Genomic DNA, 57,671 nt, shown 5'->3' with positions numbered 1-57,671 from the left:
TCGGAGTGCGGATGACGGGGGAAGGGAGGCGGAAGGCGGCCGCGCAATTCCCTTTTCGCTGGCGTATCAGGTGGCGCGGTCGCGCGGTTGCCCGGGGAGCAGGCAGCGACGACATTGTACGGAATGGTGAGGCCATCGTCTGCACGATGATGGCACCGGGATATGATGGCGATGCGTCAGCGGCTGTTCATGAGAGGACGTGCGAGGCACCTGGGGTGCCTCGCTGAGTGTCGCGGGTCAGGCCCTGGCGGCGTCCAGCGCCTGCGCAAGATCGGCGAGGATGTCGTCGATGTGCTCGATACCGATGGACAGGCGCACCATGTCGCGCGGTACGCCGGCCTTCTCCAGCTCTTCGTCGTTGAGCTGGCGGTGGGTGGTGGAGGCCGGGTGGCAGGCCAGGGACTTGGCGTCGCCGATGTTCACCAGGCGCACCACCAGCTGGAGTGCGTCGATGAAGCGGGCCCCCGCTTCCTGCCCGCCCTTGATGCCGAACGAGAGGATCGACGCGGGCTTGCCGCCCATGTAGCGCAGCGCCAGTTCCTGCTCGGGGTGATCGGCCAGGCCTGCGTACTTCACCCAGCTGACCTGCGGGTGGTCCTGCAGGTACTGCGCGACTTTCACGGCGTTCTCGCAGTGACGCTCCATGCGCAGGGCGAGGGTTTCCAGGCCCTGCAGGATGAGGAAGGCATTGAACGGGGAGAGCGCGGCGCCGGTGTTGCGCAGTGGCACGACGCGGCAGCGGCCGATGAAGGCGGCAGGGCCGAAGGCTTCGGTGTAGGTGACGCCGTGGTAGGACGGGTCCGGCGTGTTGAGCAGCGGGAAGCGCGCCTTGTTGTCGGCCCAGGGGAATTTGCCGGAGTCGACGACGATGCCGCCGATGCTGGTGCCGTGGCCGCCGATGTACTTGGTCAGCGAATGCACCACGATGTCCGCGCCGTGTTCGAACGGGCGGCAGAGGATCGGGGTGGCGACGGTGTTGTCGACGATCAGTGGTACGCCATGGCGGTGCACGGCATCGGCCAGGGCCTGAAGATCGACGATGTTGCCCGCCGGGTTGCCGATGGATTCGCAGAAGACCGCCTTGGTGCGCTCGTCGATCAGTGCTTCGAGGGCGGCGATATCATCGTGCGGCGCGAAGCGGGTCTGGATGCCGAAGCGTGGCAGGGTGTGGGCGAACAGGTTGTAGGTGCCGCCGTAGAGCTTGGCCACCGAGACGATGTTGTCACCGGCCTCGGCGACGGTCTGGATGGCGTAGGTGATGGCGGCCATGCCGGAAGCCACGGCCAGCGCTGCAACGCCACCTTCCAGGGCGGCTACGCGCTCCTCGAGCACTGCGTTGGTGGGGTTCATGATGCGCGTGTAGATGTTGCCGGCGACCTTCAGGTCGAACAGATCGGCACCGTGCTGGGTGTCGTCGAAGGCGTAGGAGCTGGTCTGGTAGATCGGTACGGCCACGGCCTTGGTAGTCGGGTCGGGGCTGTAGCCGGCGTGGATGGCCAGGGTTTCCGGTTTCATTGTTCGAGCGTCCTTGTGGCAGAAAGCCTCGAGGATGCGAGCGAGGCCCGGCCGCGGTCAATGACCGGGAGCAATGTGCCCTGGGCCTCGCTAGATCGCTTTTCGCTGAGCTTATAACCGGCTCAGGACGAGCAACTGATCTCCAGGTGCTTGCCCCAGTCCGGCGGTCGGCGGGTGAAGGCTTCGGCATCCGGCTGCTCGTCGAAGGGCCGGCTGAGTACCTTATGCAGGCGGCGCACCACGCTGAAATCGCCCTGTTCGGCAGCGCTGATGGCTTCCTGGGCGAGGTAGTTGCGCAGCACGTAGAGCGGGTTGACCGCGTGCATGCGCATGCGGCGCTCGTCCTGGCTGCCGCTTTCCCGCGCTACGCGGGCCTGGTAGTCGGTGGCCCAGGCGTCGAAGCCGGTGAGGTCGACGAAGTCTTCGCGCACCAGGGCCAGTGCCTGCTCGGGTGCCTGGTCGCCGAGGCGGCGGAAAAACAGTGAATAGTCCACCGCGCCCTTCTGCATGGTCTGCAACAGGCGCTGGACGAGTTCCAGGTCGCCGTCGTCGGCGGTGGTGAGGCCGAGGCGGCGACGCATCAGGTCCAGGTAGCTGGCCTGGTAGAGCGGCAGGAACAGATCCAGCGTGGCGCGCAGGTCGTCCACCTCGACGAAGGGCGTCAGCGCCTGGCCGAGCGCGGCGAGGTTCCAGTGGGCGATGGGTACCTGGTTGCTGAAGGAGTAGCGGCCGGTGTCGTCGGAGTGATTGCAGATGTGGTTGGCGTCGAAGTCGTCGAGGAAGGCGTAGGGGCCGTAGTCGAAGGTGATGCCGAGGATCGACATGTTGTCGGTGTTCATCACGCCGTGGCAGAAGCCGTAGGCCTGCCAGTAGGCGATCATCTCGGCGTTGCGCTCGACGACTTCGCGGAAGAACGCCAGGTAGGGCTTCTCGTCGGCCAGGCAGTGCGGGTAATAGGACTGCAGGACAAATTCGGCGAGGGTGCGCAGCTGTTCTTCCTGCTTGGTGTAGTAGAAGTACTCGAAGTGGCCGAAGCGCACGTGGCTGGGCGCCAGGCGCAGCAGCATGGCGCCGGTCTCCTTCGACTCGCGCCATACCGTGGTGCTGGAGCCGGTGACGCACAGCGCGCGGCTGCTGGGGATGCCCAGGGCGGCGAGGTATTCGCTGGCGAGGAATTCGCGGATCGACGAGCGCAGCACCGCGCGACCGTCGCCCATGCGCGAGTAGGGCGTCTGCCCGGCGCCCTTGAGGTGCAGGTCCCAGTGCTCGCCGGCCTCGTTCACCACTTCGCCCAGCAGCAGGCCGCGGCCATCGCCCAGGCGTGGGTTGTAGGCGCCGAACTGGTGCCCGGAATAGACCATGGCGCGCGGGTCCGCCTCTTCCCAGAGCTTGTGGCCGGCGAAGATTTCCGCGAACAGCGGGTTATCCGCCTCGCTCGGGTCGAGATCGAGCAGGGCCATGGCGGCGGGGCTGACGACGACCAGGCGCGGGTCGGCGATGGGATCGGGCAGGACCTGGGTGGAAAACGCGTCGCCCAGGCGGGCGAAGCGATTATCGAAGGTCAGTTCGTCGAGCTTTTTCACAATCTAACTCCGGACAAGTCCGAGCATTGTGCTCGGACTTGTCCGAAGGCGTCCACCCTCAGGCCTTGTCGCCGTTGGGCTTGTCGGTTGCCTGGGGGCCGCTGATCTTCACCGGCGTGGCGGCGGGTTGTTGCTGGCCGACGATGACCTGGGCTTCCTGGCCCTGGAAGTTCTTCAGGAACACGTCGACCTGGTTGAACGCCATGTCGATGCCGGCCTCGCGGAAGGCCAGGGCGATGCGCGTGAGGGTCTCGTCCACCGCCGGGTTGCGGTCGCCCAGCTCGCGCACGTGGAAGCGCAGTTCGTAGTCGAAGGTGCTGGCGCTGATCGTGGTGAAGTACACCACCGGGTCCGGGTCGCGCAGGATGCGGGTGTTGGCGTGGGCAGCGTCGAGCATGATCTTGCGCGCAAGTGGCAGGTCGCTCTCGTAGGCCAGGCCGATCTTGATGGTCACCCGCGTCACGGTATCGCTCAGCGACCAGTTCACCAGCTGACCGGTGATGAAGGTCTGGTTCGGAACGATGATTTCCTTGCGGTCGAAGTCGGTGATGGTGGTGGCACGGATGCGAATCCGGCTGACGGTGCCGGACAGCGTGCCGATGGTCACCACGTCGCCGATCCGCACCGGGCGTTCGAAGAGGATGATCAGGCCGGAGACGAAGTTGGAGAAGATCGCCTGCAGGCCGAAACCCAGGCCGACCGACAGCGCGGCCACCAGCCATTGCAGCTTGTCCCAGCTCACCCCGAGGGTGGACAGGGCGCTGACGATGCCGATGCCGCTGATCGCGTAGGAGAGCAGGGTGGTGATGGCGTAGGCGCTGCCCTGGGCCAGGGTCAGGCGCTGCAGCACCAGCACTTCCAACAGGCCGGGCAAGTTGCGCGCCAGGGCCACGGTCACGGCGGCGATCACCAGGGCCATGAGGAAGTCGCTCAGGCTGATCGGCGTGGTCGACGCCGCGTCGCCGGTGCCGCTGGTGTACTGGTAGAGGGTCACGTTGTCGAGGTAGGAGACGACGCTGATCAGGTCGGCCCAGACCCAGTACAGGGTGACCACGAAGCCGATCAGCAGGCCCAGGCGGATCAGTCGCATCGACTGGTCGTTGATCTGCTCGATGCCCAGGGTCGGCTCTTCGACTACCTCGGTGCCTTCGATGCCTTCCTTGGGCGCGTTCTGCCGCTTCGACAGCGCACGCTGGTAGGCCAGGCGGCGGGCAGCGACGCCCATGCCGCGGACGAAGGTGGCTTCCACCACCATCCAGAACATCAGCAGGAACAGGGTGTCGATCAGCCGGTCGGTGAGCTTGAGTGCGGTGTAGTAGTAGCCGAAGCCGACCGCCAGGAACAGTGCCACGGGCAGGGCGGTGAACAGCAGGCCGACGATCATCTTGATCATCGACGGGCGCTCGCTGGACGGGCTGTTGAACAGCAGTTGGGCGAGCAGCCAGGTCATCGCGCCATAGCCGAACAGCACCACGGCGATACCGATCACGTCGTCGGCCAGCGAGGCCGGGGAGTGCTCGGCGACGGTCACGACGGCCACCAGCGACATCACCACCAGGCCCAGTCGGCGCATCAGTTTGCCGAGGAACTGCACCTGCGGCTGGCTCCAGTGGAAATGCCGCTCGGCGATGCCGCCCGGCCGCAGGATACGGTGCGCGGTGTAGAACACCAGCCAGACCTGCGCCATCTCCAGCAGCGCGCTGCCCAGGGTGGCGTTCTGGCCACGGGCGTCGAGCAGCAGGGCGAGACCGGCGATGGCCAGGGCGAGGGTACCGGGCAGGGCGAGCAGCACGGCGAGCAGCAGGGCCAGCGGGGTGTGGGCCTGGCTGTCACGTTTGAAGTGGCCGATGTCGTCGTTCAGCGATTCCAGCTTGTCGTAGAGGAACCGGCGCTTCCACAGCAAGGCGGCGACCAGCAGGAGCAGCGGCAGGAACAGGAAGGGCCGGTCGATCAGGCCTTCGCCCAGCTCCTTTACGCCCGAGCCCCAGGGCACTTCGGCCAACTGGTGGTGCAGCAGGGTCGGGGTCATCTTGAACCAGGACAGGTCCAGCGGGCGGTTGCTGGGAATCCAGAACATCTGCTCGTCGAGGGTCGCGCGCAGGCTGCTGCTGGTTTCCTTGAGCTGCTTCTGGTTCAGCTGCAGGGTGATGGCTTCGTTGAGCAGCGCGTTCAGTTCGTGGTTCAGGCGCTCCATCAGTTCCAGGCGGGTATCCACCAGCTCGGAGAGGTCCTTGCGCAACTGCGGGGTGACGCTTTCCTGCGATTGCTGGGCGAGCAGGTTGTCGATGTAGACCTGGGTGTTGTTGATCTCGTCGCGCTTCTGGTTCAGCTCGAACTGGTACAGGCGCAGGTCGGCGATCTCGTCGGCAAGGTCCTGGTCGGTCTTGATCACCGGCAGCGACTGCTTCTGCTGGTAGAGGATCTTCGACAACAGCAGGCTGCCGCGCAGCACGTTGATCTGCTCGTCCAGGGCTTGTTCGCCCTGGGTCAGGTTGTCCAGCTGCTGCTTGGCTTCGAGGTTGCGCCGGGTCAGGGTGTTGAGGCGGTCGGTGGTGCGCAGCAGGTAGTCGGAGAGCTTGAGGTTGGCGGCGTTCTCGTGGCTCAGCAGGCTGTCGGTGCCGGCGGCCTGGTCGGCGTCCTTGGACAGTTCGGCCACGGTCTTCTCCGACTGCTCGCGGCGCTTGTCGCTGATCATCGCCTGCAGTTCGAGGGTTTCGCGCTCCTCGCGGCCGATACGCTCGGCCAGCAGATCGCGCTGGCTAGAAGCGAGGTCGAGCAGCAGGTTGTTCCCGGCCAGCTGCTTGCGCAGCAGCAGGTTCTGCGCGATCAGCGCGGCCTGCTCCGCCAGCAGCTCGTTGCGGCGCTCGTCAGGCAGGGGCTTGGCGCCTTCCTTGCCAGCCTTGAGGGCGGTGTTGATGTCCAGCAGGCGGGTCTGGTTCTTGCTCAGGTCGGCCTGGGCGCGCTCGGGGCGAGTCTGCGCGGTGAGGATCTCGCTCTTGGCGTCGATCATCTCTTTCTGCCAGGCGGCCAGCTGGGTGGATTGCTCGTTGAGGAGCATTTCCAGTTGGGTGGCGTTGTAGCCGCCGTAGCGCTGGGCGGCCGGCTTGTCGCTGCTGCCCTTGAGGCGGGTGAGGGCCTTCTGGTTCTCGCTGATCAGCTTGGGCGCATCGGCCAGGCGGGCGTTGAGCTCGCTCAGTTGCTTCTCGCTGTCGGCCTTGGCGGCCAGCAGCTTGAGGGTGTTTTCCAGGCTGGCCTTGATCGGCTTGGCCTCGGCGTCCGACAGCTTGCGGTCAGCCAGGCCGTCGAGGCTCTGCTGCACCTGGTCGACGCTGGGCGGGGTGGAGTCGGCGGCCAGCGCAGGCAGGCCGGTGAGCGAGCCGCCCAGGAGGACGACGGTCAGAAGGGTACGCAGCAGGAATGACATGGTCGCGTTCAGCGGCTCGTGCAAAAAAGTGGAGTGAGGGTAGTTCTGGCAGGCCGGCACCCGCAAGCGGGCGCCGGTGGGCGGTCAGAGGAAGAGCCCGGGACCGGGGCGACCTTCGGGAAATTTGACCCCGACCTTGCGGATCTTGTTCCCGTCCAGGGCGGCGACGGTCCAGGTCAGGCCGTTCCATTCCACCTGGTCGCCGATGATCGCCTGGCCGCCGATCTCGTGGGCGATAAAGCGGCCCAGGTGCTGCTCCCCGTCCACCCCGTCGAGCTTCAGGCCGTAGAGCGAGGCCACGGCGGAGAGCTGCGCGTCGCCTTCGAGCACGAAGTCGCCGAAGAAGCGCGCGCTCAGGCCGCGGTCCGGGGCCTGGCTGAACAGTTTGCCCAGCGGCGAAAGGTCATGCTCGTGGCCGATCACGCAGAGGATGTCGTCGGCCTCGAGGATGGTGCTGCCGGACGGGTGGAGCAGCTGGGTACCGCGGAACAGCGCGGCGATACGGGTGCCCTCGGGCATCTTCAGCTCGCGCAGGGCGGCGCCGATGCACCACTTCTCCTTGCTCAGGTGGTAGACGAACAGCTCCCACTCGCTGGTCGGGTGGACTTCCAGGCCGGCGCGGGAGATCGGTGCCGGGTCCGGCGGCACCACCACGCGCAACAGCTTGGCGGCCCAGGGCAGGCTGGTGCCTTGCACCAGCAGCGAAACCAGCACGATGAAGAAGGCCACGTTGAAGAACAGTTGCGCGTTGGGAAGGCCGGCCATCAGCGGGAACACCGCAAGAATGATCGGCACCGCGCCGCGCAGGCCGACCCAGGCGATGAAGGCCTTCTCGCGGCCATGGAAGGCACGGAACGGGAACAGGCCGACCAGCACCGACAGCGGGCGGGCGAAAAGGATCATCCACAGCGCAAGGCCAAGGGCGGGCAGGGCGATGGGCCAGAGGTCGTGGGGCGTGACCAGCAGGCCCAGCACCAGGAACATGCCGATCTGCGCCAGCCAGGCCATGCCGTCCAGCATGTGCATGATGCCGTGGCGCGAGCGGATCGGTTGGTTGCCCAGCACCAGGCCGCACAGGTAGATGGCGAGGATGCCGCTGCCGTGCACGGCGTTGGCCAGGGCGAAGATCAGCAGGCCGCCGCTGATCGCCAGCAGCGGGTAGAGACCGTTGGCCAGGTGGATGCGGTTGATCACCTGCAGCAGCAGCCAGCCGCCGGCGAGGCCCAGTAGGGAGCCGATGCCGAACTCACGCAGGAAGTGCCAGAGGAAGCTCCAGGACAGGCCGCTCTCGCCGTGGGCGAGCATGTCGATCAGGGTGACGGTGAGGAACACCGCCATGGGGTCGTTGCTGCCCGATTCGATTTCCAGGGTTGCGGTGACCCGCTCGTTCAGGCCCTTGCCGCCCAGCAGCGAGAACACCGCCGCGGCGTCGGTAGAGCCGACGATGGCGCCGATCAGCAGGCCCTCCATCCAGCTCAGCTTGAACAGCCAGGCGGCGGCGATGCCGGTCAGCCCGGCGGTGATCAGCACCCCGGCGGTGGCCAGCGACAGCGCCGGCCAGAGGGCCACGCGGAAGCTCGAGACCCGTGTGCGCAAGCCGCCGTCCAGCAGGATCACCGCCAGCGCCAGGTTGCCCACCAGGTAGGCCATGGGGTAGTTCGAGAAACCGATGCCGCCGGGGCCGTCGGTGCCCGCGATCATGCCCACGGCGAGGAAGATCACCAGGATCGGTATGCCCAGGCGCGAGGACAGCGAACTGACCAGGATGCTCATGCCGATCAGCACAGCTGCAATCAGGAAATAGCTGTTGATGGCCACGGCATCCAAGGTGTCGACCTCCTGGGGAATGGGGGAGTGGCGACGCTACGCAAGGATCAGGATGCAGGCCGCATGCCAATCGATTCTAACCTGCGGATTTACAAGGCTGTCAAAGGTTTGTTGAGGACCGTTCGGCGGCGCTTTCGGGCCGGGACCCGACGGCAGTCCAGGCGGGAACCCGGCTCGGTGAGTTCTGGTCGATGGACCCTCGGCCGCGGGTCTCGTTTGCTGCGGGTTGGGCGGCTTTCGGGCAGGCCTGGGGATCATGCTCCAGGGTGGCGCGCCGACCAGCCAGCGGCTCCGCCGCCTGGGCGGTCGTTCCGCAGGCATAAAAAAGCCCCGGACGTGACCGGGGCACAAGGGGCATGCAGGGGCCTAGAACCAGGCGTCCTGCATGGTGGAACAGGTATCGTCGCGGCCTTCGAGCAGCGCCAGGTCGTGGTGGCAGGACGGCACTTCCCAGGTCAGGAAGTAGCGCGCTGCCTGCAGCTTGCCGCGGTAGAAGTCGACATCGGATGCCTCGCCACGGGCCAGGCCCTCCTCGGCGCGGATGGCCTGCTCCAGCCAGCGCCAGCCGATCACGGCGTGGCCGAAGACCTTCAGGTACAGCGCGGAGTTGGCCAGGCCCTGGGCCACGCGGCCCTGCATCAGGTCGCCAAGCAGGCTCAGGGTGGTCGCGGACAGGCGCGCCATCAGCTGCTCCAGCGGTTCGCGCAGCTTGTCCAGCGACGGGTGCGCGCTGGCGCGCTCGCAGCACTGGTTGATCAGGCGGGTCAGCTGCTTGAGGCCGGCGCCATTGTTCTGCGCCAGCTTGCGGCCAAGCAGGTCCAGGGACTGGATGCCGTGGGTGCCTTCGTGGATCGGGTTCAGGCGGTTGTCGCGGTAGTACTGCTCCACCGGATACTCGCGGGTGTAGCCATGACCGCCGAGGATCTGGATTGCCAGTTCGTTGGCCTTCAGGCAGAACTCCGAGGGCCAGGATTTGACGATCGGGGTGAGCAGGTCGAGCAGTTCGTGGGCCTGCTTGCGCTCGTCCTCGGTGGGCAGCGTTTCGCAGTCATCCACCAGGCGCGCGGCATAGAGACCGAGGTCGAAGGCGCCTTCGACGTAGGCCTTCTGGGTCAGCAGCATGCGACGCACGTCGGTGTGCTGGATGATCGACACCGGGGCGGAGGTCGGGTCCTTGGCGTCCACCGGGCGACCCTGCGGGCGCTCGCGGGCGTACTCCAGGGAATACAGGTAGCCGGCGTAGCCGAGCATGATGGCGCCCATGCCCACGCCAATGCGGGCCTCGTTCATCATCTGGAACATGTAGGCCAGGCCGTGGTGCGGTTTGCCGACCAGGTAGCCGACGCACTCACCCTTGTCGCCGAAGTTCAGTGCGGTGGAGGTGGTGCCGCGCCAGCCCATCTTGTGGAACAGGCCCGCCAGCGTCACGTCGTTGCGCGCGCCGAGGGAACCGTCGTCGTTGACCAGGAACTTCGGCACGATGAACAGGCTGATGCCCTTCACGCCAGCCGGTGCGTCCGGCAGCTTGGCCAGCACCATGTGCACGATGTTGTCCGACAGTGGGTGATCGCCGCCGGAGATGAAGATCTTGTTGCCCTTGATCCGGTAGCTGCCGTCGGCGGCCGGTTCCGCGCGGGTGCGGATGTCGGCCAGGGACGAGCCGGCGTGGGGTTCGGTCAGGGCCATGGTGCCGAACCAGCGGCCTTCGATCATCGGCTGCAGGAACAGGCGTTTCTGCTCGTCGCTGCCGAAGGTCTCGATCAGGTGGCTGGCGCCCATGCTCAGCATCGGGTAGGACGAGGTGGCGATGTTGGCCGACTGGAAGTGCGCGAAGCAGGCGCGCGACAGCAGGTGCGGCAACTGCATGCCGCCCTGTTCGAAGCTGCGCGAGGCGTTCTGGAAGCCGGCTTCGTTGAAGGCGTCCACCGCCGGTTTCACTTCCGGGATGAGCACTGCGCCGCCATCGACGTACTGCGGTTCGTTCTCGTCGTTCTTGCGGTTGTGCGGGGCGAACAGCTCCTCGGCGATGCCGCGAGCGGTGCCCAGGGCGGCGTCGAAGGTCTCGCGGTTGTGGTCGGCGAAGCGTTCACGCTGGGTCAGGGCCTCGGCGTCGAGCACTTCGTAGAGTTCGAAAGCGAGGTTGCGGGAGCTGAGCAGGGTCTCGGACATGGATCGACCTCCGTGGGAATCGCCGCAGTCTAGTCTGGTGAATGAAGCAAGCACAGAATCATCCATGAGCGTGATAAAGGGCTAAAACGCCCGGACTCCCGGCTGGCTCCGGCGACAGCGGACTCGCACCGCACACACCGCAGGACCTAAACTGCGCGCCTTGAGGAGTCCGCCACCTATGAACTACCGCCACGCCTACCACGCCGGCAACCACGCCGACGTGCTGAAACACATCGTCCTCGCCCGAATCTTCGCGCTCATGGCGCGCAAGGACACACCTTTTGCCTACCTCGACAGCCATTCGGGCATCGGCCTGTACGACCTGCTGGGCGACGAAGCCAGCCGTACCGGTGAGTGGGAGGCGGGCATCGGTCGTCTGTTCGAGCGCGATGACCTGCCCGAGCTGCTGCAGGATTATCTGAGCGTCGTGGGCGCACTGAATCCCGATGGTGGCCTGGCGTTCTATCCCGGCTCGCCGGAGCTGGCGCGTCGCCTGACTCGTCCGCAGGATCGGCTGATGCTCAACGAACTGCACCCCGAGGACGGCCGCCTGCTCAAGGCCAACATGGCCGGCGAGCGGCGCATCTCGGTGCACCAGGGTGACGGCTGGCTGTTGCCGCGGGCCTTGCTGCCGGTGGCAGAGAAGCGGGGCGTGCTGCTGATCGACCCGCCCTTCGAGCAGCCGGACGATCTCGAGCGCTGCGTGACCGCGCTGGACGAAGCCATCGGCCGCATGCGCCAGACCGTGGTCGCCATCTGGTACCCGATCAAGGACCGTCGCCAGCTCAAGCGTTTCTACCAGCGTCTGGAGAAGACCTCGGCGCCGAAGCTGCTCCGCGTCGAGCTGTGCGTGCATCCGGCGGACTCCGCCGATCGCCTGAACGGTTCCGGACTGGTCATCGCCAATCCGCCGTGGCCGCTGGACGAAGAGCTGCGCGGGCTGTTGCCGTGGCTGGTTGAGACGCTGGCGCAGAGCGAAGGCAGCAGCCAGGTGGACTGGCTGATCGCTGAATGAAAAAAGCCCCGGCAATGCCGGGGCTTTTTCGTGGTGCCGAGCGGTGGTGCGGAGCGGGCCTGTCGCGGCCGGAGTCCGCTCCTGCGCCGTGGGGAGATATAGCGCTCCCTGTGACAGCGGGTCATCCCCGTATTTGCGCCCGCACGGCGCCCGCTTCACGCCGGCAGGCAGACGCCGGTGCCGCCCAGGCCGCAGTAGCCGTTGGGGTTCTTCGCCAGGTATTGCTGGTGATAGGCCTCGGCGTAGTAGAACGGAGGCACCTCGCGGATTTCCGTGGTGATCTCGCCGTAGCCCTTGGCGCTGAGTTCCTTCTGGAAGGCCGCGCGACTGGCGTCGATGGCGGCTTTCTGCGCCTGGTCGAACCAGTAGATCGCCGAGCGGTACTGGGTGCCGGTGTCGTTGCCCTGGCGCATGCCCTGGGTCGGGTCGTGGGATTCCCAGAACACCTTCAGCAGTGCCTCGATGCTGGTTTCACGCGGGTCGTACGCCACCAGCACCACTTCGCTGTGGCCGGTCAGGCCGGAGCAGACCTCGTCGTAGGTCGGGTTCGGCGTGAAACCGCCGGCGTAGCCCACCGCGGTGACCCACACGCCCGGTTGTTGCCAGAAACGCCGCTCCGCGCCCCAGAAACAGCCCAGGCCGACAACGATCTGCTGCACGCCGGCGGGGAAGGGCGCAGTCAGCGGGCGGCCATTGACGTAATGCGCTTCGGGCACCGGCATCGGGCTTTCGCGCCCCGGCAGGGCCTGGGCGGAGCTGGGCAGTTCCAGCTTGTGGGCAAGTATTTGCGAGCGCAGGGTCATGGCATTCGTCTCCTCTGAACAGGGGCGGCAATAGACTCGGGTACTCGCCGAAGATTACAGCGTTTGATTCACTTTGCGGGATGTTTGAGCGGATTCGCGGGTTTGGCTGCGGGCACGCCGTGCCAGAGCGACTCAGTGTGGGCGGCAGGGGTAGCGCTGCAGGCTGGAGGAGAGGTCGTGGCTGGGGATGGGCTTGTCGAACAGGTAGCCCTGGCCGATGTCGCAGCGGTTGCGCCGCAGGAAGGCCAGTTGGGCGGCGGTCTCGACGCCTTCGGCGACCACCTGCAGCTTGAGGTTGTGGGCCATGGCGATCACCGCGGAGGTGATTTCCATGTCGTCCTGATTGTCCGGGATGTCCTTGATGAAGCTGCGGTCGATCTTGATCACGTCGATGGGGAATTTCTTCAGGTAGCTCAGCGACGAGTAGCCGGTACCGAAGTCGTCCATGGCCAGGGTCAGGCCGAGGTTCTTCAGGCGCTCCAACTGCTGGCGGGTGTCGTCGGTAGCGTCCAGCAGCAGGCTTTCGGTGAGCTCCAGCTCCAGTTGGCTGGCCGGGATGCTTTCCTCGTGGAGAATCGCGGCGATGGAGCCGACCAGGTCCGGGTCGCTGAACTGCTTGGGCGACAGGTTGATCGCCATGTGCAATTCGCCCAGCCCCTTGGCGGCCAGCTCGCGCACCTGGCGGCAGGCCTGGCGGATCACCCATTTGCCGATGGGGATGATCAGGCCGGTTTCCTCGGCGACGCTGATGAACTGGTCCGGGCGGATCATGCCCTTTTCCGGGTGCTGCCAGCGCAGCAGGGCTTCCAGGCCGAGCAGCGCGCCACTGCGCAGGCACAGCTTGGGCTGGTAGTGCACGGCGAGTTCGTCCTGTACCAGGGCGCGGCGCAGGTTGCTCTCGACGAACAACTTGTAGCTGGCCTCGGCGGTCATCGCCTCGGTGAAAGTCTGCACCTGGTGCTTGCCGTTGGCCTTGGCCTTGTGCAGCGCGAGACCCGCGTGCTTCATCAAGGTCTGCGGGTCCTGTCCGTGCTGCGGCGCGTAGGCGATGCCCACGGAACCGGTGATGCTGATCAACTGGTTGTCGACGAACAGCGGCTTGTCGAGCACGTCGAGGATCTGAGCGGCGACCTTCTCGCCACGGCCGGCCACGGACTCCTCCAGCAGCACGGCGAATTCGTTGCTGGCGAAGCGCGCCAGGGTGGCGCTGTCGCTCAGGCTGCTGCGCAGGCGCCGGGCGAGGTTGGCCAGCAGCTTGTCGCCGGTCTGGTGCCCGAGGCTGTCGTTGATCCGCTTGAAGTTGTCGATGTCCACCAGCAGCAGGCTCAGCGAGTGCTCGCTGCCCACCTGCAGGCGTTCCTCCAGGGCATTGATGAAGAAGTGCCGGTTGGCCAGGCCGGTGAGGTTGTCGCGGTAGGCGAGCTTCTCGATGTGCTGCTGGGCCAGCTTGCTATGGGTGATGTCTTCGTAGATGCCGATGTAGTGGGTCAGCTCGCCCTTGTCGTCGTAGACCTTGGACAGCGACAGCTGGCCCCAGTAAGGCTCGAGGTTCTTGCGTCGGCTGCGGAACTCGCCCTGCCAGCTGTTCTGCGTGACGAGGGTGGAGCGGGCGTCGAACAGCAGCTCGCTGAGGTTGGCCAGTGCCGGCAGTTCCGGCAGGCGGCGGCCACGCACTTCGTCGGCGCCGTATTGGGTGATCGCGGTGAAGCTCGGGTTGACGTACTCCACCAGGCCGTCGCGGTCGATCAGCAGGAAGGCGCTGGCACTCTGCTCGACGGCGCGCTGGAACAGGTGCAGCGCGCTGGAGACGTTGCGCCGTTCGTGGTTCATCAGGACCTGGGCGTACTGGTCGGCCAGCTCGCCGGCGAAGGCGATCTCGTCGCTCTGCCACATGCGGACTTCGCCGACGTGTTCCAGGCAGAGCACGCCGACTACTTCGCCGCCGACGCGGATGGTGGCGTCGAGCATGGCGCTGATGCCCTGCGGTCGCAGGTAACGCTTGGCCAGCTCCTGGGTGCGCGGGTCCTGCTGGGCGTTGTGGGCGTCGATGGCGCGGCCGCTGTGCACCGCGTCGAGGTAATTGGGGAAGTGGCTGGCGTCGATGTCCTGCGGCTTCTCGTACTGGTCGGTGTCGCGGCGGTAGATGGTGACCGCTTCCAGGCGATGGTCCGGGTGCAGGCGCCAGATGCCGGCACGGGCCACGTCGTAAGCCTCGCAGGCGGCCTGGGCGATCAACTGGGCGGCTTCGAGCAGCGGGTCGCTGGACAGGTAGCGGTGCCGCGCCAGGCGCACGATCAGGTTCTGCTGGGTGCGCGAGCGTACCAGATGCTGCAGGTGTTCGTCCTGGGAGCGCTGGTACATCTCCAGCGACATCTTCAGGCGGATATTCTGGGCTTCCAGGTCCAGCAGGCGCGGGTCCAGCTCGGTGCTCTGCTCGTCGCTCTCGTCCTGCAGCAGGTAGCCGTGGAGCAATTGGCGGCCGTGCTGCTGGAAGGCTTCGCCGACCTCCAGCACGTTCAGCGTGCCGCGCGGCGAGTGGAGCAGGTAGCGCACCCGGTAGCGGCCGTCCTTGAGCAGTTGCTGTTGTACTTGCTCATGCAGGCGATGGCGCGCTTCGGGCTCCATCAGGCTGGCGTAGGGGGCGTCGAGTATGCCGCAGAGGTCCTGGGCCGGTACGCCGATCTGGCGTTCGCAGCCAGGGTCCAGGAACAGAAGTGTCCAGCTGGGTTCATTCAAACGCTCGAAGCGCAGCATCCCGAGCCTCGAAGGGACGGGAAGCTGCGTGACAACCTCGGCCGCCTGACGGCTGGCGGCATCGGGATGGCTCTTCATGCGCGGTGGATTTCCAGGGTGCTGGGCGAGGTACATGGCCTCGCCCGACTTCTATGGGCGTTGGCAAGATTTGCATGAGGCACGGGGCCATGACAAGCCAAGACTGTATCGGCCGTCACACTGGGAAGTTGAACCTGGGGCAGGAGCCTGGCGTGACCGCCTGTCCGGCAAAAAGAAGCCCCGCCATCCGGCAGGGCTGGAGAGTACGAGCGTGGCGTGCTCGTCGAGAGGAAGGGCCGGATGCGACCGGCCCTTTGCAACACTTACAGCAGCAGGGTGCGGATATCACCCAGCAGGTCGGACAGACGCTTGGTGTAGCGTGCGGCGGCCGCCCCGTTGATCACGCGGTGATCGTAGGACAGCGACAGCGGCAGCATCAGGCGCGGCTGGAAGGCCTTGCCGTCCCAGACCGGCTGCATGGTCGCCTTGCTGACACCCAGGATCGCCACTTCCGGCGCGTTGACGATCGGCGTGAAGCCGGTGCCGCCAATGTGGCCGAGACTGGAGATGGTGAAGCAGGCGCCCTGCATGGCGTCGGCGGAGAGCTTCTTGGTGCGCGCTTTCTCGGCCAGTTCGGCGGCTTCGGCGGCGAGCTGCAGGAGGCTCTTCTGGTCGACGTTCTTGATCACTGGGACCAGCAGGCCGTCCGGCGTGTCCACGGCGAAGCCGATGTTCACGTACTTCTTGCGGATCAGTGCCTTGCCGCTGGGGGCCAGGGAGCTGTTGAAGTCCGGCATTTCCTTGAGCAGGTGGGCACAGGCCTTCAGCAGGATCGGTAGCACGGTCAGCTTGACGCCAGCCTTCTCCGCAACGGCCTTCTGGGCCACGCGGAAGGCTTCCATCTCGGTGATGTCGGCCGAGTCGAACTGGGTCACGTGCGGCACGTTCAGCCAGCTGCGGTGCAGGTTGGCGGCGCCGACCTGCATCAGGCGGGTCATGGCCACTTCTTCCACTTCGCCGAACTTGCTGAAGTCGACTTCCGGGATCGGCGGGATGCCCGCACCACCCGTGGCGCCAGCCGGCGCGCCGGATTTGGCGCGTTGCAGCTGTTCCTTGACGAACGCCTGTACGTCTTCCTTGAGGATACGGCCCTTGGGACCGGTGCCTTTCACTTCAGCCAGCTCGACGCCGAACTCGCGGGCGACCATGCGCACCGCAGGGCCTGCGTGGACCTTGGTGCCGTCGCGGCTGGGTGCGCCCACCGGGGCCGCTTCCGGAGCCTTGGCCGGAGCCGCGGCAGCCGGTGCCGGAGCGGCGGCAGGAGCGGCAGCGGCTGGCGCCGGAGCAGCCGCCGGAGCTTCTGCGGCCGCCGGGGCAGCAGCGCCCGCGACCTTGAGCTTGAGGATCAGGTCGCCGGTGCCGACTTCGTCACCGATCTTGATCGACACGCTTTCCACCACGCCGGAGGCCGGCGAGGGGATTTCCATGCTGGCCTTGTCCGACTCCAGGGTGATCAGCGACTGGTCGGCTTCGACCGTGTCGCCGGCTTTCACCATGACTTCGATGACGTTGGCCTTGCCGGCCGAGCCGATGTCCGGGACATGGATGTCCTGGACGCTGGCGGCAGCAGGCGCGGCAGCCGGCGCCGGAGCCTCTGCCTTCGGCGCCTCGGCGGCCGGGGCCTGCGCTTCGGCTTTGGGCGCTTCGGCGGCAGCCGAACCACCCTCGACTTCCAGCTCGAGGATCTCGTCGCCTTCCTTCAGGGTGTCGCCCACCTTGACCTTCAGGCTCTTCACCACGCCAGCTTTCGGCGAGGGGATTTCCATGCTGGCCTTGTCGGATTCCAGGGTCAGCAGGCTCTGGTCGGCCTCGACGGTATCGCCGACCTTGACCAGCAGTTCGATGACTTCACCCTGGCCATTGCCGATGTCGGGTACACGAATCAGTTCGCTCATCGTGCCTCTCCTCAGCAGTCCAGCGGGTTACGTTTTTCGGGGTTGATGCCGAACTTGGCGATGGCTTCCGCCACGACCTTGGGTTCGATATCGCCACGATCAGCCAGGGCTTCCAGCGCGGCCAGAACGACCCAGTGACGGTCCACTTCGAAGAAGTCGCGCAGCTTGCGGCGGCTGTCGCTGCGGCCGAAGCCGTCGGTGCCCAGGACCTTGAACTCCTTGCTCGGAACCCACTGGCGGATCTGCTCGGCGTAGAGCTTCATGTAGTCGGTGGAAGCGATGACCGGGCCCTTGCGGCCGGACAGGCACTCTTCGACGTAGCTCTGCTTGGGCTTCTGACCCGGGTGCAGGCGGTTCCAGCGCTCAACGGCGAGGCCGTCGCGGCGCAGTTCGTTGAAGCTCGGTACCGACCAGACGTCGGCGCCGATGCCGAAGTCTTCGCGCAGGATCTTCGCGGCGGCTTCGACTTCGCGCAGGATGGTGCCCGAGCCCAGCAGCTGCACGTGGTGCGCGGCGGCCTTCTTGTCCTCATCGAGCAGGTACATGCCCTTGATGATGCCTTCCTCGGCGCCCTTGGGCATGGCCGGCTGGACGTAGTTCTCGTTCATCACGGTGATGTAATAGAAGATGTCCTGCTGCTCTTCGATCATCTGGCGCGAGCCTTCGCGGATGATCACCGCCAGCTCGTACGCATAGGTCGGATCGTAGGTGCGGCAGTTCGGGATGGTCGCCGCCAGCAGGTGGCTGTGACCGTCCTCGTGCTGCAGGCCTTCACCGTTCAGGGTGGTACGGCCGGCGGTGCCGCCGATCAGGAAACCGTGTGCGCGGCTGTCGCCAGCGGCCCAGGCCAGGTCGCCGATACGCTGGAAGCCGAACATCGAATAGAAGATGTAGAACGGCAGCATCGGCTGGTTGTGCGTGGAGTACGAGGTACCCGCGGCGATCCAGCTGGACATGGCGCCGGCTTCGTTGATGCCTTCCTCGAGGATCTGACCTTTCTTGTCCTCGCGGTAGAACATCACCTGGTCTTTATCGACCGGCTCGTACAGCTGGCCGACGGAGGAGTAGATGCCCAGCTGGCGGAACATGCCTTCCATACCGAAGGTACGGGCTTCGTCCGGCACGATCGGGACGATGCGCGGGCCGAGTTCCTTGTCCTTGACCAGCTGCGAGATGATCCGCACGAAGGCCATGGTGGTGGAGATTTCGCGGTCGCCCGAGCCGTCGAGCATGGCCTTGAGGGTTTCCAGCGGGGGAACCGGGACCTGGAAGCTCTTCTCGCGGCGAACCGGCATCACGCCGCCCAGTGCGGCACGGCGGGAAGCCAGGTACTTGGCTTCGGCGCTGCCTTCCTCGGGGCGGTAGAACGGCAGGTTTTCCAGGTCGGCATCCTTGATCGGGATGTCGAACTTGTCGCGGAACGACTTCAGGGACTCGACGTCGACCTTCTTGACGTTGTGCGCGATGTTCTTCGCTTCGCCGGAACCGGTGCCGTAGCCCTTGATGGTCTTGGCCAGGATGACGGTCGGCTGGCCCTTGTGGTTGACCGCCTGGTGGTAGGCCGCATAGACCTTGTAGGGGTCGTGGCCGCCACGGTTGAGCTTCCAGATTTCTTCGTCGGAGAGGTCCTTGACCATCTCCAGCAGCTCCGGACGCGCACCGAAGAAGTGCTCACGCACGTAGGCGCCGTCCTTGGCCTTGTAGTTCTGGTACTCGCCGTCGATGACCTCGTCCATGCGCTGCTGCAGCAGGCCGGCGGTGTCCTTGGCGAACAGCGGGTCCCAGAAGCGACCCCAGACCACCTTGTTGACGTTCCACTCGGCGCCACGGAACACGCCTTCGAGTTCCTGGATGATCTTGCCGTTGCCGCGAACCGGGCCATCGAGGCGCTGCAGGTTGCAGTTGATGACGAAGATCAGGTTGTCCAGCTTCTCGCGGCCGGCCAGGGAGATCGCGCCCAGGGATTCGGGCTCGTCGCACTCGCCGTCGCCCATGAAGCACCAGACCTTCTGCTTGCCGGCGGGAATGAAGCCGCGGCTTTCCAGGTACTTCATGAAGCGGGCCTGGTAGATCGCCTGGATCGGGCCCAGACCCATGGAGACGGTCGGAAACTGCCAGAAGTCCGGCATCAGCCAGGGGTGCGGGTAGGAAGACAGGCCGTTGCCGTCCACTTCCTGGCGGAAGTTGTTCAGCTGGTCTTCGCTGATGCGGCCTTCGAGGAAGGCGCGGGCGTAGACGCCGGGGGAGGCGTGGCCCTGGAAGAACACCAGGTCGCCGCCGTGCTCGTCGGTCGGGGCCTGGAAGAAGTAGTTGAAGCCAACGTCATACAGGGTCGCCGAGGAGGCGAAGGAGGAGATGTGGCCACCCAGATCCGGGTCGTTCTTGTTGGCCTTCATCACCATCGCCAGGGCGTTCCAGCGCACCAGGGAGCGGATGCGGCGTTCCATGAACAGGTCGCCGGGCATGCGGGCTTCGTGGGTGACCGGAATGCTGTTGCGATACGGCGTGGTGATCGCGTAGGGCAGTTGGGTGCCGGACCGGCTGGCCAGCTCGCCCATACGGGTCATCAGGTAATGGGCGCGGTCTTCACCTTCACGGTCCAGGACCGATTCCAGGGCGTCCAGCCATTCCTGGGTTTCGACGGGATCGAGGTCTTGCATGGCTTGCTCCAGGGCGGAAAGGCTTCCAGAATCGGAAGCCAGTAGATCGTTGCCGACAGCTGCGCCAACCTCGTGGGCGACGCGGCGAATTCTTGGAAGTGCTCCGGGGGTACGCCCGGCGGGTTGTAGTTTTACTACAAATCGCCAGCGGATACATCCCTCCGCCAGAAAAAGTTAGTAGTAAAACTACAGGGGCGCGAAAAGACAGGAATGCCGGCGCCTCGCCGACCACTCAGGATAGACCATGAGCCTGCCGTCCCTGGCCGCTTTGCCGGCTACCCTCAAGCCCCTTGCCGAGCGGGCTGAGCAGAATTTCCGCACTGCCATTGCCGCGTTGTCCCCCGATCAGATCGCCAGCTTCGATGCCTGGTCCGACGAGCGGCATGCCGATTTCGCCCGCGTCACTGCCGGCAGTGATTTCGTCGCCGAGCAGGTCCAGCGCGATCCTGCCTTTCTATTGGCGCTGGCCGCGACCGGGGAGCTCGAGCGTGCCCTGCAGCCCGGCGAAATGGGCGCGCAACTGGAGGCACTGCTGATCGATTGCGCTGACGAGGACGAACTGGGCCGCCGCCTGCGTCGTTTCCGCCGGCGTCAGCAGGTGCGCATCATCTGGCGCGACCTGACCCGCCGCAGCGACCTTGCCGGCACCTGCCGTGACCTGTCGGACCTCGCCGACGCCTGCATCGACCAGTCCCTGGCCTGGCTCTACCAGCGCCATTGCCAGCAGTTCGGCGTGCCCATCGGCAACCGCTCGGGCCTGCCGCAGAAGATGATCGTGCTGGGCATGGGCAAGCTGGGGGCCGGCGAGCTGAACCTGTCTTCGGACATCGACCTGATCTTCGGCTACCCCGAGGGCGGCGAAACCCAGGGCGCCAAGCGCGCGCTGGATAACCAGGAGTTCTTCACCCGCCTGGGGCAGAAGCTGATCAAGTCGCTGGACGCGATCACCGTCGAGGGCTTCGCCTTCCGCGTCGACATGCGCCTGCGTCCCTACGGCTCCAGCGGCCCGCTGGTGCACAGCTTCGCTGCGCTGGAGCAGTACTACCAGGACCAGGGGCGCGACTGGGAACGCTACGCGATGATCAAGGCGCGCGTGGTCGGCGGTGATCAGGACGCCGGCCAGCGCCTGCTCGAATTGCTGCGTCCGTTCGTCTACCGCCGCTACCTGGACTTCTCCGCCATCGAGGCGCTGCGCACCATGAAGCAGCTGATCCAGCAGGAAGTCCGGCGCAAGGGCATGAGCGAGAACATCAAGCTGGGCGCCGGCGGCATCCGCGAGGTGGAGTTCATTGCCCAGGCCTTCCAGTTGATCCACGGCGGCCGTGACCTCAGCCTGCAGCAGCGACCGCTGCTGCGGGTGCTGGCGATTCTCGAAGGGCAGGGTTACCTGCCGCCGCAGGTGGTCGCCGAGTTGCGCGAGGGCTACGAGTTCCTGCGCTACGCCGAGCATGCTCTGCAGGCCATTGCCGACCGCCAGACGCAGATGCTGCCGGAGGACGAGTTCGAGCGTATCCGTGTCGCCTTCATCATGGGCTTCGCCAACTGGTCGGCCTTCCACCAGGCCACCAATCAATGGCGCGACCGCATCGACTGGCATTTCCGCCAGGTCATCGCCGACCCGGACGAGGATGAAGAAGGCCAGGTCGATACCACCATCGGTGGCGAGTGGATTCCGTTGTGGGAAGAGGCGGTGGACGAGGAGTCCGCCTGCCGGCAGTTCGCCGATGCCGGGTTCGCCCAGCCGGCGGCTGCCTGGAAGCGCCTGACCGACCTGCGCAACGGTCCGCAGGTGCGTGCCATGCAGCGCCTGGGGCGCGAGCGGCTCGATGCCTTCATGCCGCGTCTGCTGAACATGATCGCCGAGCGCGGTCCGGCGGATGTGCTGCTGGAGCGTGTGCTGCCGTTGATCGAGGCGGTGGCGCGGCGCTCGGCTTACCTCGTGCTGCTCACCGAGAACCCCGGTGCGCTGGAGCGCCTGCTGACGCTCTGCGCGGCCAGTCCGATGGTGGCCGAGCAGATCGCCCGCTTCCCGATCCTGCTCGATGAGCTGTTGAATGAAGGGCGGTTGTTCCGACCGCCACAGGCCGCCGAACTGGGCGCCGAGTTGCGCGAGCGGCTGATGCGCATCCCCGAGGACGACCTCGAACAGCAGATGGAAACCCTGCGTCACTTCAAACTGGCCCATGCCCTGCGTGTCGTCGCCTCGGAGATCGCCGGCACCCTGCCGCTGATGAAGGTCAGCGACTACCTGACCTGGCTGGCTGAGGCGATCCTCGAGCAGGTGCTGAGCCTGACCTGGGATCAGCTGGTGCAGCGCCACGGCCGGCCGACGCGCGCCGACGGCACGCCCTGCGATCCGGATTTCATCATCATCGGCTACGGCAAGTCCGGCGGCCTGGAGTTGGGGCACGGCTCGGACCTGGACCTGGTGTTCATCCATGACGGCGACCCGCAAAGCGAGACCGACGGCGCCAAGCCCATCGATGGGGCGCAGTTCTATACGCGCCTGGGGCAGAAGATCATTCACTTCCTCACCGCGCAGACGCCCTCGGGCATGCTCTACGAGGTGGACATGCGCCTGCGCCCGAGTGGCGCGTCCGGCCTGCTGGTCAGTTCGCTGCACGCCTTCGAGGCCTATCAGCTGGGCGAAGCCTGGACCTGGGAGCACCAGGCGCTGGTGCGCGCCCGCGTACTGGCCGGCTGCAAGCGGGTGGCGGTCGCCTTCGAGGCGATCCGCGCGAAGGTGCTGGGCCAGCAGCGCGACTTGGCCGAGTTGCGCAAGGAGGTCAGTGAGATGCGCGCCAAGATGCGCGACAACCTCGGTACCCCGAGCACGGCCGCCGGCACCGCGCCGAATGCCTTCGAGGCCGCGGCCCCGTTCGATCTCAAGCAGGATGCCGGTGGTATCGTCGATATCGAATTTATGGTGCAATACGCGGCCCTGGCCTGGTCGTGGCAGCACCCGGAGCTGGTGGAGTTCACCGACAATATCCGCATTCTGGAAGCGCTGGAGCGGGTCGGGTTGATGTCCGGCGAGGATGTCCTGAAGCTGCAGGATGCCTACAAGGCCTACCGGGCAGCGGCACACCGATTGTCCCTGCAGAAGCAGCCGGGCGTGGTGAGCGGCGATCACTTCCATGCGGAACGTCGCATGGTGATGCAGATGTGGAAGGCCTTCGAGCTGACCTGATTCGCTGCGATTTCCCATGAAGTAGCCAGCATCCGGCGGGATGATGATCGCCGGAGCGGGCCGCGCTGTCGGTTGCTTGCGCAGCCGTATAGATGTCAGGAATGGGGCGCATGATGCCATTGCGCCAGGTCACAGGGAGTGACGAAATCCGCCCGGCCGCAAGGCTCGCTGGGCTAGACTGCCGGCATTCGATGCTCGGCACCCAACCGTGAGGGCGCGCGCCGCACGGCGGGATGAATGGAGTACGGGGAGGCGAGAGCCTCCCCGGTCGTTTCTGGAAAAGGCATGAGAATTCTGATCGTAGGCCCCTCCTGGGTGGGCGACATGGTGATGGCGCAGACACTCTTCCAGTGTCTGAAGCAGCGGCATCCGGACTGCGTGATCGACGTGCTGGCGCCCGACTGGAGCCGGCCGATCCTCGAACGCATGCCCGAAGTGCGCCAGGCCCTGAGCTTCCCGCTCGGCCATGGCGTGCTGGACATCGCCGCGCGCCGGCGCATCGGCAAGACCCTCAAGGGCCAGTACGACCAGGCGATCCTCCTGCCCAACTCGCTCAAGTCGGCGCTGGTGCCGTATTTCGCCGATATCCCCAAGCGCACCGGCTGGAAGGGCGAAATGCGCTACGGCCTGCTCAACGACATCCGGGCGCTGGATAAAGAGCGCTACCCGCTGATGATCGAGCGCTTCATGGCCCTGGCCTATGAGCCGGGCGCCGAACTGCCGCAACCGTATCCGCAGCCGCGTCTATCCATCGACCCGCAGAGCCGCGAGGCCGCGCTGGCCAAGTTCGGCCTGAGCCTGGATCGCCCGGTGCTGGCGCTGTGCCCCGGCGCCGAGTTCGGCGAGGCCAAGCGCTGGCCGGCCGAGTACTACGCCAAGGTCGCGGAAGTGAAGATCCGCGCGGGCTGGCAGGTGTGGATATTCGGCTCGAAGAACGATCACCCCGGCGGTGAAGACATCCGCATGCGCCTGATCCCCGGCCTGCGCGAAGAGTCGGTCAACCTGGCCGGCGAGACCGCCCTGGCCGAGGCCATCGACCTGATGTCCTGTGCCAGCGCCGTGGTCACCAACGATTCCGGCCTGATGCACGTGGCGGCCGCGCTGAATCGCCCGCTGGTGGCGGTCTACGGCTCCACGTCGCCGCAGTTCACCCCGCCGCTGGCCGATCAGGTGGAGATCGTTCGCCTCGGCCTGGAGTGCAGCCCCTGCTTCGATCGTGTGTGCCGCTTCGGCCATTACAACTGCCTGCGCGAGCTGAAGCCGCGCCCGGTGCTCGAAGCGCTGGACCGACTGGTCGCCGACCCGGTGGATGTGGAAAGCGCTGAATGAGGGTCCTGCTGATCAAGACCTCGTCCCTGGGCGATGTCATCCATACCTTGCCGGCGTTGACCGACGCCGCCCGCGCCATTCCCGGCATCCAGTTCGACTGGGTGGTGGAAGAAGGCTTCGCCGAGATCCCTGCCTGGCATCCTGCTGTGGCCCAGGTGATCCCGGTGGCGATCCGCCGCTGGCGCAAGAACCTCTGGCAGACGATCAGGAGTGGCGAGTGGAGCCGCTTCAAACGCCGCCTGAAGGAGGTCGACTACGACCTGGTGATCGATGCCCAGGGCCTGCTCAAGAGCGCCTGGCTGACCCGCTACACACGCCGCCGGACGCCGATTGCCGGGCTGGACAAGGTGTCGGCCCGCGAGCCGTCCGCCAGTCGCTTCTATAACCGTACCTATTCGGTCGCCTGGGGACAGCACGCCGTCGAGCGCGTGCGCCAGTTGTTTGCCCAGGCGCTGGACTACCCGCTGCCGGCCAAGACCGGTGACTACGGCCTGGACCGCAACCGCCTGCTGGATGCGGTGGAGGCCGAGCCTTACCTGGTGTTCCTGCACGGCACCACCTGGGTGACCAAGCACTGGCCCGAGGTCTACTGGCGCGAACTGGCCCAGCGCATGGGCGAGCGCGGCTGGAAAGTCCGCCTGCCCTGGGGCAACGAGGCCGAGCGGCAACGCGCCGAGCGCCTGGCCGAGGGCTTGGAAAACGCCTCGGTACTCCCCAGATTAAGCCTCGCAGGCATGGCCAAGGTTCTGGCCGGCGCGTCTGCCTGTGTGGCGGTCGACACCGGCCTCGGGCACCTGGCCGCCGCCCTGGACGTGCCGACGCTCTCGTTGTTCGGCCCGACCAACCCGGGACTCACCGGCGCCTACGGGCGTTCGCAAGTGCACCTGGCCAGCGATTGGCCCGCGTGTGCACCGTGCCTGCAGAAGAACTGCACCTACCAGCCGACGGCCGAAGACAAGCGCCAGTTCGACCTGCGGCATGAACAGCCTCTGTGCTTCACGCGCCTGAATCCCCAGCGTGTGTCGACCCAGCTGGAGGCACTGCTGCTGGCCCCGGAGACGCTTCGATGACCCTGGCATTCGTCCTGTACAAATACTTCCCGTTCGGCGGATTGCAGCGCGACTTCATGCGTATCGCCCTGGAGTGCCAGCAGCGCGGTCATTCCATTCGCGTCTACACGCCGATCTGGGAAGGCGAGGTTCCGCCCGGCTTCGACGTGCGCGTGGCACCGGTGAAGTCGCTGTTCAACCATCGCCGCAACGAAAAATTCAGCGCCTGGCTGGCCGCCGACCTCGCGCGCGCTCCTGTGGATCGGGTGATCGGCTTCAACAAGATGCCGGGCCTGGATGTGTACTACGCCGCCGACGGCTGCTTCGAGGACAAGGCGCAGACCCTGCGCAATTCCTTCTACCGTCGCTGGGGCCGCTACAAGCACTTCGCCGACTACGAGCGCGCCGTGTTCGCGCCGGAGTCCAAAACCGAGATCCTGATGATCTCCGAGGTGCAGCAACCGCTGTTCATCAAGCATTACCGCACCCCGGAGGCGCGATTCCACCTGCTGCCGCCGGGCATCGCCCAGGATCGTCGTGCACCCGCCAATGCGGGCGAAATCCGCGCCGAGTTCCGCCGCGAGTTCAAGCTGGGTGACGATGACCTGCTGCTGGTGCAGATTGGCTCCGGCTTCAAGACCAAGGGCCTGGACCGCAGCCTCAAGGCGCTGGCCGCACTGCCGCGCCCGTTGCGCAAGCGCACCCGGCTGATCGCCATCGGCCAGGATGATCCCAAGCCGTTCCTGCTGCAGGTGAAGGCACTGGGTCTGTCGGACAATGTGCAGATCCTCAAGGGCCGCAGCGACATACCGCGCTTCCTGCTCGGCGCCGACCTGCTGATCCACCCGGCCTACAACGAAAACACCGGTACCGTGCTGCTCGAGGCGCTGGTGGCCGGCCTGCCGGTGCTGGTCACCGACGTCTGCGGCTACGCCCACTACATCGACGAGGCGCAGGCCGGTCGCGTGGTGCCGTCGCCGTTCGAGCAGGATCGCCTGAATACGATGCTCCAGCAGATGCTCGAAGACGATGCGGCCCGCGTGGAGTGGGGGCGCAATGGCCTGGCCTTCGCCGACACCGCCGACCTCTACAGCATGCCGCAGCACGCTGCCGACCTGATCCTGCGGGAGCGCGCATGAAGCTCGAACTGCACGAGCCATTCAAGCGCCTATGGGCTGGCAAGGACCCGTTCGTCGAAGTCGAACGCTTGCAGGGCAAGGTCTATCGCGAGCTGGAAGGTCGCCGCACACTGCGCACCGAGGTCGAGGGACGCGGCTATTTCGTCAAGATCCACCGCGGCATCGGCTGGGGCGAAATCGTCAAGAACCTGTTCAGCGCCAAGCTCCCCGTGCTCGGCGCCGGCCAGGAACAGCGTGCCCTGGAGCGCCTGCACCAGGCTGGCGTGGCGACCATGACCTCGGTGGCCTATGGCGAGCGCGGCGGTAATCCGGCCGCGCAGCATTCCTTCATCATCACCGAAGAGCTGGCGCCCACCACCGACCTGGAAGTCCTCTCGCTGGATTGGCTGCAGACCCCGCCGGAGCCGCGCCTGAAGCGCGCGCTGATTGCCGAGGTGGCGAAGATGGTTGGCACCATGCACCGCGCCGGGGTCAACCACCGCGACTGCTACATCTGCCACTTCCTGCTGCACACCGATTGCCCGATCAGCGCCGACGACCTGCGCCTGTCGGTGATCGACCTGCACCGCGCCCAGACCCGTGACGCCACGCCACGCCGCTGGCGCGACAAGGACCTGGCGGCGCTGTACTTCTCCGCGCTGGACATCGGCCTTACGCGCCGCGACAAATTGCGCTTCCTGCGCGGTTACTTCCAGCGTCCGCTGCGTGACATCCTCCGAGAGGAAGCCGCGCTGCTGGCGTGGATGGAACGCAAGGCAGCCAAGCTCTACGACCGCAAACAACGTTACGGAGACCTGCTCTGATGGCCGGCTGGGTACTCGAAGCCGACTACCAGCATCTCGCCGCCGATTTCGGCAGCCTGGATGCCGTGTTCGCCCTGGAAGGCGAGCGCATCACCAAGGATGCGATGTCCGACGTCGTGCGCGTGGAGCGCGAGGGCGTGCGTTACTACGTCAAGCGCTACCGCAAGCCGGGCAAGGGCTTTCGCCGCTTCCTGCCACGCCCCCGGGTGAAGGCCGAGTGGCAGAACCTCAAGCAGTTCGCCAAGTGGGGCATTCCCACGGCGAAGGTGGTGGGCTACGGCCTGGAGCGGGAGCACGGCGGTTTCTCCCGCGGTGCGATCATCACCCGCGAGCTGGTTGGCACCGAGGACCTGCATGCGCTGGCCAAGCAGAAGGATCCGCGCCTGAAGGATCGCGCCTGGGTCGAGCACGTCATGCGTCAGTTGGCCAGCTATACCCGGACCATGCATGACCACCACTTCACCCACAACGACCTGAAGTGGCGCAACATCCTGGTCGACGGGGAGGGCACGGTGTACTTCATCGACTGTCCGATCGGCGACTTCTGGATCGGCTTCATGCTGCGCTACCGGATCACCAAGGATCTGGCGACGCTGGACAAGGTCGCCAAGCGCCAGCTGTCCGCCACCCAGCGCCTGCGCTTCTATCTCCTGTACCGTCGGCGCGAACGCCTGAATGCATCGGACAAGAAGCGCATCCGCCACATCGTTCATTTCTTCGAGGGACGCGAGTGAAGGACTTCATCGCCAGCGACGACCAGGCCCTGCTGGAAAGCAAGGCCCTGGCCGATTTCGACGCCCTGTGGGACCTGGAGTTGGTGGCTGTCGACGAGCCCAACACCGAGCGTGGGGGCTGGAGCAGCGTCTATCGCCTGGAGCTCGACGGCACCGCCTACTACCTCAAGCGCCAGAGCAACCACCTGACCCGCAGCCTGAAACGCCCGCTGGGCGAGCCGACCTTCAGCCGCGAGTTCCGTAATATCCAGCGTTACCACCAACTGGGTATCCCCTCGATGCAGGCAGCCTTCTTCGGTGCGCGGCAAGTGGGCGGCGAACGTCGGGCGATCCTGATGACCCGTGCCCTGGACGGCTGGCGTGCCCTGGACAGCCTGCTGCAGGGCTGGTCGAGCCTGCCGGCCGAACGCCGCCAGGCGATCCTGCGCGCCTGTGGCATGCTTGCCCGTCGCTTGCACGAAGCCGGGCAGATGCACGGCTGCTTCTATCCCAAGCACATCTTCCTGCGCGAAACCGACGATGCCTTCGAGGCGGCCCTGATCGACCTCGAGAAGACCCGTCCGCTGTGGTTTGGCCAGCGTGACCGCGTGCGTGACCTCGAGCCGCTGCTGCGCCGCGCGCCGGACTGGAACGAGACCGACGTGCGCAATCTGCTGGCGGCCTACCTGGGCACCTCGTCCACCGGGCCCGAAGTCGACGACTGGTATCGCCGCCTGGGCGCGCGCCGCAAGAAAAAGGAAAACCGCGCATGAGGCTGTCCGCCCTGCGCGATGCCGGCCGTGCGCCGGCGCTGCCGCTGCGTATCGAACTGGAGGACGGCGCCGGCCCGGCCGAACTGCGCCTGGACAGCCTGTTGCGGGTATTGCCTGGCCAGCGCTACGTCGGTGCTGCCAATTGGCGGGGCCGCCCGGTGCTGGCCAAGCTGCTGGTCGGCGGCAAGGCTGCGCGGCATTTCCAGCGCGAGCGCGAGGGGGTGCGCCTTCTCGCCGAGCAGGGCCTGACCACGCCGGCGCTGCTGGCCGATGGGCTGAAGGACGGCGAGGGTGGCTGGCTGCTCTTCGAGTTCCTCGATCATGCCCAGAGCCTCTGGGATGCCTGGCGTGCCGTGGAAGGCGAGCCGCTGCTGTCCGACGGCCAGACCGCGGTCATCGCCGAAGCGCTGAGCGCCATCGCCCAGTTGCACGCCAAGGGCCTCTGGCAGGAAGACCTGCACCTGGACAACCTGCTGCGCCACGCCGGCAAGCTGTACCTCATCGACGGCGCCGGCATCCGCGCGGAAACCCCCGGCCAGCCGCTGTCGCGCAAGCATGTGCTGGAAAACCTCGGTGTGTTCTTCGCCCAGCTGCCGGCCAGTCTCGATCCCTATCTCGAAGAGCTGCTGATCCACTATCTGCTGGCCAATGGCGAGCACGCGCTGCCGCTGGAGGCCTTGCAGAAGGAAATCGCCAGGGTTCGGCGCTGGCGCGTCGGTGACCTGATGAAGAAGATCGCCCGCGACTGCAGCCTGTTCAGCGTGTTCAAGGGGCCGTTCGGTCTGCGCGCGGTGCGCCGCGAGCAGGAAGAGGGCCTGCAGCCAGTGCTGGCCGACCCCGACACCTTCATCGCCAGGGGGCACCTCTACAAGACCGGCGGTGCCGCGACAGTCGCTCGGGTGGAGCTCGATGGCCGGCCGCTGGTGGTCAAGCGCTACAACATCAAGAACCTGCTGCACTGGTTCAAGCGCTTCTGGCGTCCCAGCCGTGCCTGGGGGGCGTGGCGCGAGGGCAACCGCCTGGACTTCCTCGGCATCGCCACCCCGCGTCCGCTGGCGGTCATCGAGCGCCGCTGGCTGTGGCTGCGCGGCCCGGCCTTCCTGATTACCGATTACCTGGCCGGTCAGGATATAATCGCCCGTTTCAAACCCTACCTGGACCATCCGGAGGGGGGCGGCCTGCCGCCGGAAACAGACCTTGCAGCCCTGGACAGACTGTTCGCGGCGCTGGTGCGGGAGCGCATCAGCCATGGCGACCTGAAGGGGCACAACCTGTTCTGGCAGGAGCAGGGCGAAGGCGGGCAGTGGTCGTTGATCGACCTCGATGCCATGCAACGCCACTCGCGAGAAGCGAGCTTCGCCCGCGCCTATGCCCGTGACCGTGCGCGCTTCCTGCGCAACTGGCCAGAGGGCAGCGCACTGCACAAGCTGCTCGACGAACGTTTACCGCGGGTGCCTGGCACCCGCCCAGATGAAAGAGGCTAGACCCTGTGGCATTGACCATCCTCGGCCTGTCCGGCGCCGTAAGCCATGACCCTTCCGCCGCCCTGTACATCGACGGCAAGCTGGTCGCGGCCGTCGAAGAAGAGCGCTTCGTCCGCGACAAGCACGCGAAGAACCGCATGCCCTACGAGTCGGCCAAGTTCTGCCTGGAACAGGCCGGGATCAAGCCGTCCGACGTTGACGTGGTGGCCATTCCGTTCGCCCCCATCAGCATCTTCGACAAGGCCCGCTGGCACTACGCCAAGCGCTACGCCTACGCGCCCGACCGCGCGCTGGACGCGATCCTGCTCGGCAACCGCCGCTACCACCGCTACTACAAGCGCATCCAGTGGTGCCTGCAGCAGCTGGGCTTCGACCTGAAGAAGACCAGGATCCAGCCGGTCGAGCACCACCTGGCCCATGCCTCGAGTGCCTACCACTGCTCAGGTTTCAAGGAGAAGACGGCGATCCTCGGGATCGACGGCAAGGGCGAGTACGCCACCACCTTCTTCGGCTACGGCGAGAACGGCAAGATCCATAAGATCAAGGAGTTCTACGATCCGGACTCCCTGGGTGGCCTGTATGGCGCGATTACCGAGTACCTGGGCTTCGACATGCTCGATGGCGAGTTCAAGGTCATGGGCATGGCGCCCTACGGCGATGCCAGCAAGTACGATTTCTCCCGCCTGGCCAAGTTCGAGAATGGCGAGCTGATCATCAATACCGACTACGCCAACGTCATCGGTTTCCGTCGCTACAAGGAAAAGGGCAAGGGCTACTACTTCTCGCCCAAGCTGATCGAATGGCTTGGTCCGAAGCGTGAAGGCGACATCGCCGACGATCCCTACATCCACTATGCCGCCAGCATCCAGGCCCTGTTCGAGAAGCTGGCGCTGGAGATGATGGATTACTACCTGGGCGACATCATCCGCGAGACCGGCAAGGTCGCCTTCGCCGGCGGCTGCGCGTTGAACGTCAAGCTCAACCAGAAGATCATCGCCCGTCCCGAGGTCAAGGAGCTGTACGTACAGCCCGCGGCCAGCGACGCCGGCACCGCGGTCGGCGCGGCGGCGTACGTGTCCTGGGAGCGTGGCGTGCCGGTCGAGAAGATGGAACACGTCTATCTCGGCCCGGAATACAGCAACGAAGACGTTATTGCCGCCTGCGCCCGCCATGAGGCCAAGCCGCAGTGGCGCAAGATCGATAACGTCCCCGAGCACATCGCCAAGGTGCTGGTCGAAGGCAACCCGGTGGCCTGGTTCCAGGGCCGCATGGAGTTCGGCCCGCGCGCCCTGGGCGGTCGTTCCATCATTGGCTGCCCGAGCATCGCCGGCGTGGCCGACCGCATCAACGCGCAGATCAAGTTCCGCGAGCGCTGGAGGCCCTTCTGCCCGTCGATGCTCGATACCGTCGGCCCGCAGATGTTCAAGATCGACCACCCGGCGCCGTTCATGACGTTCACCTTCGAAGTCAACGAGGAGTGGAAAACCCGCGTGCCGGAAGTTGTCCACGAGGACGGCACCTCGCGTGCGCAGGTCCTCAAGCGCGAGTTCAACCCGCGCTACTACGACATGATGAAGGAGCTGGAGAAGCTCACCGGCAACGGCGTGGCGCTCAACACCTCGCTGAACCGCCGTGGCGAGCCGATGATCTGCTCGCCGACCGATGCGCTGAACATGTTCTACGGCTCCGACCTGCAGTACCTGATCATGCAGGACATCCTGGTGGTCAAGGACGGCACCGCCGCCAGCCAGGCCGACTGAGTCCGCCAGGTTGTTTCCAGCCGGCTCCGCCAGGGGCCGGCTTCCATGTCGGGAAGACACGTCGTGAAAGTGATGTTGATGGTGATGGACGAGCAGAGGGTCATCCTCGATCGTCTTTATGAGGTCATCCAGAGCAATTGCTCCGAGTGCGAGATTCATCGCCTGAGCAAGGCGCAGCAGATGAACCTGGGCCCCTACCTCATCGCTGCCGATTTTCGTCGTTTCAACCGAATCGTGATCTTCTCGCGCCTCAAGCGCCTGGCGCCGCAGCTCGCCGTGTTGCGCAGTTTGCCCCACCTAGTGATCCTCGAACACGACGCCTACCAGAACTACATGCCCGGTAGTAAGTATCGGGGCAAGTATTCGGCACTGCTGCACAGGCTACCGGGAGCGCGCATCCTCGTGTCGGGGGCGCTGGTTGCCCAGCACCTGGCGGGCGAAGGCATCGATGTGCGATTCGTCTCCAAGGGATATGACGAGGAGATGCTGCGCAACATCGGCAGCGAGCGTGATATCCCGGTCGGCTTCCTTGGCAGCCTGAAGAGCAGCGAGTACAGCCAGCGCAAGGACATGCTGGAACGCATTGCTGAGCGCGTGCCGATGCTCATCACTCGCACCGCGTCGGGGGCAGAGTACCTGGAGACCCTCAACCGCATTGCGATCTTCGTCAGCGCCGATATCGGCATGGGCGAATTCATGATCAAGAATTTCGAGGCCATGGCCTGCGGCTGCGTTCTGCTGGCATGGAGCCAGGGGGAGGAGGATCGCCTGCTGGGCTTCGAGGATATGCGCAACGTGGTGTTCTATCGCTCGGTCGACGAGGCTGTGGAGAGGATCCGGCAGCTTCAGGCCGATCCTGAACTGGCGCGGCGAATTGCCCAGGCTGGCCAGGCATTCGTCGAGGAGCGCTACACCTTTGCCCGGGTCGGCAAGGACCTGGCGGCTGCCATTGCGGAGCCCATGCGGGGCTGGACGATGCCCGGTGCATTGACCCGTTGGTGGGCTGGCGTGCGGTATGGTTTCCGGGTGGACTGATATGACGTCGATGCATTATCCGCCCCGTGGCGCTGCAGCCCAGGGGAAACCGTGAACCAGATTCGCCGGACTGCGCTGTGGGTGGAAGACAATCTGCCGCCGGAGCTCAGGGCTCTGCTCGCCTGCGCCGAGCGAGTCATCCTGGTGGCGAACAACCCGGCGATCAGTGCTGCGGATTTCGACGCCCTGGCGCTTGGCCCTCGCGATGTCGTGGTGAGCTTCAATACCGCCGTCAAAGCCGAATTGCTGAGCGCCGAGACGATCAATCTTTTCGTCCATGGCTATCATGGGCAGGACTTCCACTTCTTCGGATTGCCCTGCCGTCCCTGCATCACGAGGCTGTACGAGCAATCGCCGGAGCGCTGCTTCACCCTATTGGTGGGCGTAGTCAACCCGATGTCTGCGCTGCCCCGTGTGGCGGTCTACGAGGATCGTATCCCGCTACCGACGCTGCTGGACTATCCCCGCATACGTCCCAGCGGCAAGCCGTTCGCCGGCCCCTCCACCGGCTTCAATGCCATGGTGGTATTCGACTGGCTGCTGGACAGGCCGGGTTATACCTACGAGCTGCTCGCCCTGGGATTTTCCAACGAAGCGGGAACCCTGTGGAAAGGGCATGCATGGGACTACGAGCGCGCCTGGATGCACTCATCCCGTGTGCGTGTAATTGCACTGGAAAGCGCCGGCAAGCGCCGGTGGTGGCCTTGGCGTTTCGGAGGGAAGAAAGGGAAATGAGCGGCTATCAGTTGAGCCTTGTCGCCGGTGTCGCACCGTGAAGATCGCCGTTGCCTTCTTCGGTATTCCGCGCAATTCCGAGCTCTGTTTCCCCCAGATCCAGCGCAACATCCTGCAGGCGTTTCCCGCCGACGCGCAGGTGTCCTGCTTCTACCATCTCTATCGGCTGCGCCAGGTCTTAAACCCGCGCTCTGGTGAGGCCGGGGTGCTCGGCGAAGAGAATTTCACCCCTTTCCAAGGCATGACCGGCCTGATCGAAGAGCCGGAGCTCTGTCTCGAACGTTGGAGTCTCGAAGCAATCAAGCAGCGCGGGGACACCTGGAAAGACGATTTTCGCTCGATCCGCAATCTGGTCCACCAGCTCAATTCCCTGCACCAGGTGACGTCGCTGCTGGCTCCGGCTGACCCGGACTTCGTGGTGTACGTCCGCCCGGATATCTTCTTCCATGATCCGTTGCCGGGGTATGTGTTCGCCCACCCGGAGCGGCGACGCAGGAATGTCTATGTGCCGAACTGGCAATGGTGGGGCGGTCTCAATGATCGTTTTGCCATCTGCGGACGCGAGGCATACCGGGCCTACGGCTGCAGGGCTGAGGCGATGCTGGACTTCTGCGATGCGACCGGTCGCTCGCTCCACTCCGAACGGCTGCTGAAGTTCGCCCTGCAACGTCACGGTGCGCGGGTCTGCCTGATGGATACCACCGCGTCCCGGGTGCGCATCGACGGGCAGTTCGCGGAGGAGCCGTTCTCGTCGAAGCGCTCGATGGGCAAGCGAGAGAATCGCTATTTCCACAAGGGCGCGCAGCTGCGCACCTGGTTGGACAGGTACGGCATTCTCTAGGTTTTCCGGCGAAGGCCCCGGCAGGGCGGGCAGCCTGCCGGTGGCCTGGGCCGAGCGGGTCGCAAGAAATTACCTGGCGACCTTTTTCCTGCGTTTTATATTGAGCCAGAGCCGCAGTGCCTTGCGGGTGTAGGACAACTTGAAGATGACGCGCCAATCGCGTTTCAGGGCCATGCGGAAGAAGTGCTTGGCCGAAAGGTCGTCGTCCGTCAGGTAGGCTTCGCGGAACAGCGACAAGCAGCGCTGCGTGTAATAGGCCTTGCTCAGTCGCTGCCAGTCGCCATCCAGGCGTCGGAAAACTTCCTCGACCAACTCTACCCCGATTTCCTTCGAGTAATGGAACTGGTGACGCAAGCTGTCATCGTGGCGGTGGATGGTCGCCAGGGGTTTTTCAAGAATGGTGCAGGGATAGCTGGCGAGCACTTGTACAAACACCGGGATGTCCTCGGCATTGCGGAAGTTCTCCGGGTACAGGCCGCGCTCGAACACTTCCCGGTGCATGACACAGGCGCCATTGGAAAGGTTGATGTTCTTGTCGATCAGGTAGCCGCGCACCCTTTCCAGTGGTGTCCGAGGCAGCGCCTGAGGCGTTCGTTCGACCGTTCGGTCACAGGTCTTAGCCAGGTAGCCGCCAATCACCATGCGACTGTGCGGATGCTGCTCGATGTGCTGGCGTGCGGCGGTCAGGGCTCCAGGGGTCATTTCATCGTCGGCGTCCAGGAAGATCAGATAGTCTCCCCGGGTTTCGGTGATTCCGCGGTTGCGCACGGTGGCGAGGCCGCCGTTTTCCTTGCGCAGACTGCGGAAGTTGCCGAACTGATGATGAAGGGCGTCGATCAGGGCTGGCGTACCGTCCGACGAACCGTCATCGATGATCAGTAGCTCGCTGTACTCATCCAATTGAGTTGCGACGGATTCGACGGCGCGTCGAAGCACGTGCGCATAGTTGTACGCGGGAATTACAACGCTGATCAGTGGTCTTGCTGTCATGAGAAGAGCGTCATTGCGTAGCTGTCCATCCACTAGCTGGCATCAGAATATGCGAGGCTGCGATCTGCTTTGGGGCGTTCGTCACAGCAAATTCAGGTTAAGTCGCAGCGGCTTGTGCCTGCTTGGGCCCGGGATGACTCGACGCGAGTGCAACTGCACAAGTCGTTCCGGGGCGACGAATAGTATCCTGTTGAAAGACTTGTATCCAAGGTTCTACAGACGGCCAGAGCCGGTCGTGGAATTTCGCCCTGGAAAACCTGCGTTCAGCGCCGTTTCGACATCTGAGGCAAGGAAGAGTGCTTGTTCCGGGTTGATTCTTTGAGCAGGAAACTGCTGAATGCTGCGTTCTGGTGATTCATATCCGAGATGAAGGGTTTCATGAGAAGTCATGCAGTCGGGCGTTCGATTTTTTCCGCAGCCAGTGAAGGAAAGCTGCTGTGGTACGTTTTCCTTGCCAGCCTCGTTTTGTCATTGATTGCATCCTTCTGCAACCCGATCATCGGTCGTGATGCGGCGCTGTACATGGATCTTGCGGGCATCTATCAGCATCAGGGTATTTCCGGTGCATTGCAGCGCTTTGACTGGCCCTGGTTCTCCATCGCGCTGGGTACGGCGAGCCAGGTCACGGGCCTGAGCTTCGAACTGCTTGCACGGGTATTCTGCGAACTGCTCACGGCGCTGGCCTGCGTCGCCTGTGTCGAACTGATCCGCCGACTCCGTCCGGAATCCTTGCCCTGGGCCAGCCTCGCCGTGCTCGCGGTGCCGGCGTTCAATGACTATCGCGGCGACATCCTGCGCGAGAATGGTTTCTGGGCGTTCTCCCTCTTCGCCTTGTGCTACATGCAGAGCTGGTTGCTGCAGCGTCGTCCAGTCAGTCTGCTGCTGGCCTGCGTGGCCATCATCCTGGCGGCGGCGTTTCGGTTTGAGGCGGTCTACCTACTGTTGATCTTGCCGCTAATGGAGGTGCTGGGCGCTCGTGGCAGCCCCCTGCGTCGTAGCGTGCAGCTGGCCATTGTTGTGGTTCTGCTCGGTACAGCGGCTGGCGCGACGCTGTGGGCAGCTCGCCACGGTCTGTTGCCCCAGGGGCGGGTAGCCGACTTGGTCGACTATCTGGACCTGCCGAGCGTCCTGCGGAATTTCTACGCATTCGCTGACGGCGTGGCGCAGGCGATGCCCTTCGAGTATGCCCGCGACAGTGCTCCGCAGATCATTCTCTTCGGCCTGCTGTGTTACGTGGCAAGCAAGGTTCTCGGTGCTTTCGGAGCCCTGGTGCTGCCGCTGTTCGTGGGCGCTGTCGCGCAATGGCGAGCTCGGGAAAACCGCTGGTTACTGCTGGATATCGCAGCCCTGGGCTACATTGTCCTGTTGTTGGTTTTCGCACTGAGCCATCTGTTCCTGTCGAGTCGGTACGTGGCATTCGCCGGCTTTCTGCTGTTGCCTCGGGTTGCCTGGGGGCTTGAACTGATCAGCCAGCGCTGGCCGCGCGTCCGCAGTGTCTTGGTGGCGATCCTGGTGGTGATGGCTCTCGCGAATGTGGTGTCGTTATCGGCGCCCAAGACGCATCTGCGCGATGCCGGGCAGTGGGTGGGAGAACATCTGCCGAAGTCGGCGAATGTGTATCAGGACGACAATCGGGTGAGTTACTACGCAGGCTGGGGATACGGCAGAGAGAGCCTGGACCGCGACCACGCGCTGGCGCGGACGGGCAAGGATGCCTACGAGTATTTCGTCCTGGACCTCAAGCGCAAGGCCGAGCAGCAACTACCCGTGCTGGAGAACCAGGGGCTGGTACCGCTCGCGCAGTTCCAGAACCGCAAGGGTGAGACCTACGTGGTCCTGCGCCGGACAGGTGTGCAGCAGCCCTGATCTAGGGTTGCTGCAGTGTTTTTTCCAGGGAGCCGGGTGGCCAGGACATCGAACTGGCTTGTCGATAGCCCTGGCAAAGCTGTGCGCCAGCGTCTGCCAGCAGCCAGGCGCGGTCCTGTGTGTAGCGCAGCATGTGGGCGAAGTTGCGTTTGCGCTGCAGTCGGCTCAAGGCACGGCGCTGGGTCTTCATGTCCGCAATGTCGATCAGGCCCAGTTCGCCTGCAGGGGTCTGCACGACGTTGCCCAGGTGCAGCGAGCGGAAGTACACCCCGCAATCATGCAGCCTGGCGATGAGCGAGCCGAGCTCCAGGCGTAACCGTTCATGGGTCTGATCCGCACTGATCAGTTGGCGCAGGGTCAGGCCGGGCAGCGGGTGGTAGTGCACGGCGTCGCGGGCGATCCCGGGAATGCGGTAGACGCCGATTATCCGTGGGCAGGGTATGGCCAGTTTCTGCAGAGCCTGGGTGTTGTCGGCGAAGCGTTGTGCATAGGGATACAGCGCTGCCGAGGAGATCAGTCGCTTGCGTCGGAACAGTTTCAGGAAGTTGCCATCGGCCAGACGCAGGACCTTGTCGCCATGCTTGTCGGCTTCCAGCACCTGGGCGCCGGCGCGCAGCGATTCGTAGGCGGAGAGAGCGAGGTCTTGCATAACAGGTCTCTGAACGGTAGCCGGCTATAGTAGCCCAGCTGCCGGGCAAACGAGAGCGCTGTGTTATAATCGTCGACCTTTTAATCGTGCGATTCCTCCATGTCCGGTAAAGAACCCCAGGCGCCTTCGAGCCTGAAGATCTACTTCCGACTACTGACCTATGTGCGCCCGTACATCGGGATGTTCCTGCTCAGTATCGTCGGCTTCCTGATCTTCGCCGCGACCCAACCGATGCTGGCGGGCATCCTCAAGTATTTCGTAGACGGCCTTGCCCATCCGGATGCCAAGCTGTTCCCCAACGCCCCCTGGACCTGGCTGCGCGACCTTTCGCTGCTCTACGCGGTCCCGTTGCTGGTGGTGCTGATCGCCGTCTGGCAAGGCATCGGTTCCTTCCTGGGCAACTATTTCATCGCCAAGGTTTCGCTGGGGCTGGTGCAGGATCTGCGCATTGCCCTGTTCAACAATCTGCTGACGCTGCCCAATCGCTATTTCGACAGCAACAACTCCGGCCACCTGATCTCGCGCATCACCTTCAACGTGACCATGGTCACTGGCGCCGCCACAGATGCTATCAAGGTGGTGATTCGCGAGGGTATGACCGTGGTGTTCCTGTTCCTCTCGCTTCTTTGGATGAACTGGAAACTGACGCTGGTGATGTTGGCGATCCTGCCGATCATTGCCGTCATGGTGACCAGCGCCAGCCGCAAATTCCGCAAGCAGAGCAAGAAGATCCAAGTGGCGATGGGCGACGTGACTCATGTGTCTTCCGAGACCATTCAGGGCTATCGCGTAGTCCGCAGCTTTGGCGGCGAAACCTACGAGCGCCAGCGTTTCCAGCACGTTACCAGTGAAAACACCAAGAAGAACCTGCGCATGAACAAGACATCGGCGATCTACACGCCGATGCTGCAGTTGGTGATCTACAGTGCGATGGCGGTGTTGCTCTACTTCGTGTTGCTGTTGCGTGGCGACGCCACGGTCGGTGACCTGGTCGCGTACATCTCCATGGCCGGCCTGCTACCCAAGCCGATTCGTCAGCTGTCTGAAGTCAGCTCCACCATTCAAAAAGGCGTAGCTGGCGCAGAGAGCATCTTCGAGCAGCTCGACGAGACGCCCGAGGTAGATAATGGCACCCTGGAGCAGGATCGCGTCAAAGGTCGCCTGCAGGTGAAGAACCTCAGCTTTACCTATCCGGGCACCGAGAAGAGGGTCCTCAACGATCTGAACTTCAGCGTCGAACCGGGCCAGATGGTGGCGCTGGTCGGCCGCTCCGGCAGCGGCAAGTCGACCCTGGCCAACCTGATTCCGCGCTTCTACGACCATAGCGAGGGACAGATCCTGCTCGACGGCACTGACGTTGAAGACTACAAGCTGACCAACCTGCGCAAACACATCGCGCTGGTGACCCAGCAGGTCAACCTGTTCAACGACAGCGTGCTGAACAACATCGCCTATGGCGATCTCGCCAGCAAACCGCGCGAAGCGGTGGAGAAGGCAGCCGATGACGCCTTCGCCCGCGAGTTCATCGACCGCCTGCCCGAGGGCTTCGACACCGAAGTCGGCGAGAACGGCGTGATGCTCTCCGGCGGCCAGCGTCAGCGCCTGGCGATTGCCCGTGCGCTGCTCAAGGACGCGCCGGTACTGATCCTCGACGAGGCCACCTCGGCGCTGGACACCGAGTCCGAGCGGCACATCCAGGCGGCCCTGGAGAAGGTCATGGAAGGCCGCACCACCCTGGTCATCGCCCACCGCCTGAGCACCATCGAGGCGGCGGACCTGATCCTGGTGATGGACCAGGGGCACATCGTCGAGCGCGGCTCCCACGACGAACTGATCGCGCAGAACGGCTACTACGCCCGTCTGCACGCCCGCCAGTTCGCCGACGACCCGATCGACGGGACCGAAGAAGCTCCGGTCGAGCAACCGGTATGACGCAGGTGCGGACCACTCCGGCATGCTGAACCGTCTCCGAGTCTTCCGTGAGCGCGGCTGGACGCCCATCGCGGCGGCCGACTATGCCGCCGCCTGGCAACGCTTCGGTGGCAGCGTTGCCACTCATCCGGATGTCGTCGAGCGGCTCGCGCATCTGGCGGGCATCCCGGTGCGCTACCTGGGCTGGTTCGACGGCGACGAACTGCGCGCTGCCGTTCCGACCTGGGGGCGCAACCTGGCGCTCTCCAAGGACGTGCTCAAGCGCGAGGGCAAGAAGGCGCTGTTCGACCTGGGCAACGCCGAGATCATCCTGCCGATCGCCGAGGGCGCGCGCATCGAGCTGCGCCACCAGGTGCGCTACCTCTCCGAGCTGAACCGCGAGCAGGTCAGTGACGCCCGCGAGCAGCCGGAACAGCTGGCGATGAACCGCGCGCCGGCCGACTTCTCGAAGAAGTTCCGCTACAACCAGCGCCGTGAGCAGCGCCTGCTCGAAGAAGCGGGTGGCGTGCTGCAGCCCATGAGCGAGCTGAGCCCCGACGAGCAGGCGCGCATTTATGCCGACCTGTTCCAGCGTCGCTGGGAATTCGAGGTGCCGGGCAAGGCGCGTCTGGCCGAAGTCTTCTCCCTGATGCGCGAGTTCATGCGCGGTTCCCTGGTGCGCCTGGATGGCGAGCCGGTGGCGATCCAGATTCTCTACCGGGTCGAAGCGCCGAAATGGGTCAGCGTGGAGTACATCAACGGGGGAGTCGCGCCGGAAAACCGCGACTTCAGTCCCGGCAGCGTGCTCAGCTTCGTCAATACTCAGGAAGCCTGGGCCGAGGCCGATGCACTGGGCAAGCCGCTGCGCTATTCCTTCGGTCGCGCCGACCGCGAGTACAAGGATCGCTGGTGCCATCGCGTGCCGGTGTTCCAGGTCTGACCTCAGTCCCATCCCAGGTAGCTGCGCCGGCGTCCTGGCCGCTGTGCAGGAGCGGACTGCGTCCGCGATCAGGATCAACGGAGAATCACCATGACCGGGCGTAAACAGCAACTGCTCAAACAGCATCGCCGCAAGAAGCGTGCGGTCCTGCTCGTCGCGCTGCTGGCGCTGATCCTGCTGGGCGTCTTCGCGCCCTGGTGGAGCGTGCCGCTGGCTGTGGTCCTCGGCTGGATCGCCCACGAAGCCTGGTTTGCCGATCACCTGTTCTACTCGCCGCGCGACGATTATCGCTACGACTTCCCGGCGGGCTCCGTGGCCTTGCCCGTGTCCCTCGGCCCTCACGGCCTCCACGTTGCCACAGGGGCGCTGCCGCAGGACGAGGAAACCCTGGTGCTGGAGATCGAGGTCAAGGCCTCGCTGCTCGGCCGCTGGCTTGACCCGCAGGTGCTGGTCGAAGGCGCCGAGAATGATCGCCAGGACTTCGAGCGCGGTGTCAGCGGCAAGCGCTACATCAACCTCTCCGGCCAGGGCGACGCTTTGCGCTCAGGCCAGTTGCGCATCCGCAGTCGCCACTGCCGGCTGGCGCAGCAGGGTGTCCTGCACGCCTTCCACAATCCGGACTACGCCCAGCAGCGCCTGCTGATCATCGCGCCCCATTCGGACGACGCCGAGCTGGCTGCCTTCGGTCAGTACAGTCGTTGCCCTGACGCCTGGATCGTCACGTTGACCCAGGGCGAGATCGAGGCCGAGCACTACGAGCGTCTCGGGCTGGGAAAGGCCGAAGCCGCCCGGCTCAAGGGCCGTCTGCGTACCTGGGACAGCATTGCCGCGCCGCTCTGGGGCGGCGTGCCCGCCGAGCGCTGCGTGCAGCTGGGCTACTACTGCCTGCAGCTGCCCGCCATGGCGGCCGAGCCGAGCCAGGCCTTCGGCTCGAAGGAATCGGGCGAGATCGATATCCGCAGCGTGCGCGGCTTCAATCCGTTCGAGCTGCCGGGCGACAGTGACGGTGCGCCGACCTGGCTGAATCTGGTGGCCGATCTCACCGCGCTGATCGAACGCATCCGCCCGGAAGTGATCCTCACCGCGCACCCGGAGCTGGACCCCCACGCCGACCACGTGCACGCCACCCGTGCGACGCTGGAGGCGATCGAGCGCAGCGGCTGGAAGCCGCAGACGCTGCTGCTCTACGCCAATCACCTGCACGACAACGACCGCTGGCCCATGGGCCCGGCCGACGGCGGTATCGCGCTTCCGCCCTGCATCGAGCCGCTGCCGGCCGACCCGCTGTGGAGCCCGGTGCTGGACGCCGCGACCCGCGTCGACAAGGCGCAGGCTCTGGCCCTGCAGCACGATCTGCAGACCCCGCTGACCGGCAAGAAACGTCTGCGCCGACTGATCCAGCGCGTGCTCGCCGGGCGCCAGTGGCCGGTCACCGGCGACGACGAGTTCTTCCGCAAGGCGGTGCGCCGCCACGAGCTGTTCTGGGTACGCAAAGTCCCGTAGCCATTGCCGCGACCGCCCGGTGTTCGGCGCAAGTCGCACTGGGCGGCTATGGTATTATCCGCGGCGATTTCGACCTGCGGAGTTCCCATGAAATTGACCATGCCCCGATTCGATCAGGCCCCCGTGCTGGTGGTAGGCGACGTGATGCTCGACCGCTACTGGCACGGCGCGACCTCGCGCATCTCGCCCGAGGCGCCGGTGCCCGTGGTGCGGGTCGAGCAGCATGAGGACCGCCCCGGTGGCGCCGCCAACGTCGCGCTGAACCTGGCCGCCCTCGGTGCCCCGGCCTTCCTGGTCGGCGTCACCGGCGTCGACGAGGCCGCCGACAGCCTGAGCGACAGCCTCCAGGCAGTGGGCGTGACCACCCGCTTCCAGCGCATCGCCGGCCAGCCGACCATCGTCAAGCTGCGGGTCATGAGCCGTCATCAGCAACTGCTGCGCGTGGACTTCGAGGAAGCCTTCCGCACCGACGCGGTGGCCCTGTCCGCCGACGTCGAGGCGCTGCTGGACCAGGTCCGCGTGCTGGTGCTCTCCGACTACGGCAAGGGCGCGCTGAAGAACCACCAGCAACTGATCCAGGCCGCCCGCAAGCGCGGTATCCCGGTGCTGGCCGATCCCAAGGGCAAGGACTTCGCCATCTACCGCGGCGCCAGCCTGATCACCCCGAACCTCTCCGAATTCGAAGCCATCGTCGGTCGCTGCACCGACGAAGCCGATCTGGTCGCCAAGGGCCAGCAACTGATGACCGAGCTGGAGCTCGGCGCGTTGCTGGTGACCCGTGGTGAACACGGCATGACCCTGCTGCGCCCCGGCCACAGTGCCCTGCACCTGCCGGCCCGTGCCCGCGAAGTGTTCGACGTCACCGGCGCCGGCGACACCGTGATTTCCACCCTGGCCGGCGCCATCGCTGCCGGTGAGGACCTGCCGCAGGCCGTGGCCCTGGCCAACCTGGCTGCCGGCATCGTCGTCGGCAAGCTCGGCACCGCCGCCATCAGCGCCCCGGAACTACGCCGCGCCGTACAGCGCGAGCAGGGCTCCGAGCGGGGCGTGCTGAGCCTCGAACAGTTGCTGCTGGCCATCGAGGACGCCCGCGCCCATGGCGAGAAGATCGTCTTCACCAACGGCTGCTTCGACATCCTCCACGCCGGCCACGTGACCTACCTGGAGCAGGCGCGCGCCCAGGGCGACCGCCTGATCGTCGCCACCAACGACGACGCCTCGGTGACCCGCCTCAAGGGTCCCGGTCGCCCGATCAACAGCGTCGACCGGCGCATGGCCGTGCTCGCTGGTCTGGGGGCGGTGGATTGGGTCGTCAGCTTTGCCGAAGACACGCCCGAGCGCCTGCTCACCGAAGTGCGCCCGGACGTGCTGGTGAAAGGCGGCGACTACGGGGTCGAGCAGGTGGTCGGTGCCGACATCGTCAAGGCCTACGGCGGTGAAGTCCGCGTGCTGGGGCTGGTGGAGAACAGTTCCACCACCGCCATCGTCGAGAAGATCCGCCACCAGGGCTGATCCGTTTCGTCGCAAGAAGGGCGCTACCGGGTAGCGCCTTTTTTTTGTGGCTGCGCACTGACCGCTGTGCCAGTGGGCGGCGGCAAAGCGGTCATGGTCCCTGCGGCATTTTGAAGCGCATGATCGGGGCATCCACCCTCCGCGGAGCGAGATGCCATGACCACCGACGTGCAGGGCCGTGCCCTGGCCGTACTGAACCGTGTCGCCCAGGCCGACTGGCCGGACCGACTCAAGCTGCGCAAGCCTTTCGAAAGACTCCTCTACAGCGGCAGCCGCACCGGCTTCCGGCTGGCCAGCGAGCGTGCGGTCAAGCAACCCAAGACGCCACGCAAGGCTGATCCGGACGGGCTGTTCGACCTGTCCCTGTCCGACGAGCAGCAGATGCTCGTGGAGATGCTCGAAGGCTTCGCCGCGGAGGTCTTGCGTCCGGCCGCCCATGAGTCCGACGCCAAGGCCAACCTGAGCCTGGAACTCCTGGCCCAGGCGCAGGAACTGGGCCTCACCCACTACGGTGTCAGCGAAGTACACGGCGGCATGGCCGGCGAACGCACCGTCGTGACCAACGCGTTGATCGCCGAGTCCCTCGCTCGTGGTGACCTGAGCCTGGCCGCGGCGCTGCTGGTGCCGTTGTCGGCGGCCAACTGCATCCGCCGCTGGGCCTCGCCGGAGCAGCAGGCGCGCTGGTTGCCGGCTTTCGTCGCCGAAGAAGCCGCGCCGCTGATCGCCATTGCGGTGAATGAACCGCAACTGCTGGCCGATCCGCAGTGCCTGTCCACCAAGGCGCGCAAGCGTGGTTCGAGCTACACGCTGTCCGGCGAGAAGTGCCTGGTCGTGCGCGGCGTGGATGCGCAGAAACTGATTGTTGCGGCGGACGCCGGCGAGGGGCCGGCGCTGTTCCTCATCGACACCCGCGCCAAGGGGGTCGAGGTGCGCGCCGAACCGGCCATGGGCCTGAAGGCCACCGGCACCGCGCGGGTTCGCTTCAAGGGCGTGAAGGTTCCGGCCGAACAGCGACTGGCGGCGGAGCGCTTCGACTACCAGGCCTTTCTCGACTCCACCGCGCTGGCCTGGTGTGCGCTGGCCGTCGGCACCGGGCAGGCCGCGCTGGATTACGTGATCACGTATTGCAACGAGCGCGAAGCCTTCGGCGAGCCGATCAGCCATCGCCAGGGCGTGGCCTTCATGGTCGCGGACATCGCCGTCGAGCTGGATGCCATGCGTCTGATGGTCTGGCGCGCCTGCGCACTGGCCGAGCGTGGTCAGGCGTTCCATCGCGAGGCCTACCTGGCGAAGCTGCTCTGCGCCGAGAAGGCGATGAAGATCGGCACCGACGCGGTGCAACTGCTCGGCGGCCACGGTTTCACCCAGGAACACCCCGCCGAACGCTGGTACCGCGACCTGCGCGCCGTCAGCCTGATGGCCGGCGGCCTGCACCTGTAAGGAGCTTTCCATGTACCTCGAGACGCCAAAGAAATTCCGCACCTTGCAGAACCAGGCCCGCCAGGTGGCGGAGAACTACCTGCGACCGATTTCGCGCAAGTACGACAAGGCCGAGCACGCCTATCCCAAGGAGCTGGACTTGCTGGCCGCGCTGCTGGACGGCATGAACGCCGGCTCGCCGGACGCCGTGGGCGCCACCTCCGCCAGCAAGCGCAAGGCCGGCGCGGAGGAGGGCGTGAAGAATGGCGGCAACCTTTCGGCCTGCCTGGGCGTGATGGAAATGTGCTGGGGTGATACCGGGCTCCTGCTGGCCATGCCGCGCCAGGGTCTGGGTAACGCCGCCATCGCCGCGGTCGCCAACGAGGAGCAGCTCAAGCGTTTCTCCGGCACCTGGGCGGCCATGGCCATCACCGAGCCGGGTTGTGGCTCGGACTCGGCAGCGATTCGCACCACCGCCACCCGCGATGGCGATCACTACCTGCTCAATGGCGAGAAGATCTTCGTCACCTCCGGCGCTCGCGCCGACGCGGTGGTGGTCTGGGCGACGCTGGACAAGAGCCTGGGCCGCGCGGCGATCAAGTCCTTCGTGGTGGAGAAGGGCACGCCGGGCATGACTGTCACCCGCCTGGAGAAGAAACTCGGCATCAAGGCGTCCGACACGGCCTCCATCAGCTTCAGCGACTGCCGCGTACCGGCTGCCAACCTGCTGGGCAACGCCGAGATCGACGTGCAGAAAGGTTTTGCCGGGGTGATGGAGACCTTCGACAACACCCGCCCACTGGTGGCCGCCATGGCCATCGGCGTCGCCAAGGCCTCGCTGGACCGCACCCGCGAGCTGCTGAAGAAGGCCGGCTGCCGCTTCGACTATCGCCAGCCGTTGCTCAGCGCCAGCCATGCCGAGGCGACGTTGTACCGCCTGGAAGCCGAATGGGAAGCGGCACGCCTGCTGACCCTGAAGGCTGCCTGGATGGCCGACAATCGTCAGCCCAACTCCAAGGAGGCCTCCATTGCCAAGGCCAAGGCCGGACGAGTGGCCAACGAGGTGACGCTGAAATGCGTCGAGCTGGCCGGTGCGCTGGGCTATGGGGAAGAGGAATTGCTGGAGAAATGGGCACGGGACTCGAAGATCCTCGACATCTTCGAAGGTACCCAGCAGATCCAGTTGCTGATTGTGGCGCGGCGGCTGCTGGGCAAGAGTTCCAGTCAGCTCAAATGAACGGGCTTGCGGGTATGGCCCGCTCCTGCAGGGAGAACCTGCTCGTGCAGGAGCGGGCCGTGCGCGCGAACCGGCCGTCAGGTCGGCCGGTTCATGTGGGTGGAATCAGGCCGTGCGCCGCCCGCTGCCGGCATTGCCGGCGGCGGGCGGCCACTGCTCCATCCAGTCGCGGAAGCGGATACGTTCCTCGCGTACAAGCCAGCCATCCTGCTCGGCGAAGCTCTCCGACAGCCACAGGCCGCGGGTGCTCGCCTTGCACAGCTCGCCCTTGCTCAGGGTGAACAGCTCGCCAGTCGGCTGGCCGTGGTCCAGCGGCAGCAGGTAGATGTCCGGGCGACGGCGGTCCAGCCGCGCCACCAGCGGGCCGCTTTCGAGTTTCTCGTCGACATGGAACAGGCTGACCTCGCGGGCATCCTTGGGCAGCTCCATGCGCAGGTCATAGACCAGTTGCAGCGAGGCCGTCGGCAGATGCACGTAGGCTTGCGGGCGCTCCAGCAGGCGCAGCGCGCCGGCCTGCACCGGGCGCGAGGCACCGGACAGCGGGGTGAGGGAGAAGTGGCTGCTCTCGCGGTAGCGCAGGATGCCCTCGTAGGGCGTCGGCAGCCAGGTATCGCCAAAGCGTCCGCCGAGCCAACCGTCGGCGGTTTCCACCAGACATTCCTCAGCCACTTCCTGGATCGCGGTGAGCAGCGGCAGGTTCAGTTCGTGGGCGGGTACGTAACCGGAAATCAGCTTGAGTACCGTGTCGCCACGGTCCACCCGGCGCTGGCGGACCAGGATCCAGTGGTCGCGCCCCTGGTAGTTCAGGGTCAGTCGCACCGACACGCCGAGGTTGGCCAGTTCGGTGACGAAGCGCTCGGTGGCGTTGATCTCGATGGGGCGGCGCTTTTCCAGCACCTGGGCGAAGTTCAGGGGTTTGCCGAGGGTCTGGTAGGCGAGGCTTTCTGCGCTGGCTTCCACCAGCAGCGGCAGGGTCTTGAAGGCGGTCGGGTCCTTGCGGGCGAGCGTACGGGGCATGTGGGCTTCCTTTTCTTGCAGGGCCTGGTCTGACAGGGCCTGGTCGTACAAGGCGCCGGGTTGCGCTGGCGCGTCCTTCTCCCGTGACGGAAGAGCGGGCGACGCCGACGCAAACGCTGACCGTCTGGTGGGGACGGTCCGGCCGATCGTTCATTGACGGGGTCGCTACAACCTAGACAGCCTGACACCAGTCCTGGTGTCATCGAAAACCAAAAGGATTTCCGGATTTTTCCCTGAAAGGCTTGGCGATTCCGAGGCTTTTGCGTGGGAATCGCCGGCTGGCGACAGTTTCTGTGCCCACGGTTTTTTGCCGAGGGAGTTGGAGCATGGCACAGGAATACGTCATCCACATGACCGCCGATCAGCGGTCGAGGACCTCGGCGGCGATGTTCACGTTGTGCGCGAGATGCAGTGGATTGATGGTGCCGACGATGGCGCTGGCGACGCCCGGATGGCCCAGCACCAGCTCGAAACTGGCGCGTACCGGGTCGACGCCGGAGGCGAGGGTGGCGTGGCCACTGGCCAGGGCCTTCTTGATCAGGATGCCGCGGCCATGGGCCTGGGCGTGGTCGATCACCGGCTTTTCCGCCTGCTCGTTGAGGTTGTAGGTGACCATCGCGCAGTCGCCGCGCTCCAGGGCCAGCAGGCCGCCGTCGGCGGTCTTGCCGGAAAAGCCGAAACCGCGGATCAGCCCTTCGTCCTTCAGGCGCTGCAGGGTCGCGTAAACCTCGGTGCCGCGCAGGATGTCCAGGTCGTTGCCGTCGGAATGCACCAGCACCAGGTCGATGTAGTCGGTCTCCAGGCGCCGCAGGCTGCGCTCGACCGATCGGCGAGTGTGGGCGGCGCTGAAGTCGAACTGCGACTGGCCGCCGACGAACTCCTCGCCGGTCTTGCTGACGATCACCCACTGGTCGCGCTGGCCGCGCAGCAGCGGGCCGAGGCGCTCCTCGCTGCGACCATAGGCCGGCGCGGTGTCGATCAGGTTGATTCCCAGCTCGCGGGCCAGCGCGATCAGGTCGGCAGCCTCGCGGTCATCGGGAATGCGGAAGCCTTCGGGGTACTTCACGCCCTGGTCGCGGCCGAGCTTCACGGTGCCCAGGCCCAACGGCGAGACATTCAGACCGGTGCTGCCCAGCGGGCGATGCAGGTGATGCAGGGTCTTCATCCGAACAGTTCCTCCCAGACCGGGCGTGCCATGGCCGGGCGCGGCAGGTCCGGCTGCGCGGCGTTCGCCTGGGGACGGATACCGCTCTTGTCCAGGGACTCCAGCACGCGGTCGGCGAAGTTCGGCGCAAGGGCCAGCTTGGTCGGCCAGCCGACCAGCAGCGCGCCGTCCTCGGCGAGGAAGGCGCTGTCCGGGCGCAGCAGGTTGTTCTGCGAGGGCTCGGCGCGGTCGACGCGCAGGGTCGCCCAGCGCGCGGCGGAGAGGTCGATCCAGGGCACCAGCTTGTGCAGCTCGTGCTGAGCCTCGGCGATCTGCTCGGCCTCGTTGCGCGCTACGCCACCGGCTTCGGCAATGTCGCCGCCCAGGTACCAGACCCAGTCGCCGTTGCTCAGCGGGTGGGTGGTGACGGTGACGCGGGGCTTCGGACCGCCGCCGAGGCAATGGGCGTACAGGGGTTTCAGCGTCGGCGCGGTGACCAGCACCATGTGCAGCGGGCGCCGCTGCATCTCCGGGCGCTGCAGGCCCAGTTCGCGCAGCAGCGCCTCGTTGCCGGCGCCGGCGCTGAGCACCACGCGCTGGGCGCGAATCTCGCGGCCGTCCACGCGCAGGCCGACCAGCGTGTCGCCCTCGCGCAGGGCTTCGATGCGTTCGCCGGCCAGCAGGCCGTCACCGGCCAGTTCGGCCAGGCGCGCGACTAGGCTGGGCACGTCCAGCACCAGCTCGGTGAGTCGGTAGGCCTTGCCCTTGAACGCCTTGTCCTGCAGGGCTGGCGGCAGGTCGGCGCCCTTCACCTGGGCGACGCGGCTGCGCACCGCCTTGCTGGCGAAGAAACTGGTGAGGTTGCCGGCCAGGCCACCGGGCGACCACAGGTAATGAGCGTCGGAGAGCACGCGCACGCCGCGCAGGTCCACTTCGCCGGTGCCGGCCAGGCAGTCGCGCCACAGGGCCGGCATGTCGGCGATGGCTTCCGAGGCGCCGGTCAGCGCGCCATGCAGGGCGTACTTGGTGCCACCATGGATGATCCCCTGCGAGCGCATGCTCTGTACGCCACCCAGCGCGGTGTTCTCCACCAGCACGGTGGAAAAGCCGGCGCGCCGCAGGCGGGCATTGAGCCAGAGACCGGCGATGCCGCCGCCGACGATGAGGATGTCGGTGCTCAGGGATTCGGACATGAAGGCGCCTCGAAGGGAAAAACGAAGCGCGCAGTATAACGCTAGAGGGCGGTGGCAAACGCCCGTTGGCTCAGGCTGCTTTTGCAGGCGCGAGCTTGCTCGCGAACGCCTTGCGTGGCGGGGACTGGTTCGCGAGCACGCTCGCTCCTGCAGAATGCGGACAGGGCGGCTCAATGGCCGGCGTTGCCGGAGAACAACTGGATCACCACTACGCCGCTGACGATCAGGCCCATGCCGAACAGGGCCGCGGTATCCAGCTTCTGCTGGTAAAGCACGAGGGCCGCAATGCTGACCAGCACGATGCCAAGCCCCGCCCAGATGGCATAGGCGATGCCCACCGGGATGCTGCGTACCACCAGGGTGAGCATCCAGAAGGAAATGGCGTAGCCGACGATCACCAGCACCAGCGGAAGGGGCGTCGACAGGCCTTTCACCGACTTCAACGAGGCGGTGGCGATGACTTCGGCGACGATGGCGATGGCGAGGTAGAGATAACCGGGCATGGTGGGTGCTCCCCGGAACGACACGCCGCTCGGTATGAGCGACACGCAGCTGACGTTCGAATCTGCCGGCCATTCTAGTCTCCCGGATGATGGGATAAAGTCATTACCTATCTGAATTGGAGATAGGCTGCGGAGAAAGCGCATGCAGTGGAACCTGGATCAGTTGCGACTCTTCGTCAGCGTCGCCGATCAATCGTCCTTCTCGGCGGCGGCGCGACAGCTCCAGCGTGTGCAGTCGGCCGTGAGCTCATCCATCGCGCTGCTGGAGAGCGACCTGGGCGTGACCCTGTTCGAGCGCAGCAGCGGCCGCCAGCCGGTGCTGACGGTCGAGGGGCGTGCGCTGCTGGACGAGGCGCGCGAAGTACTGCGCCAGTGCGAGCGGCTGGAGAGCCGGGCGCTGTCGCTGGTGCGTGGCACAGAGCCTTTGTTGCGGCTGGCGCAGGACGAGGCGATGCCTTACCAGCCGGTACTCTCCGGCCTGCAGGCGCTGGCGCAGGAGTTCCCCACGGTAGAGGTGCAGCTGTCCAGCAGTGCCCAGGGCGACGTGGCGCGCAAGCTGCTGGAGCGCCGGGCGGACCTCGGCCTGCTGTTCCATCACGAGGGCATGCCGCCGGAGCTCGAACGGCAGCGCCTGGGCACCATCGAGATGGTGACCGTGTGCGGGGCCGGGCATGAGTTGGCGAGGCTGGACTACGCGGACCGCCGCGAGCTGGCGAGGCATCGCCAGTTGCTGATGGCCCCGCAGGACAGCCACTACCCCGGCGGCGAGCAGATCAGCCCGCTGGTGTGGCGCGCCGACAGCTTCTACGCCATGGCCGAACTGCTGATGCGCGACCTCGGCTGGGCGTGGCTGCCGACCCACGTGGCGCAGTATCCGGCGTACCAGCCGCTGCTGGTGGAGCTGGCCAGCGACTGGACGCCGCCACCGCTGGTGGTGGAGCTGGTGTGGCGCCGCGACGAGCCGCTGGGGCCGGCGGCCAATTGGCTGGGCGAGTGTTTCGCCGAGCATCTTGCCTCGCCGGTGTGACCGGCTCTTCGTAGGAGCGGTGCCCCAGTCAGGATTGTGCGGCGGCCAAGTCCCCTAATTTGCTACTCTCCGCCGCCATGAACCGTACCCTCTATACCCTGCTGTTTCACCTGGGCCTGCCGCTGGTCGCGCTGCGCCTGTTCCTGCGTTCGCGCAAGGCGCCGGCCTACGCCCAGCGCGTCGGCGAGCGCTTCGCCCTCGGCCTGCCGGCGCTCAAGCCCGGCGGCATCTGGGTGCACGCGGTGTCGGTGGGCGAGAGCATCGCCGCCGCGCCGATGATTCGCGCGCTGATGCAGCGCCATCCCGATCTGCCGATCACCGTCACCTGCATGACGCCCACCGGCTCCGAGCGTATTCGCGCGATGTTCGGCGACCAGGTGCAGCACTGCTACCTGCCGTACGACCTGCCCTGGGCGGCCGCGCGCTTCCTCGAACGTGCGCGGCCGGTGCTGGGCGTGATCATGGAAACCGAGCTGTGGCCAAACCATATCCACCAGTGCGCCAAGCGCGGTATTCCGGTGGCGCTGGCCAATGCGCGGTTATCCGAACGTTCGGCGCGTGGCTATGCGCGCTTTGCCGGGCTGACCCGGCCGATGCTGGAAGAGATGAGCTGGATCGCCGTGCAGACCGAGGCCGAAGCCGAGCGCTTCCGTCAGTTGGGCGCGCGTCCGGACTGCGTGAGCGTCACTGGCTCGATCAAGTTCGACCTGACCATCGATCCCGAACTGCTGGCGCGCGCCGATGACCTGCGCGCCCAGTGGCAGGCACAACAGCGGCCGATCTGGATCGCCGCCAGCACCCATGCGGGGGAGGACGAGATCGTCCTCGCCGCTCACCGCCAGTTGCTGGAGAAACACCCGGAGGCGCTGCTGATCCTGGTGCCGCGCCACCCGGAGCGCTTCGGTCCGATGTTCGATCTCTGCTCCCGCGAAGGCTTCCGCACTCTGCGCCGATCCGCCGGCGAGCGGGTCACGGCGGATACCCAGGTGCTGCTGGGCGACACCATGGGCGAATTGCTGTTCCTCTATGCGCTGGCCGATGTCGCCTTCGTCGGCGGCAGCCTGGTGCCCAACGGCGGGCACAACCTGCTGGAGCCGGCGGCGCTGGGCAAGCCGGTGCTGTCCGGTCCGCACCTGTTCAACTTCCTGGAGATTGCCGCGCAGCTGCGCGAGGTCGGCGCGCTGCGCGAGGTGGCCGATGCGCCGTCTCTGGCAGTGGCCGTGACGGCCCTGTGGGACGAACCGGCGAGCGCCAAGCGCATGGCCGACGCCGCGTTGGGCGTGATGAAGGCCAACCAGGGCGCGCTGGCGCGCCTGCTGGATGGCCTCGGGCGGCTGATCAGAAAGTCGGCGGCGTAATCACCCAGAGCACCACGGCATCCACCTCGCCGGGGTTGCCGTAGCGGTGCGGCTCCTGGCTGGAGTAGCTGAAGCTGTCGCCTTCATTGAGCACGAAATGGCGCTCGCCCACCCAGAGTTCGAAGGTGCCGCTGAGCAGGTAGCCGGCTTCCTCGCCGTCATGGCTGTAACTCTGCTGGCTGTAAGTGCCCGGCGGAAATCGCGAGTGGAGGATTTCCAGCTGGCGGCTGGGTTGCGGGCTGAGCAGTTCGTCGACGATGCCATCCTCGTAATGCACGCTGGTGCGGGCGTTGCGCCGCACCACGTAGCCGGCGTCGGCCGGGTCGACCTGCACTTCGCTGGCGAAGAACCACTGGATGGTCACGCCCAGGCTGCGCGCGATATTGAACAGCGCCGGGATCGACGGGTAGGCGAGGTTGCGTTCCAGCTGGCTGATGTAGCCGGCGGTCAGCCCACTCTGCTCGGCCAGCTCCGCCAGCGTCATGCCACGCCGCTTGCGCAGGCCGCGGATGCGGGTGCCGAGAAACTGCGCTTCGGCGTTGGCGGGGGCTTCCTGCGGGGCTTTGCGGCTCATGCGAAGGGGGTCCTGGCGAGTGGCGTCGTGGGGCATTCTAAACAATGCGTCGATTCATCGTTGCGCGCAGTTCGGCTCAAAACGCACAAGGTAGTAGAGGATGTAGCCGGAGTAGCGCAGCGTTCCTGCTTCGACCTCTTGGTTGAAGCACTCCTTGAGGGCATCTTCGTCGGCAAAACCATAGTCGGGTAGCTTCGCTTCCGCGAAGCCCGCCAGACGCCAGAAGTCGAACCCGTCGATTTCACCCTTGGCGCCAAAGTCGAAGTCCACGGTTCCGTCAGGCAGGTGGACGGCGCAGCCGTAGCCATGCTTGAAGTAGTGCACACCGTCTTTGAGTGTTCCCCGGTGGGGAATGTCGAGAAATGCCCATTCTCGATTACTGGCGGGGCGAGCGATGGCCGATTGTTCGAGCAGCGCCACTGCCTGGTGTACGGCGCGCTGATAGTCGGCGACGAGTTTGGCGAGACCTGGGTTCATGGCTTCAACGATTGGCTGCAGAGTGGCCATTCTAGAGCGCAATCCTGGTTGATTGGCGCTGGGGACGGATTGATCCGTCCCCAGGACTCAAGCTGGCTCAGATTGCCCAACCCGCCTTGAGCCCTTCGTAGATCGCTTCTTCTGCCGTGCGCGGCGCCAGGCAGTCGCCGATGCGGCGGACTTCGGCGAGGTCGGCGATCTCGTCGGCCAGTTCGTCCACCGGCTGGTGGCCCTGGCAGAGCACCAGGGTGTCGATGTTTTCCACCAGCATCGGCTCGCCGCTGGCGGTGTGCTGCAGGTAGACGGTGCTGTCGTCGACGCCGTACAGACGGGCGTAAGGGGTGATGGTGATGCCCAGGCGATGCAGTTCGCCGGCCATGTGGTCGCGGACGTAGAGCGGCAGGCTCTCGCCGGCATGGGTGCCATTCACCGCCAGGTGCACCTGGTGGCCGTCGCGCACCAGGCGCTCGGCGATGCCGGGGGCGATCCAGTCGGCGCGCCAGTCGGTGACCAGCACCGAGCGGCCCAGCTTCACTTCGCCGCGCAGCACCTGCCAGGCGTCCACCACCTGCAGTTCGCCGGCTTCCTCGTAGGGCGGGCGATAGGGTTTCGCGCCGGTGGCCACAATCACCACATCGGGGCGCTCCTGCTCGACCAGGGCGCGATCGACGCGGGTGTTACGGCGTACTTCGACGCCGGCCAGTTGCATCTCGCGTTGCAGGTTGGTGGAGGCGCCACCGAACTCCGCGCGTCGCGGCAGCAGTTGGGCGAGGTTGAGCTGGCCGCCGAGCTGGGCACTGGCTTCGCAAAGGGTGACCTCGTGGCCACGCTGGGCCGCGACGGCAGCGGCCTTCATGCCCGCCGGCCCGCCGCCGACCACCAGCACGCGCTTGCGCTGGGTGGTCATCGTGCGTTCGGCGTAGATCAGCTCGCGGCCGGTTTCCGGGTGCTGGATGCAGGAGATCGGGTAGCCGCGGTGGAAGTGCCCGATGCAGGCCTGGTTGCACGCAATGCAGGCGCGCACGTCCTCGACGTGGCCGCTTTCGGTCTTGCTCGGCATCTGCGGGTCGCAGATCAGCGCGCGGGTCATGCCGCAGACGTCGGCCTGGCCGCGGGCGACGATCAGCTCGGCTTCCTGCGGCTGGTTGATGCGCCCGGTGACGAACAGCGGGATGTCCAGGTTGCGCTTGAAGGTACCGGCCTCGTTGGCCAGGTAGGCCGCTTCGATGGCCATGGGCGGGACGATGTGGATGGCGCCGCCCAGCGATGCCGAGGTGCCGGCGACGATGTGCACGTAGTCCAGCGAGTCCTGCAGGCCCTTCACGCCCTGCAGAGATTCGTCTTCGGTGAGCCCTTCCGGATCGCGTTCGTCGGCGGAGATGCGCAGGCCGATGATGAAGTCTTCGTCGGTGGCGGCGCGCACGGCGGCGATCACTTCGCGGGTGAAGCGCAGGCGGGCGTCGAGGTCGCCGTTGTAGCCGTCGCTGCGGCGGTTCACTCGGGGGTTGAGGAACTGCGCCGGCAGGTAGCCGTGGCTGGCGACCACTTCCACGCCGTCGATGCCGGCGGTGTGCAGGCGGCGTGCGGCGTCGGCGTAGCCCTGGACGATCTCGTCGATCATTGCCTGGCTCAGCTCGCGGGGCATCACCCGGAAGCGTTCGTTGGGCGAGGCGGACGGGGCGTAGGCCACGGCCAGCAGGCCGTCGCTGGATTCCATGATCTCGCGGCCGGGGTGGAAGACCTGGGACAGCACCACGGTGCCTTCGGCGTGGCACGCCTCGGCGATGCGCCGGTAGCCGGGGATGCACGCGTCGTCGGTGGCCATCAGCACGTGGGAGGTGTAGCGGGCGCTGTCGTGTACGCCGGCGACCTGCAGCACGATCAGGCCGACGCCGCCCTTGGCGCGGGCGGTGTGGTAGGCCACCAGTTGGTCGTTGACCAGGTTGTCGGTGGGCATCGAAGTGTCGTGCCCGGTGGACATGATGCGGTTCTTCAGCGCCTTGCCGCGGAGGCGCAGGGGGCTGAACAGGTGGGGAAACTGGCTCATCGGGCAACTCCGGATTCTTGTTGTCTATTTCAGCACTGAACATCGACCGCGCGAGCTAGAGCGGAACAAGGCGGAAACCGGTGAGGCAGCGGAGTTTACTCCAGTAAATGAGCATGCCGAGCCGGTTTCCAACGCAGTTCCGCCGACGCGCAGCCGGTCGATCAACTAGGCATTGCGTGCCTGCCAGTCCACCGGATACAGGGCGTAGAACACGCAGGCCTTCTCGCCTTCGTAGGCCAGCGGCGTGCGCTCGGGGACCCAGATCACGTCGCCCGGCTTGGCGTCGATCACCTGGTCGGTCAAGCGCAGGCGGAAATTGCCTTCGAGTACCACGATCAGCTCGTCGTACAGCACCGTCCATTCGATGGAGACGCCGTCGAAACGGGCCAGGCCCGCGCCCATGGTCTGGCTGTCCGCCGGGCCGATCAGCCGGCAGATGGCGGCGCGTTCGATGTCTTGTCCACCGTAGGACTGGAACTGCAGGGCGGATTGCTGGAAGTGGCGAACCTGGGACACGGTGGCTTCTCCTGGATGGAAAATGTTGTTTAAGTTCCAGCTATGGAAATTTACCTTCAGTAAAAAATCAACTTGTTTTTTTAAAGATGACTGAGTAGTTTCATTCCGGCCCGAGATGTCTCGGGCGCACCGCGACGTGCTCCACAACAACTACAAGAGGAGAGGCGCATGAACCGTCCAGCACGGTCCCCCCTCGCATTGCGGGTCCCCCCGCAGGCCAATGATTTCCTACTGCCTTGCCTTCCTTGCATCGTTGTGCCGGCGCACCCGTCCAGCGTGCGCGCAGCCATTGCGGCTACGCGCGTGGTCTCTCACGACATGGGGTATGCCTGATGACTTTTCGAATGAAAGCCGTACAACCGCTGCTGCTCGCCCTCGGGCTTTGCGGCGGCACGGCGCAGGCCGCCGAGAACATGGTGGTGGTCGGTTACGGCGGCGCCGGCCAGAAGGCCCAGGATGCGGCCTTCTTCCAGCCCTTCAGCAAGCAGTCCGGGGTCGGTGTGACCCAGACCGAGTACAACGGCGAAATGGCGCGCATCAAGGTGATGGCCGACACCGGTCATGCCGACTGGGACGTGGTGCAGATCGAAGGCCCGGACCTGGCCCGTGGCTGTGACGAAGGCCTGTTCGTGCCACTGGACTGGCAGCAGATCGGCAACAAGGACCAACTGATCCCCAACGCCGCCAAGGACTGCGGTTCCGCCGCCCTGGTCTGGGGCGTGGCCATCGCCTACGACGCCGACAAACTCAAGCCGGCGCCGCAGTCCTGGGCGGATTTCTGGGACGTGAAGAAATTCCCTGGCAAGCGCGGCCTGCGCAAGCGCGCCATCTACAACCTGGAGTTCGCACTGATGGCCGATGGCGTGAAGCCTGCGGACGTCTACAAGGAGCTGGGCACCCAGGCCGGCGTCGACCGCGCCTTCGCCAAGCTCGACCAGATCAAGCCCTACGTGCAGTGGTGGGAGGCCGGCGCGCAGCCGCCGCAGTGGCTGGCCGCCGGTGACGTGGTGATGACTACCACCTACACCGGACGCATCGCCGACGCCTTCAAGGCCGGGCGCAACCTGCGGCTGGTCTGGCCGGGCAGCCTGTACGGCATGGACTACTGGGCGATCATCAAGGGCTCGCAGCACGTCGATGCGGCCAAGCGTTTCATCGCCTTCGCCAATGGCGCCGATGCGCAAGTCGACTACGTGAAGCACATTGCGTATGGT

At 65.7% G+C, this 57,671-nt stretch carries 42 protein-coding genes (1 of these 42 only partly in view); 23 read left to right on the top strand and 19 right to left on the bottom strand.

Translation table 11 applies throughout. From position 1 onward, the window contains the following. Nucleotides 1-237: 237 nt before the first annotated feature. The 5 genes from AC1ZV1_RS27400 to AC1ZV1_RS27380 form a co-directional block, all read right to left on the bottom strand. The gene (locus AC1ZV1_RS27400) at nucleotides 238-1,515 is read right to left on the bottom strand and encodes a bifunctional O-acetylhomoserine aminocarboxypropyltransferase/cysteine synthase (RefSeq protein ID WP_484294502.1); all 1,278 of its coding nucleotides are present in this window, start codon (nucleotides 1,513-1,515) and stop codon (nucleotides 238-240) included. Nucleotides 1,516-1,637: 122 nt separating this feature from the next. Beyond that, entirely contained in the window at nucleotides 1,638-3,098 is a 1,461-nt protein-coding gene (selO, locus tag AC1ZV1_RS27395; RefSeq protein WP_484294501.1) for a protein adenylyltransferase SelO, read from the bottom strand. A gap of 58 nt (nucleotides 3,099-3,156) precedes the next feature. After that, the gene (gene mscK / locus AC1ZV1_RS27390) at nucleotides 3,157-6,522 is read right to left on the bottom strand and encodes a mechanosensitive channel MscK (RefSeq protein ID WP_484294500.1); all 3,366 of its coding nucleotides are present in this window, start codon (nucleotides 6,520-6,522) and stop codon (nucleotides 3,157-3,159) included. Nucleotides 6,523-6,606: 84 nt separating this feature from the next. Beyond that, the gene (locus AC1ZV1_RS27385) at nucleotides 6,607-8,349 is read right to left on the bottom strand and encodes a potassium/proton antiporter (protein ID WP_484294499.1); all 1,743 of its coding nucleotides are present in this window, start codon (nucleotides 8,347-8,349) and stop codon (nucleotides 6,607-6,609) included. 366 nt (nucleotides 8,350-8,715) lie between these two features. Then, nucleotides 8,716-10,518, bottom strand: coding sequence for an acyl-CoA dehydrogenase (locus tag AC1ZV1_RS27380; RefSeq protein WP_484294498.1), 1,803 nt, complete (start codon nucleotides 10,516-10,518; stop codon nucleotides 8,716-8,718). 178 nt (nucleotides 10,519-10,696) lie between these two features. On the opposite strand from AC1ZV1_RS27380, the gene AC1ZV1_RS27375 reads away from it, so the two are divergent. Continuing rightward, nucleotides 10,697-11,533, top strand: coding sequence for a 23S rRNA (adenine(2030)-N(6))-methyltransferase RlmJ (locus AC1ZV1_RS27375; RefSeq protein ID WP_484294497.1), 837 nt, complete (start codon nucleotides 10,697-10,699; stop codon nucleotides 11,531-11,533). Nucleotides 11,534-11,688: 155 nt separating this feature from the next. Here the strand turns inward: AC1ZV1_RS27375 and msrA are convergent, their stop codons facing one another. The 4 genes from msrA to aceE all read right to left on the bottom strand — a co-directional run bounded on the left by msrA (nucleotide 11,689) and on the right by aceE (nucleotide 19,723). Further along, nucleotides 11,689-12,336, bottom strand: coding sequence for a peptide-methionine (S)-S-oxide reductase MsrA (msrA, locus tag AC1ZV1_RS27370; RefSeq protein ID WP_484294496.1), 648 nt, complete (start codon nucleotides 12,334-12,336; stop codon nucleotides 11,689-11,691). Nucleotides 12,337-12,468: 132 nt separating this feature from the next. After that, nucleotides 12,469-15,168: a putative bifunctional diguanylate cyclase/phosphodiesterase gene (locus tag AC1ZV1_RS27365; RefSeq protein WP_484294495.1), complete on the bottom strand. Its 2,700-nt coding sequence runs from the start codon at nucleotides 15,166-15,168 to the stop codon at nucleotides 12,469-12,471. A 263-nt stretch (nucleotides 15,169-15,431) separates the two neighbouring features. Further along, complete coding sequence (gene aceF, locus AC1ZV1_RS27360; RefSeq protein ID WP_484294494.1) at nucleotides 15,432-17,063, bottom strand: dihydrolipoyllysine-residue acetyltransferase; 1,632 nt, start codon at nucleotides 17,061-17,063, stop codon at nucleotides 15,432-15,434. An 11-nt stretch (nucleotides 17,064-17,074) separates the two neighbouring features. Next, a complete protein-coding gene (gene aceE / locus AC1ZV1_RS27355; protein ID WP_484294493.1) occupies nucleotides 17,075-19,723 on the bottom strand; it encodes a pyruvate dehydrogenase (acetyl-transferring), homodimeric type in 2,649 nt (882 codons plus the stop codon). A gap of 244 nt (nucleotides 19,724-19,967) precedes the next feature. On the opposite strand from aceE, the gene glnE reads away from it, so the two are divergent. The 12 genes from glnE to AC1ZV1_RS27295 all read left to right on the top strand — a co-directional run bounded on the left by glnE (nucleotide 19,968) and on the right by AC1ZV1_RS27295 (nucleotide 34,574). Then, nucleotides 19,968-22,913: a bifunctional [glutamate--ammonia ligase]-adenylyl-L-tyrosine phosphorylase/[glutamate--ammonia-ligase] adenylyltransferase gene (glnE, locus tag AC1ZV1_RS27350; protein WP_484294492.1), complete on the top strand. Its 2,946-nt coding sequence runs from the start codon at nucleotides 19,968-19,970 to the stop codon at nucleotides 22,911-22,913. Nucleotides 22,914-23,198: 285 nt separating this feature from the next. Next, nucleotides 23,199-24,242, top strand: coding sequence for a lipopolysaccharide heptosyltransferase II (gene waaF, locus AC1ZV1_RS27345; RefSeq protein WP_484294491.1), 1,044 nt, complete (start codon nucleotides 23,199-23,201; stop codon nucleotides 24,240-24,242). Beyond that, entirely contained in the window at nucleotides 24,239-25,312 is a 1,074-nt protein-coding gene (waaC, locus tag AC1ZV1_RS27340) for a lipopolysaccharide heptosyltransferase I (RefSeq protein WP_484294490.1), read from the top strand. The genes waaF and waaC overlap by 4 nt, the downstream gene beginning before the upstream one ends. Continuing rightward, nucleotides 25,309-26,430 carry a glycosyltransferase family 4 protein gene (locus tag AC1ZV1_RS27335; RefSeq protein WP_484294489.1) on the top strand — a complete coding sequence of 374 codons (1,122 nt, stop codon included), beginning with the start codon at nucleotides 25,309-25,311 and terminating at the stop codon, nucleotides 26,428-26,430. Before waaC ends, AC1ZV1_RS27335 begins: the two co-directional genes overlap by 4 nt. Beyond that, nucleotides 26,427-27,233 (top strand): lipopolysaccharide core heptose(I) kinase RfaP, encoded by an 807-nt coding sequence (gene rfaP, locus AC1ZV1_RS27330; protein ID WP_484294488.1) that lies wholly within the window; start codon nucleotides 26,427-26,429, stop codon nucleotides 27,231-27,233. The genes AC1ZV1_RS27335 and rfaP overlap by 4 nt, the downstream gene beginning before the upstream one ends. Then, on the top strand, nucleotides 27,233-27,967 hold the full coding sequence (locus tag AC1ZV1_RS27325; protein WP_484294487.1) for a lipopolysaccharide kinase InaA family protein: 735 nt from the start codon (nucleotides 27,233-27,235) through the stop codon (nucleotides 27,965-27,967). The genes rfaP and AC1ZV1_RS27325 overlap by 1 nt, the downstream gene beginning before the upstream one ends. Next, the gene (locus AC1ZV1_RS27320) at nucleotides 27,964-28,719 is read left to right on the top strand and encodes a lipopolysaccharide kinase InaA family protein (protein ID WP_484294486.1); all 756 of its coding nucleotides are present in this window, start codon (nucleotides 27,964-27,966) and stop codon (nucleotides 28,717-28,719) included. Before AC1ZV1_RS27325 ends, AC1ZV1_RS27320 begins: the two co-directional genes overlap by 4 nt. Further along, nucleotides 28,716-30,203, top strand: a complete 1,488-nt coding sequence (locus AC1ZV1_RS27315) for a lipopolysaccharide kinase InaA family protein (RefSeq protein WP_484294485.1) — start codon at nucleotides 28,716-28,718, stop codon at nucleotides 30,201-30,203. The genes AC1ZV1_RS27320 and AC1ZV1_RS27315 overlap by 4 nt, the downstream gene beginning before the upstream one ends. Nucleotides 30,204-30,208: 5 nt before the next feature. Further along, nucleotides 30,209-31,963 (top strand): carbamoyltransferase family protein, encoded by a 1,755-nt coding sequence (locus AC1ZV1_RS27310; protein ID WP_484294484.1) that lies wholly within the window; start codon nucleotides 30,209-30,211, stop codon nucleotides 31,961-31,963. Nucleotides 31,964-32,026: 63 nt separating this feature from the next. Further along, nucleotides 32,027-32,998, top strand: coding sequence for a glycosyltransferase family protein (locus AC1ZV1_RS27305; RefSeq protein WP_484294483.1), 972 nt, complete (start codon nucleotides 32,027-32,029; stop codon nucleotides 32,996-32,998). A gap of 51 nt (nucleotides 32,999-33,049) precedes the next feature. Further along, nucleotides 33,050-33,733 (top strand): hypothetical protein, encoded by a 684-nt coding sequence (locus AC1ZV1_RS27300; RefSeq protein ID WP_484294482.1) that lies wholly within the window; start codon nucleotides 33,050-33,052, stop codon nucleotides 33,731-33,733. A gap of 37 nt (nucleotides 33,734-33,770) precedes the next feature. Continuing rightward, nucleotides 33,771-34,574, top strand: coding sequence for a hypothetical protein (locus AC1ZV1_RS27295; RefSeq protein ID WP_484294481.1), 804 nt, complete (start codon nucleotides 33,771-33,773; stop codon nucleotides 34,572-34,574). A gap of 69 nt (nucleotides 34,575-34,643) precedes the next feature. Here the strand turns inward: AC1ZV1_RS27295 and AC1ZV1_RS27290 are convergent, their stop codons facing one another. Then, complete coding sequence (locus AC1ZV1_RS27290; RefSeq protein ID WP_484294480.1) at nucleotides 34,644-35,564, bottom strand: glycosyltransferase family 2 protein; 921 nt, start codon at nucleotides 35,562-35,564, stop codon at nucleotides 34,644-34,646. Nucleotides 35,565-35,942: 378 nt separating this feature from the next. On the opposite strand from AC1ZV1_RS27290, the gene AC1ZV1_RS27285 reads away from it, so the two are divergent. Further along, the gene (locus AC1ZV1_RS27285; protein ID WP_484294479.1) at nucleotides 35,943-37,430 is read left to right on the top strand and encodes a hypothetical protein; all 1,488 of its coding nucleotides are present in this window, start codon (nucleotides 35,943-35,945) and stop codon (nucleotides 37,428-37,430) included. 1 nt (nucleotide 37,431) lies between these two features. On the opposite strand, the gene AC1ZV1_RS27280 is transcribed toward AC1ZV1_RS27285, so the two are convergent. Beyond that, nucleotides 37,432-38,079, bottom strand: a complete 648-nt coding sequence (locus AC1ZV1_RS27280) for a lipopolysaccharide kinase InaA family protein (RefSeq protein WP_484294478.1) — start codon at nucleotides 38,077-38,079, stop codon at nucleotides 37,432-37,434. 99 nt (nucleotides 38,080-38,178) lie between these two features. On the opposite strand from AC1ZV1_RS27280, the gene msbA reads away from it, so the two are divergent. The 6 genes from msbA (at nucleotide 38,179) to AC1ZV1_RS27250 (ending at nucleotide 46,601) form a co-directional block, all read left to right on the top strand. Continuing rightward, nucleotides 38,179-40,011, top strand: coding sequence for a lipid A export permease/ATP-binding protein MsbA (gene msbA / locus AC1ZV1_RS27275; RefSeq protein ID WP_484294477.1), 1,833 nt, complete (start codon nucleotides 38,179-38,181; stop codon nucleotides 40,009-40,011). A 22-nt stretch (nucleotides 40,012-40,033) separates the two neighbouring features. Then, on the top strand, nucleotides 40,034-40,930 hold the full coding sequence (locus AC1ZV1_RS27270) for a GNAT family N-acetyltransferase (RefSeq protein WP_484294476.1): 897 nt from the start codon (nucleotides 40,034-40,036) through the stop codon (nucleotides 40,928-40,930). Nucleotides 40,931-41,020: 90 nt separating this feature from the next. Then, nucleotides 41,021-42,433 (top strand): PIG-L deacetylase family protein, encoded by a 1,413-nt coding sequence (locus tag AC1ZV1_RS27265; protein WP_484294475.1) that lies wholly within the window; start codon nucleotides 41,021-41,023, stop codon nucleotides 42,431-42,433. An 87-nt stretch (nucleotides 42,434-42,520) separates the two neighbouring features. Further along, nucleotides 42,521-43,945, top strand: coding sequence for a bifunctional D-glycero-beta-D-manno-heptose-7-phosphate kinase/D-glycero-beta-D-manno-heptose 1-phosphate adenylyltransferase HldE (hldE, locus tag AC1ZV1_RS27260; RefSeq protein ID WP_484294474.1), 1,425 nt, complete (start codon nucleotides 42,521-42,523; stop codon nucleotides 43,943-43,945). A 156-nt stretch (nucleotides 43,946-44,101) separates the two neighbouring features. Continuing rightward, nucleotides 44,102-45,385 (top strand): acyl-CoA dehydrogenase family protein, encoded by a 1,284-nt coding sequence (locus AC1ZV1_RS27255; RefSeq protein WP_484294473.1) that lies wholly within the window; start codon nucleotides 44,102-44,104, stop codon nucleotides 45,383-45,385. A gap of 10 nt (nucleotides 45,386-45,395) precedes the next feature. Further along, nucleotides 45,396-46,601 carry an acyl-CoA dehydrogenase family protein gene (locus AC1ZV1_RS27250; RefSeq protein ID WP_484294472.1) on the top strand — a complete coding sequence of 402 codons (1,206 nt, stop codon included), beginning with the start codon at nucleotides 45,396-45,398 and terminating at the stop codon, nucleotides 46,599-46,601. A 105-nt stretch (nucleotides 46,602-46,706) separates the two neighbouring features. Here the strand turns inward: AC1ZV1_RS27250 and AC1ZV1_RS27245 are convergent, their stop codons facing one another. From AC1ZV1_RS27245 to AC1ZV1_RS27230, 4 genes are all read right to left on the bottom strand, one after another. Next, nucleotides 46,707-47,618: a metal ABC transporter ATPase gene (locus AC1ZV1_RS27245; protein ID WP_484294471.1), complete on the bottom strand. Its 912-nt coding sequence runs from the start codon at nucleotides 47,616-47,618 to the stop codon at nucleotides 46,707-46,709. 361 nt (nucleotides 47,619-47,979) lie between these two features. Further along, on the bottom strand, nucleotides 47,980-48,783 hold the full coding sequence (locus AC1ZV1_RS27240) for an aldo/keto reductase (protein ID WP_484294470.1): 804 nt from the start codon (nucleotides 48,781-48,783) through the stop codon (nucleotides 47,980-47,982). After that, nucleotides 48,780-49,955 (bottom strand): NAD(P)/FAD-dependent oxidoreductase, encoded by a 1,176-nt coding sequence (locus AC1ZV1_RS27235; RefSeq protein ID WP_484294469.1) that lies wholly within the window; start codon nucleotides 49,953-49,955, stop codon nucleotides 48,780-48,782. The genes AC1ZV1_RS27240 and AC1ZV1_RS27235 overlap by 4 nt, the downstream gene beginning before the upstream one ends. A gap of 170 nt (nucleotides 49,956-50,125) precedes the next feature. Beyond that, on the bottom strand, nucleotides 50,126-50,458 hold the full coding sequence (locus AC1ZV1_RS27230; protein WP_484294468.1) for a DMT family transporter: 333 nt from the start codon (nucleotides 50,456-50,458) through the stop codon (nucleotides 50,126-50,128). Between the two features lie 142 nt (nucleotides 50,459-50,600). Between AC1ZV1_RS27230 and AC1ZV1_RS27225 the strand changes: the two genes are divergently transcribed. Together AC1ZV1_RS27225 and waaA are read left to right on the top strand one after the other, a co-directional pair. Next, entirely contained in the window at nucleotides 50,601-51,485 is an 885-nt protein-coding gene (locus AC1ZV1_RS27225; RefSeq protein WP_484294467.1) for a LysR family transcriptional regulator, read from the top strand. A 77-nt stretch (nucleotides 51,486-51,562) separates the two neighbouring features. After that, nucleotides 51,563-52,843 (top strand): lipid IV(A) 3-deoxy-D-manno-octulosonic acid transferase, encoded by a 1,281-nt coding sequence (waaA, locus tag AC1ZV1_RS27220; RefSeq protein WP_484294466.1) that lies wholly within the window; start codon nucleotides 51,563-51,565, stop codon nucleotides 52,841-52,843. On the opposite strand, the gene AC1ZV1_RS27215 is transcribed toward waaA, so the two are convergent. From AC1ZV1_RS27215 to AC1ZV1_RS27200, 4 genes are all read right to left on the bottom strand, one after another. Then, nucleotides 52,824-53,417 carry a helix-turn-helix domain-containing protein gene (locus AC1ZV1_RS27215; protein ID WP_296289773.1) on the bottom strand — a complete coding sequence of 198 codons (594 nt, stop codon included), beginning with the start codon at nucleotides 53,415-53,417 and terminating at the stop codon, nucleotides 52,824-52,826. The two genes, waaA and AC1ZV1_RS27215, sit on opposite strands and share 20 nt — an antisense overlap. 54 nt (nucleotides 53,418-53,471) lie before the next feature. Continuing rightward, nucleotides 53,472-53,924 (bottom strand): DUF6896 domain-containing protein, encoded by a 453-nt coding sequence (locus AC1ZV1_RS27210; protein WP_484294465.1) that lies wholly within the window; start codon nucleotides 53,922-53,924, stop codon nucleotides 53,472-53,474. Between the two features lie 67 nt (nucleotides 53,925-53,991). Next, nucleotides 53,992-55,941 (bottom strand): oxidoreductase, encoded by a 1,950-nt coding sequence (locus AC1ZV1_RS27205; protein WP_484294464.1) that lies wholly within the window; start codon nucleotides 55,939-55,941, stop codon nucleotides 53,992-53,994. A 165-nt stretch (nucleotides 55,942-56,106) separates the two neighbouring features. After that, entirely contained in the window at nucleotides 56,107-56,457 is a 351-nt protein-coding gene (locus tag AC1ZV1_RS27200; protein ID WP_484294463.1) for an AraC family ligand binding domain-containing protein, read from the bottom strand. A 332-nt stretch (nucleotides 56,458-56,789) separates the two neighbouring features. Between AC1ZV1_RS27200 and AC1ZV1_RS27195 the strand changes: the two genes are divergently transcribed. Then, nucleotides 56,790-57,671 carry the 5' portion of an ABC transporter substrate-binding protein gene (locus tag AC1ZV1_RS27195; RefSeq protein ID WP_484294462.1) on the top strand. Its footprint extends 162 nt past the window's final position, so only the first 882 of its 1,044 coding nucleotides appear in the window; its start codon is at nucleotides 56,790-56,792; its stop codon lies off the right edge, out of view.

The organism is Pseudomonas sp. BB438 (assembly GCF_057180225.1).
This window is presented reverse-complemented; position numbering and strand designations above follow the sequence as displayed.

Bases quoted from the DNA above. Each gene is read 5' to 3' on its own strand.
- AC1ZV1_RS27400 (WP_484294502.1), bottom strand. From the start codon at position 1,515: ATGAAACCGGAAACCCTGGCCATCCACGCCGGCTACAGCCCCGACCCG.
- mscK (WP_484294500.1), bottom strand. From the start codon at position 6,522: ATGTCATTCCTGCTGCGTACCCTTCTGACCGTCGTCCTCCTGGGCGGC.
- AC1ZV1_RS27380 (WP_484294498.1), bottom strand. From the start codon at position 10,518: ATGTCCGAGACCCTGCTCAGCTCCCGCAACCTCGCTTTCGAACTCTAC.
- AC1ZV1_RS27375 (WP_484294497.1), top strand. From the start codon at position 10,697: ATGAACTACCGCCACGCCTACCACGCCGGCAACCACGCCGACGTGCTG.
- msrA (WP_484294496.1), bottom strand. From the start codon at position 12,336: ATGACCCTGCGCTCGCAAATACTTGCCCACAAGCTGGAACTGCCCAGC.
- AC1ZV1_RS27365 (WP_484294495.1), bottom strand. From the start codon at position 15,168: ATGAAGAGCCATCCCGATGCCGCCAGCCGTCAGGCGGCCGAGGTTGTC.
- aceF (WP_484294494.1), bottom strand. From the start codon at position 17,063: ATGAGCGAACTGATTCGTGTACCCGACATCGGCAATGGCCAGGGTGAA.
- aceE (WP_484294493.1), bottom strand. From the start codon at position 19,723: ATGCAAGACCTCGATCCCGTCGAAACCCAGGAATGGCTGGACGCCCTG.
- glnE (WP_484294492.1), top strand. From the start codon at position 19,968: ATGAGCCTGCCGTCCCTGGCCGCTTTGCCGGCTACCCTCAAGCCCCTT.
- waaF (WP_484294491.1), top strand. From the start codon at position 23,199: ATGAGAATTCTGATCGTAGGCCCCTCCTGGGTGGGCGACATGGTGATG.
- waaC (WP_484294490.1), top strand. From the start codon at position 24,239: ATGAGGGTCCTGCTGATCAAGACCTCGTCCCTGGGCGATGTCATCCAT.
- AC1ZV1_RS27335 (WP_484294489.1), top strand. From the start codon at position 25,309: ATGACCCTGGCATTCGTCCTGTACAAATACTTCCCGTTCGGCGGATTG.
- rfaP (WP_484294488.1), top strand. From the start codon at position 26,427: ATGAAGCTCGAACTGCACGAGCCATTCAAGCGCCTATGGGCTGGCAAG.
- AC1ZV1_RS27325 (WP_484294487.1), top strand. From the start codon at position 27,233: ATGGCCGGCTGGGTACTCGAAGCCGACTACCAGCATCTCGCCGCCGAT.
- AC1ZV1_RS27315 (WP_484294485.1), top strand. From the start codon at position 28,716: ATGAGGCTGTCCGCCCTGCGCGATGCCGGCCGTGCGCCGGCGCTGCCG.
- AC1ZV1_RS27290 (WP_484294480.1), bottom strand. From the start codon at position 35,564: ATGACAGCAAGACCACTGATCAGCGTTGTAATTCCCGCGTACAACTAT.
- AC1ZV1_RS27285 (WP_484294479.1), top strand. From the start codon at position 35,943: ATGAGAAGTCATGCAGTCGGGCGTTCGATTTTTTCCGCAGCCAGTGAA.
- AC1ZV1_RS27280 (WP_484294478.1), bottom strand. From the start codon at position 38,079: ATGCAAGACCTCGCTCTCTCCGCCTACGAATCGCTGCGCGCCGGCGCC.
- msbA (WP_484294477.1), top strand. From the start codon at position 38,179: ATGTCCGGTAAAGAACCCCAGGCGCCTTCGAGCCTGAAGATCTACTTC.
- AC1ZV1_RS27270 (WP_484294476.1), top strand. From the start codon at position 40,034: ATGCTGAACCGTCTCCGAGTCTTCCGTGAGCGCGGCTGGACGCCCATC.
- AC1ZV1_RS27265 (WP_484294475.1), top strand. From the start codon at position 41,021: ATGACCGGGCGTAAACAGCAACTGCTCAAACAGCATCGCCGCAAGAAG.
- hldE (WP_484294474.1), top strand. From the start codon at position 42,521: ATGAAATTGACCATGCCCCGATTCGATCAGGCCCCCGTGCTGGTGGTA.
- AC1ZV1_RS27255 (WP_484294473.1), top strand. From the start codon at position 44,102: ATGACCACCGACGTGCAGGGCCGTGCCCTGGCCGTACTGAACCGTGTC.
- AC1ZV1_RS27250 (WP_484294472.1), top strand. From the start codon at position 45,396: ATGTACCTCGAGACGCCAAAGAAATTCCGCACCTTGCAGAACCAGGCC.
- AC1ZV1_RS27245 (WP_484294471.1), bottom strand. From the start codon at position 47,618: ATGCCCCGTACGCTCGCCCGCAAGGACCCGACCGCCTTCAAGACCCTG.
- AC1ZV1_RS27240 (WP_484294470.1), bottom strand. From the start codon at position 48,783: ATGAAGACCCTGCATCACCTGCATCGCCCGCTGGGCAGCACCGGTCTG.
- AC1ZV1_RS27235 (WP_484294469.1), bottom strand. From the start codon at position 49,955: ATGTCCGAATCCCTGAGCACCGACATCCTCATCGTCGGCGGCGGCATC.
- AC1ZV1_RS27230 (WP_484294468.1), bottom strand. From the start codon at position 50,458: ATGCCCGGTTATCTCTACCTCGCCATCGCCATCGTCGCCGAAGTCATC.
- AC1ZV1_RS27225 (WP_484294467.1), top strand. From the start codon at position 50,601: ATGCAGTGGAACCTGGATCAGTTGCGACTCTTCGTCAGCGTCGCCGAT.
- waaA (WP_484294466.1), top strand. From the start codon at position 51,563: ATGAACCGTACCCTCTATACCCTGCTGTTTCACCTGGGCCTGCCGCTG.
- AC1ZV1_RS27215 (WP_296289773.1), bottom strand. From the start codon at position 53,417: ATGAGCCGCAAAGCCCCGCAGGAAGCCCCCGCCAACGCCGAAGCGCAG.
- AC1ZV1_RS27210 (WP_484294465.1), bottom strand. From the start codon at position 53,924: ATGGCCACTCTGCAGCCAATCGTTGAAGCCATGAACCCAGGTCTCGCC.
- AC1ZV1_RS27205 (WP_484294464.1), bottom strand. From the start codon at position 55,941: ATGAGCCAGTTTCCCCACCTGTTCAGCCCCCTGCGCCTCCGCGGCAAG.